Consider the following 53,706-nt stretch of genomic DNA (forward strand, 5'->3'; position numbering starts at 1 on the left):
CGGGTCACGATCGCCTCCGAGTGGCCGGAGGAGAAGCGCCGGATGTGCTCGACCGCGGCGTCCAGGCTCGGCACGTCGGCCACGGCGAGATCCAGCGACAGGTACTCGCGCGACCAGTCGTCGTCGGTGGCGGGCACCACCTCGACGCCGACCCGCTTTCCTTGTGCCGCAACCGATGCGTCGCCGTGTACGGTGACGCCAGCCGCGGCGAGGGCCGGCAGCAGCATCCGGTGGAACCGAGCCGAGACCGCCTCGTGCACCAGCACGGTCTCGGTCGAACAACACACCGACGGCCGGCCGGTCTTGCCGTTGAGAACGATGCCGAGCGCGTCGTCGAGGTCAGCGTCGGCGTCGACGAACACGTGACAGTTGCCGACCCCGGTCTCGATGACCGGGACCGTGGACTCCTCGACGACGGTACGGATGAGGGCCGCGCCACCGCGCGGGATCAGCACGTCGACCAGGCCGCGCGCCCGCATCAGCGCCCGGACCGCGTCGTGCGTGCCGCCGGGCACCAGCTGCACCGCGTCGGTGGGCAGGCCGGTGGCGTCGAGCGCGTCCCGCAGTACCGCCACGATCGTCTCGTTGGAGCACCGGGCCGACGCGGAGCCACGCAGCAGTACGGCATTGCCTGACTTGAGGGTGAGCCCGGCGGCATCGACGGTGACGTTCGGACGGCCCTCGTAGACGATGCCGACCACCCCGAAGGGGACCCGGAGCTGGCGCAGCTCCAGCCCGTTCGCCAGGGTGGAGCCGCGGACGACCTCGCCGACCGGGTCGGGCAGTCCGGCGACCGTGCACAGCCCGTCCGCCATCCCCTCGATCCGGCGGGCGTTCAGCGTCAACCGGTCCAGCATCGCCGCGGCGGTGCCGGCGGCGCGCGCGGCGGACACGTCGAGCTCGTTCGCGGCGAGGATCTCGGCGCTGCGCGACAGCAGCGCCGCGGCCATCGCCCGCAGCGTACGGTCCTTCGCCGCGCGCGGGAGCACGGCCAGCGCGGCGGCCGCGGTACGGGCGCGCACGGCGCATTCCCGCACCGCGCTCGCCGTGCCGGCGTCACCGGACGGCAGGTGCTGACGAGTGGTGGAGACCGGCGGGTTCGGCTCTGCTGGGCCGGATCGAGTGGCGTTGCCACCGTGCCCCGGGTCGTTGCCGGGCCGCGTGTGGTGGGTCGTGATCACGACTGCTCCGTTCGGGGTGACGCCGGGCGCAGGAACGTCCGGTCGAACCGCCGGATGCATTCGGTGCGTGTAGCCAGCTTCCACAGGAGCCGGGCGTCCTCGTCGCGGCGGATGCGCTCCCGGTAGCGCTCGTAGTCGGCCAGGCTCGGGAAGGAGAACAGCGCGTACCCGATGTCGTTGGCCCCCTCGTGCGGCAGGTAGCAGCCGTGGTGGACACCTCCGTTGCGGGTCACGATCGGGACCCATCCGGTGACGTACTCCTCGAAGGCGTCGACCCGGGCCGGGTCGATCTCGTACCGCAGGTGGCAGGTGATCATCCGCTGCCCTTTCTGTGCCGCGCCGACGTGCTGCTATCTTCATCGTAACAACTGTTATGTGAATCGGAGTCAGCATGTTCGAGCGCACGCTGCGAGACGGCGCCAGCCTCCGGCCGCTGGAGCCGTGGCATGCCGAGGAGTTCGCCGCCCACCTGGACCGGGCCCGGGAACACATCCGACCGTGGGTCGGCCCCGGGTTCGTCACCGACGACCTCGACGGCGCCCGCGGCACGCTGCGCGGCTACGCCGAGCGGCAGGCCGCCGACGGCGCCCGCCTGTTCGGCATCTGGCTCGACGCCACCCTCGTCGGTGGCGTGATGTTCACCGCGTTCGACGCCGCTCTGGGCTGCTGCGAGATCGGCTGCTGGCTGGAGCCGGGTGCCGAGGGGCGCGGCCTGGTCACCCCCGCCTGCGCCGTGCTGCTCGACTGGGCGCTGGGCACCCGGGGGCTGCACCGCGCCGAGTGGCGCTGCCGTGCCGACAACGAGCGCAGCGCCGCGGTCGCCCGTCGCCTCGGCATGACGCTGGAGGGGGTGCGCCGGGAGTTCTGGCCCTACGCGGGCACCCGGTACGACAAGCAGGTCTGGGCGATCCTCGCGCCGGACTGGACCGCGCGCGCGGTACAGCCGCCGCGGGGAGATGCCCGGCGGCCCAGCCGGTCGGTGGCTCCGACCGCGACCGAGCCGTTCGAGTACCAGAGGAGGGTGTGCTGATGGCCGAGGCAGGCGAGAACACGGCGAACGAACACGACGACGTGGCGGATCCCTACGGGCCGCGCCGGGACCGGGCCCTGGCCGCGGCGCTCGACGCCGGCTTCGCCGGCCTGATCGCGACGCCCGGGCCGGACCTCGCGTACCTGACCGGCTACACGCCGACGACGGCCAGCGAGCGGTTCACCGCACTGCTGCTGACCCCGGACATCGAACCGACCCTGGTGGTACCCACGCTGGAGCGCCCCGATGCCGAACGCGTCGGCGCCGCACCCCGCTACCGGGGCTGGCGTGACGAGACCGACCCGTACCAGATCGTCGCGGCGCTGCTCGGCCGGGCCGGCCGCTACGCCGTTTCCGACGCCGCCTGGGCGCTGCACCTGCTGGCGCTGCAGGCCACGATCCCGGGAGCCGGCTACACCGCGATGACCGACGCGCTGCCGATGCTGCGGGCGGTCAAGGACGCCGCGGAACGCTCGCGCCTGGCGGCCGCCGGGGCCGCCGCCGACGCCGTCTACGAACGGATCGTCGAGACCGCGTTCGCCGGCAGCCGGGAGCGCGACGTGGCCGCCGCCCTCGACGCGTTGCTGCGCGAGCACGGGCACGAACAGGTCGACTTCACCATCGTCGCGTCCGGCCCGCACTCGGCGAATCCGCACCACCACTCCGGCGACCGGATCATCGAGGCCGGCGACACCGTGGTGCTGGACTTCGGCGGCCTGCGCGACGGGTACGGCTCCGACACCACCCGCACGGTGCACGTCGGCGAACCCGCAGCGCAGGTCCGCGAGGTACACGAACTGGTCCGGACCGCCCAGCAGGCGGCCTTCGAGGCCGTCGCCCCGGGCGTCTCGTGCCAGGACGTCGACGCGGTCGCACGCGACATCATCACCGCGGCCGGCCACGGCGAACACTTCATCCACCGGACCGGCCACGGGATCGGTTTGACCACGCACGAACCGCCGTACATCGTCGCGGGGGAGAAGCAGGCGCTGACGCCCGGGATGTGCTTCTCGCTCGAACCCGGCGTCTACCTGCCGGGACGGTTCGGCGTCCGGATCGAGGACATCGTCGCCGTGACCGACACCGGCGCCGTGCGACTCAACAACACCGCGCACCGCCTCCAGCTCGTCGGGTGACGGCAGACCGCGCACCCGCCACGCGTTCAGTCGGACCGGGGCCAGAGATCGTACGGGTCGTCGCCCGGGCGGAAGCCGTGCGCCTCGGCCATCGCGGCCGCCTGCCGGAACCCGTGCGCGACGGCGGTGGGCAGATGCGCGTCGCTGCCGAAGCTCACCGCGTCGCCGCCCTCCTGGTACCACCAGGTCAGAATCGTCGGGTCCAGCGGCAGCCGGGTGTTGATCTCCAGCGCCCGGCCGGACCCGGCGGTGGCCCGCAGCGCGGTGCGGAACTCGTCCTCAAAGGCGCGCGGATCGAACCGGCCGGACGGCCAGGACCGGATCGGGTAGTCGACGTGCGCCAGCACCGCGAACTCGTCGCTGCCGGCCACCAGCCGGACGATCTCGGCCAGGTACGCCCGGACGACATCGGCCGCCGGCCGACGCGGGTAGATGCCCCACGGTTCGGCGTAGCCGGCGCCGTCCGGCAGGCAGTGCAGGGAACCGAGCACCCGGTCGAACCGGCCGGCGCGCAGGATCGCCGCACACTCCGCGGTGTACCAGTGCGGCTCGCCCAGCTCCAGGCCGCTGAGGATGCGCAGCCCCGGGAAGCGTTCGCGGCAGGTCTCGATCGCCGCGAGGTACCCCGCCGGATCGAACGGCGGCGGCGTCAGTAGCCCGTCCGGCCCCGCCAGCGCGGTGAGGTGGTCCTGGACGTATGGACCGTCGACGGCGACCGGCCACGTGGTGTGGTCCAGGTGTTCAGTGAACGCGATCGCGGGCAGCCCGTACTCCACCGCCTGCGCGCAGGAGCGCTCCATCGAACCCAGCGGCGCGTCCCAGGACCACTCGCTGTGCACATGGCCGTCGGCCGGAAGCGCCACGCCGCACACCTCACCTCTCGCGCATCTGCGGACTGCCAGCCACTCGGGTCGCGGTCAGCTGGTCCGAAGCCCGATGGTGCACCAGATCGTCGCACCGAAGTCGTCGGTGCTGATCCGCTCGGTGCGGGTGAAGCCGATCTTGTCCAGCACCCGGAACGACTGCTCGTTCCAGGACCGTACCGTCGCCCAGAGCTGGCGGCGTCCGGTGCCGGCCGCGGCGTCGACCGTGGCGCGGGCGGCTTCGGTCGCGTACCCGTTGCCGTGGTCGGCGCGCAGCAGTTCGTAGGCGATCTCCGGCTCGTCCGCGCTGGCGTGCCCCGCGACCAGCCCGCAGTAGCCGGCGAACCGGTGGGTCGTCAGCCGCATCGGCATCGACGCATAATCCACCCCTCGCAGGGTAGCGGCCGACTCCGGCCCGGCAGGGCGTCACCCCGGCCCGGTACGGCGTCACCCGGCCGGACCGACGTTCGGCGGCGCTGTCAGTCGTGGTGGTCGGGGGCCTCGGTGTTGAGCACCTCGCGGGCCTCGGTGCTGAGCACCTCGCGGGCCTCGGTGCTGAGCACCTCGCGGGCCTGGTTGGCCGCGCGCGTGATGCTCTCGCCGATGAAGTCCATGAACCGGGCGATGTTCTGCAGCCGGATCGCCGCCGGGCCGTCGAACACCTCGACGCCCTGCCGGGCGGCCTCGGCGAACCGGGCATGCCCGCGGGCGCTGGCGATCATCGACCGGTACCAGACGTCGTTGTCGACCACGTAGCGTTCCCGGCGGTGCTCGTCGCGTTCCCGGCCGACCAGCCCCTGGCCTTCCAGGAACGCCACCGCCTTGGACACCGACGCCGGGCTGATCTGCAGGTACCGGGCCAGCTCGGCGGCGGTCATGCTGCCCGTGTCGCTGGTGAACAGGCAGGTCAACACCCGCGCGGTCATCTTCGGCAGGCCCTGCTGCATCAGCAGCGTGGTGAAGTTCTCCCGGTACTCCTGGGTCGCGTCGGTGTCGGCTCCGTCGGCCGGCTGGGTACCGCGGGGGGCGGCCGGGCGGCGCCGGTGCGCGCGGCGTTCCGTCGCGCGGTGGGCGAGATCGGCCCGGTAGCCGGTGGGCCCGCCGTTGCGCAGGACCTCGCGGGTGATCGTCGAGGTGGGCCGGTCGAGCCGGCGGGCGATCTCGGCGTAGGCGAGGCCGTCACCGAGGCCCAGCGCGATCTGTTGGCGTTCCTGCTGGGTGAGCCTGCCTCCGGGCACCACGGCCTCCTCGTGTCCTGCGTCGCCGCGAGCTTAGCGTTCACTTTCCATTCATTGCAACACCGGAGGCGCCTGTTGTTGCATTGAATCACTGTCCTGTTGCAACGAAAACTCGGTGTTGAGCTGCGTATATGTCAGCACAATGCAACAACGCTATTGCTCGCACTGGAAAGGCAACGTAGCGTTTCTGATGTTGGAAACAAGGATCGCAGCTATCCGCGGGAGCACACGATGCAGACGTTCGCCACCACCGCCCCGATCACCACCGTGCTGGACGTCCCGGCCGGACGGATCCAGTTCATCGCCGCTGACCGTGCCGACGCCACCGTCGAGATCCGGCCCGCCGACGCCGGCCGCAAGCGCGACCGCGCGCTCGCCGAGGAGACCACGATCGACTACACCGAGGGCATCCTGCGCATCCAGGCGCCGACCAGGAACCAGTACCTCGGCCCCTCCGGCGCCATCGAGGTCACCGTGCAGCTGCCCACCGGTTCCCGGGTCGAGGCGAAGACCGCCAGCGCCGAGTTTCGCGGCGTGGGCCGGCTCGGCGACATCAGCTACGACAGCAAGCACGGCCCGATCAGGATCGACGAAGCGGCCAGCGCGCAGCTGACCACCCTCGCCGGCGACGTGACCGTCGGCCGCCTCACCGGTGCCGCCCGGATCAGTACCAGTAAGGGCGACATCCGCATCGACGAGGCGACGCGCGGCACGCTGACGCTGCGCACCGAAGCCGGCGACGTGTCCGTGGGTGCCGCGGCGGGCGTGTCCGCTGAGTTCCGGGGCGGCACCCGCTACGGCCGGATCCACGAGGCGCTGCGCAACGACGGCGACATCGCGCTGACCATCCACGCGACCACCTCGTACGGCAACATCACCGCCCGCAGCCGCTGACCCGCCGGGCCGTCGCCCCACACCGGGGCAACGGCACGGATCCCTTCTGTACCAAGGTGAGAGGACCTTTCGATGAGCACCGACGCGAACTACCAGGCCGCCGAGAAGCTGCTGCGCCGGCCGGTGAGCCCCGGCGAACTGGTCGTCGGCAACCAGATCCGTCCACAATGGATCGAGGGCACCGGACGTTTCTGGTACAAGGTGGCCACCGGTACCGGGACCCGGTTCGTTCTGGTCGATCCGGCGGCCGGCACCCGCGAGCCGCTGTTCGACCACGCCCGGCTCGCCGCCGCCCTGGCCGCGGCCGCCGGCCAGCCGGTCGACGCCGAAGCGCTGCCGTTCACCACGATCGTGCTGCGCGCCGACGCCGTCGAGCTCCTCGCCTTCGGCGGCTACTGGCGCTGCGGGCTCGACGACTACCGTTGCGAGCCCGCCGAGTTCACCCCGCCGGCCAACCCGCTGGACGTACCGTCCCCGGACGGCAGCGTCGCGGTGTCGCAGCGCGGGCCGAACCTGTGGGCGGTGGCCGGCGACCGCGAGTGGCCGCTGACCACCGACGGCGAACCGCAATACCAGTACGGCACCAGCCCGGAGAGCCTGGGCAACGGCACCCTGCTGCGCAAGTTCGGCATCCCGTACCTGCCGCCGGCCGTCGCCTGGTCGCCCGACTCGACGAAGGTCCTCACCCACCGCACCGACGAGCGTGACGTGCGGCAGACCGCGCTGATCGAGTCGCGGCCCGCCGACGGCGGCGCGCCGGCACTGCACACCCAGCGGTACGCCTATGCCGGCGACGACGCCGCTCCGCGCGCCGAACTGGTGGTCCTCGACGTCGCCGCCGGCACCGTGGTCCGCGCCCAGGCCGACCCGCTGTTCGCCCCGACGGTCTCGCCGGTGATGGGAAAGTCTGCCTGGTGGTCCGACGACGGATCCGCGGTCTGGTACCTGAGCCAGACCCGCGACCGGCACACCCTGTCGCTGCACCGGCTCGACCCGGCCACCGGCGAGGTCGGCACCGTGCTCACCGAAACCGGCGACACCCGGGTCGAGCCCAACCAGTGGATGTACGAGCCGCCCATCGTGCGGGTGCTCGCCGACGAGGTCCTCTGGTACTCCCAGCGCGACGGCTGGGGCCACCTGTACCGCTACGACGCGCACACCGGTGCGCTGCTCAACCAGGTCACCCGCGGGCAGTGGGCGGTCCGGCAGATCCTGCACGTCGACGAGGCCGCGCGGGTGGTGTACTTCACCGCGGCCGGCCTGGTCGAGGCCGACCCGTACCGGCGCAGCGTGTGCCGGGTCGGCCTGGACGGCTCCGGTTTCGCGCTGGTCACCGACGACGAGTACGACCACGTCGTCACGATGCCGGCCGACCACGCCTGGTTCGTCGACTCCGCATCCACAGTGGACACCGCCCCGGTGACGACCGTACGGGACTGGACCGGCCGGGTCCTGGTCGAGTTGGAACGCGCCGACACCGGCAAGCTCGCGGCGCTGGGCTGGACGCCGCCGGAGCGGTTCCGCGTCAAGGCCGCCGACGGGGTCACCGACATCTACGGCGTGCTGTACCGCCCGCACGGCTTCGATCCGGCCGCCCGGTACCCGGTGGTCGACACCATCTACCCGGGACCGCAGGTCAACCGGGTCGATCCGTGCTTCGACCAGGGTGGGATGGGCCTGGACGCCGAACCGCTCGCCGCGCTCGGCTTCGCCGTGCTCGCGGTCGACGGGCGCGGCACCCCGGGACGTGACAAGGCGTTCCACGACGCCTCGTACGGCCGGCTGGGCGACGCCGGGTCGATCGACGACCACGTCGCCGCGTTGCGCCAGCTCGCCGAGACCAGGCCGTGGCTGGACCTGGACCGGGTCGGCATGCTCGGCCACTCCGGCGGCGGGTACGCCACCGTCCGGGCGATGCTGGACCACCCGGAGGTCTACCGGGTCGGTGCGGCGCTGTCCGGACCGCACGAGCCCCGGTTCTTCAGCCTCGACTTCGTGGAGGCCTACGACGGCGCCGGCAACCCCGACGCCTGGGCCCGCTCGTCCAATGTGGACATTGTGGATCGGTTGGTGGGCAAGCTGCTGCTGGTGCACGGCGAGATGGACGACCGGGTCCATCCGGACCACACGATGCGGCTGGCCGACCGGCTGGTCGCCGCCGGCAAGGACTTCGAGATGCTCATCGTGCCGGGCGCCGAGCACATGTTCATCGACTGCCTCGCCTACGTGCGCACCCGCTGCTGGGACTTCCTGGTCCGCGAACTGATGGGCGCCCAGCCGCCGACCTACCGCCCCGCCCCGATCGTCCTGGACCCCGACCTGCTCAGCGACCTGTTCGCCTGACCCCGGCGAGCCCTCCGTCGTCACCCTCGGCCACGGCGGCACCGAGCCTGCCCGGCTCGGTGTGGCCGGGTCGGGTCAGGGGGTGGCGCCGCGGCGGATCTCGATGTCGGTCGGCGGTGTGGTCGCGGGTTGCTCGCCGGCACAGACACGCACGTCGACGGGCCGGCCGGTACTGGCGTCGACGAACCTGATCGGCGCGCCGGCATCCTGCAGGTGCCGGTCGCCCCACTGCACCAGCGACAGGAACACCGGCAGCAGCTCCTCCCCGGCCTCGGTCAACCGGTACTGGTCGCGGGTGCGTTTGCCCTGCTCGCGGTAGGGGGAGCGAACCACGATTCCGGCTGCTTCGAACTGCTTGAGCGCCCGGGACACCGCCGGGGCCGAACTCTCGGTGCGGTCGACGAAGTCGTCGAAGCGCACGGTGCCGAAGAACAGCTCGCGCAGCACCTGGAAGGCGGTCCGGGTGCTGAGCACCTCCAGCACCCGCGTCATCGAGCAGAGGCCACCGATGCGCCACCGGGTGCGGTCACGAAGCTCGCCCTCGAAATCCATCCGGCTCCCCTGACTGACGCTTGCGTTAGTCAGCCTAGCATGGTCTGATGATCTGACTAACGAACTCGTTAGTCAGACTTTCGGGCTGATCGCCAACCAACGGGGGACACCATGACCGTCGTCGACACACTCACCCAACGCAACGAGCAGTTCTCCCGTACCGGCTTCAGGCCCGGACTGTGGATGCTGCCCACCCTGCGCTCCGTGCTGCTGGGCTGCGTCGACCCGCGGGTCGACCCCGCGCACGTGCTCGGCGTCGACACCGGAGAGCTCGCCGTCATCCGCAACGTCGGCGGCCGCGCCACCCCCGACGCGATCGCCGAGATCGCGCTGCTCGCCCGGCTGACCCGTACCCTGCTCGCCGAGCATGCCCCGGTCGCCGACCTGATCGTCATGCAGCACACCGACTGCGGCATCACCCGCCTGCAGGATCCGCCCGAGCAGCTCGCCGACTACTTCCACGTCGACCCGGCGGCACTGCCGGACAAGCACGTCGCCGACCCGCGCGCCGCGGTCGACGCCGACGTCGCGGCGTTGCGAGCGGTACCGGAGATCGCCACCGCCTTCCGCGTCAGCGGCATCGTCTACGACGTCGAAACCGGGCGTGTCGACCTCGTCACCGCCCAGCCGGCGCCGACGCCCTGACCGTGCCGGCGCCCGGTGCCGCGAACCACCGGTACCGGCGCAGGGGATGCCGCGGCGGCCGGCACGCCTCGGCCACCCACGCGGATCCGGCGGTACGCCTCGGCGCGGGCGCGGCCACCACCGCGGCTCTGTCGCAGGCAGGCGGTAGCGTCGGCGGCTATGGATGGGAGCGGACGGGTACTGGCGGCGTGGCGCGGCGGGTTCGGGCGGGCCGAGCTGACCGCGCGGCGGGTGGCCGGGCTGCTGGAGGTGCCCGGCTGCGCCCGGCGCGAGGTGCTGGATGCCGCCGAACTGCCGCTGCCGGAGGTCGCCGGGCTGCTCGGCTGCCCGCCGCCCCGGCTGAGCCCGTTCGTGCACGCGCGCCGGCGCCGGTTCGACGCCGTGTGCACCGACGACGGCCTGGCGGCGCTGCTGCCACTGGTCCGTGACGGGCTCGGCCTGCCGATCGACACCGGCCGCAGCCATCAGGTGCCCGGCGCCGACGCGGCCGAGCGGGCCGCGGCCACCGACCGGCTGCTCGCCGAGCTACCCGAGCGTTCCCTGACCCTGCTGCGCGACCCGGTCCTGCCGCTGCGGCTCGGTGACCGCGAACAGTGGCTTACCCTGGAGGCGCTGCTGGTCACCGGCACGCTACCGCGGCACGTGGTCGCCATCCGTACCTTCCCGCGCCAGGACGGCGTCGCCGACCCCACCCAGGTGGCCGCCGCCGCCCGCGAGATCGCCGCGGCCGTGCTGGCGTTGCGCGCCCGCACCGAGGTGTCCCGCCGCGCCCTGCTGGTACTGCCGGAGAACGCGTCGCTGCAGCCGGTCGCCGCGCCGCTCGACGTCGCGCCGCAGCTGGCCCGGCTCACCGCCCTGGTGCGTACCGCCGGCGACGGCACCCGGCTCGCCGCGCTGCTCGCCGGCACACCCGCGCTGCCCGACCCGGCCACCGGCGACGCCCCGCAGCGCACCGCCGCCGCGGTCGCCGCGCTGCCGCACCGGTTCGGCGACGGCTGCCTGCGCTGCGATCTGTTCACCTTCTGCCGCGGCGAGCAGGAAGACGCCGAGGCCATCGGCCGACTCGGTACTGCGGTGACCAACGCCTGCGCCTCGGTGCCCACCGTCGACGCCGCACTCGCGCTCGCCGACGGCAGCCGCGTCCCGACCGGCGCCGCCGAGACCGCCCTGGCCGACGGGCTGTCCCGCGCCGCTCGCGCGCTCGAACTGGCCACCGCCCGATGAGTGACCTCGCCACCTACCGGCGGCTGCTCGCCCGGCGACAGCGGCGTGCGGTGCCGGCCGCCGCCCGCTGCCACCCTTACCTGGCCGGCGAGCCGCTGGTGATCGTCGGGTACCACCTGGCGGGAGAGCCGGCCGCACCGCTCGCCCTGCGGTACGGGACCGCGCCCGGCCGGTGGCGCACCGTGGTGGTGCCCGAGCCGCGCGACCGTACCCTGCGCTTCGCGGCGCTGGCCACCTTCGGTGCCGATCTGCGGGACCACCTGACCGGGTTCAGCGACCGCGACGACGTGCCGGTGCTCGATCGCCGCGGCGTACAGACCGACACCGAGCAGGTCTGCCGGCGCGCCCCGCAACTGCTGGTGCCGAACGCGGCCACCGCCGCCTGGCTGTGCGACACCCTCGGCCGCTCGCTGCGCTACCTGCGCGCCGACGGCGAACACCCCGTCGACCCGGTACTGCCGGCCATCGGCGCCGACCTGAGCTTCTTCGCCACCCGCCGGGTGCTGCCCGGCTCCGCGCTGGTGCTCGCCGCCGGCGACCTGCTGACCACGCACTGGGTCACCGGCCAGCTCCCGGCCGAGGACGCCAACCTGCACACCGCGCTCGCCTGGGTCGACCCGCGGCACGGCACTGTATCCGGCGCGCCGGTGGACGCCCGCCCCGATATCGAGGACACCGCACCGGGCTCGGTCGATGCCCGCGGCTCCGCTGTGGCCGGTTCGGGCGGGCCGGCTCGGTCACCTGGCGTCGACGCGGTGGTGGCGGCACTGGCGGCCGAGGCGCTGCCGCCGGCCGGGCCGGTGCCCGACCCGCACTTCGACGCGACCCGGCTGGCCCCGGCGATCGAGCGGTACCACGCCGACGGCGACCCGGAGCCGCTGACCGCCCTGCTCGACGCGGCACTCGACCCGGCCTGGCGGGCCACCTGGCGGGTTCGGGAGCTGGTCGCGGCGCTGCCACCGGCCGCGCACGCCGAACCGCGCCGGGAGTCCGACCGCCGCGCCTGGACCCGCCACCTGGACCGGGTCGCCGCCGGTACGGCGCACTTCAGCGCCCGGCTCGACCAGCTCCGCGCCTTCCGGTTCCTCGGCGAGCTGGAGTCGCGTACCGCGGCGCTGGAGCGGCAGATGGCGCTCGACGATCCGCTGGTGCTGGCCGGCTACGTTGCGTCCGGTGAGGCGCTGTCCGGCCAGGTCGTCGCCCGCGACCACGAACGCCGTGAACTCAATGCTCGCGGCAGCAAGGTGTTGCGCCCGCTGCTGCGCATCCGGCCGCATCTCGCCTTCGACCGCCCCGCCGGTACCGAGCTGTGGCTGGTCGACCGGCCCGGCGTCCAGGTCCGTACCGGTGTGGTCGGCGCCGACGGCGCGCTCGACTGCATCGTGGTCAAGGGGATGGGCCGCACCCCGCAGCAGGCCGACGCGGCGTTGCCGGCGGTCGGCGCCGACGTGGTGCTGGCCCCGTTCGGCCCGCAACCGGTCTTCGGCGACACCCTCCCGGAAGACCTGCCCTGGACCCACCGCACCACCGAACCCGACGACGGCCCCGATCCGGGCACCGACCCCGAGGTCGGCACCGGTGGCGAGCCGGGCACCAGACCCGAGGCCGACAGCGGTGGCGAGCCGGGCACCAGACCCGAGGCCGACAGCGGTGGCGAGGAGGGACGACGGTGACCGGGCTGTTGACCGGATCGCCGGCCGCCGCGCACGCCGCGGCGGTCGAACGCACCTGGTCGTACCTGACGGGCGGCGCGCGCACCGTGGTGGTCGACTCGCCGCCCGGTGCCGGCAAGTCGACGCTGGTGCGGCAGCTGACCGCGCGGCTGGTCGACACCGGCGTGCAGGTGCCGGTCATCACCCAGACCAACGACCAGGCCGACGATCTCGCCGCGGCGATCGCCGGCGCCGTCGCGCCGGCCCGGGTCGGCCGGCTGCACGCCGGCGGCTACACACCGCCGATCGCGGACGCCAGCGAGACCCCGGTCGGGTACTCGACGAAGGTCGCGGATCTGGGCGGCTGCGCGGTGCTGGTGGCCACGGCGGCGAAGTGGGCGTTCGTCGACGCGGCCGACCACCACTTCGAGCTGGGCATCGTCGACGAGGCGTACCAGATGTCCTCGGCGGCGCTGGTGCGGGTCGCCGAGCTGTTCGACCGGCTGCTGCTGGTCGGCGACCCGGGACAGCTGTCGCCGTTCACGATCGCCGACGAGCACGTGCTCCGCTCGTACGCGACGTGGCCGCTGGACACCGCCGCCGGCACGATCCTGCGCAACCATCCGGACACCCCGGTGGTGCCGCTGCCGGTGTCGTGGCGACTGCCGCCGAGCGCCGCCGAGTTGGTGTCGGATTCCTTCTACACCAGGCCGTTTCGCGCCGGTACCGAGCCGGGGCAGCGTTCGCTGCGGATCGCCGCACCGGGCACCGACGCCTATGGTGACGTGCTGTCGACGGCGGCCGCCACCGGCTGGGGCCTGCTGGAACTGCCCGAGGCGTACCTGCCGCGCACCGATCCGGCCGCGGTCGCCGCCATCGCGACCCTGGTGACCCGGCTGCTCGGGACCGAGGTGTCCACAGTGGACGAGTCTGGTACCGGCACGCTCGGCCCGGCGCAGCTCGCGGTCGGGGTCACCCACCGCGACCAGCGGGCGTTCGTGACCGCGGCGCTGGCCGAGCGCGGCATCGCCCCCGGCACCGTCACCGTCGACACCGCGAACCGGTTGCAGGGCCGCCAGTACGAGCTGGTCGTCGCCTGGCATCCGCTGTCCGGCCGGCGCGACGCCTCGGCGTTCCACCTGGAAGCCGGCCGCCTGTGCGTACTGGCCTCCCGGCACCGGCACGCCTGCGTGGTGGTCTCCCGCGCCGGCGTCGCCGACCAGCTCGCCGCCTACCCCGCCGACGAACCGGTCTGGCTGGGGGCCGACCCGCCGCAGGTCGACGGCTGGACCGCCAACCTCACCTTCCAGTCGCACCTCGACACCGTTCGCGTCGCCCTGCCCGCACGCTGACCGCCGGCGTCGCCTGCGACGCCGGGCCGGCGCCGAATCCCCCGGCCGTAGGCGGAGGGGCACGTGCCGGCGGTACGGGCTGACGGTGCGGTCGCCGCAATCCAGAAGCGCGGCCGGAGCCTCGGGCGAGGTTTGAGGGTTTCCGGCTCGATCCAGCGGCCGGCCGAAGGCAAAGCCTTCCTCGATCGTTCAACGATACGATTCAGGGGCATGGCGTCCGACCCGCACTCCGTGCCCGGAGACTTCCCGCTGTCCATGGACGAGCTGCGCGTCGTGGCCCGCTACGCCGTCGCGGCTGCCCACGACGTCCTGCCCGCCTTCGAACGGGCGGTACCCGACGATCCCCGTCCCCGTGCCGCGATCGACGCGGCCTGGTGCTTCGTGCACGGCGCCCGCCGGACGAGGCGGCAGCGCGTCGCATCCGTCGCCGCCCATCGGGCCGCCCGGGCGGCGCCCGGCGACATCGCGCGGCTGGCGGCACGAGCGGCCGGTGACGCCGCATCGGCCGCGTACCTGCATCCCCTCGCCCGGGCCAGCCAGGTCGCTCACATCCTGCGGGCCGCCGCCACCGCCGCGCACATCGCCGAGCTGCAGGCCGGCGGCGACCCTGCGATCGCCGACGCGTTCCTGGAACGGTCGCGGCGCCGGGCGACGCCGGTACTGATCGATGTGCTGCGACGCTACCCGTCCCCGGCCGGCGGCTCCGGCCGCGTTGCACACCTGATGGCCACGCTGGACCGGTTGCTGCGTCGGGCGCCCGTGCCGGCGTCGGTGGTGGTGCTGCCGCAACACGACGGGACGGAGGCGATGGCATGATCCTGCCGAAGGTTCGTGACCCGCGGCTGGTGACCGTTCGCCGGGGCGGCACCCTCACCGATGCCGACCACCGGCTGCTGGCGCTCTGGGCAGCCTCGTGCGCCGAGCACGTGTTGCCACTGTTCGAGGTGGTCCGGCCGGACGACAGCCGGCCGCGAGACGCGATCGAGGCTGCGCGCGCCTGGACCCGCGGCGAGCTGGCGATGATGCGGGCTCGGGCGGTCGGCGGGCATGCCATGGGCGCGGCCCGTGACCTGCGCGGCGCCGCACGCCACGCCGCGTACGCCGCCGGGCAGGCGGCCTGCGTCGCGCACGTCGCCGCGCACGACCTCGGCGCGGCCGCCTACGCGATCAAGGCCGCCCGGGCCGGCCGATCGGGCGATGAGAGCAGGGCCGCCGGCGTCGAGGAGTGCCGATGGCAGCGCGCGCAGCTCCCGGCGGCGATCCGCGAGCTGGTACTCGACGACCAACGCGCCCGCAACGACATCTGCTGGTCGGTGTTCGAGTGTTGACCACCGGACGCCGGCCGGCCGTGCCACCGTGATCGCGGCGCCGGCCGTGTGCACACGGCCGGCCGGAGCGCAGGTCAGCCGAGCGGGTCGGGCACGGGGTCCGTGGCGGCTGCCCGCCGCAACGCCTCGGTTGCCGCGCCGACCAGCGGGCGCCCGTGGCCGAAGCAGACCACGTCGGCGGCGAGCCCACCGAGCCGGCGAAACGATCGCGCGGCCTGTTGCCGGTCACGGTTGAACGGGCCCAGCAGCACCACCCCGTCGTGCTCGGCGGCGACGTCACCGGTGAACAGCACGCGGGCCTCCGGCAGGTGCAGCGCGATGCTGCCGGGTGTGTGCCCGGGTGTCGCGACCACCTGCGCGCCCAGCTCGGTCAACACCTCCGCGTCGTCGAGTTCGTGGTCCACCCGCGACGGCGGCGGGTCCGGCAGGCCCTGCGACACCTGCGCGTGCAGCGCCCGCTCCGCCGCGGTGAGCACCGGCTCGTCCCCGACGCGCTCGCCCCGGATGACCGGGGCGTCGGCGCGGTGCGCGAACACCCGGACGTTCGGCCAGCCGGCCACCTCGGCGGCGGCGCCGGCATGGTCGGCGTGCCAGTGCGTCAGCACCAGCTGGGTGACCGCGTCGCGGTCGAGGCCCCAGCCGCGTAGCGCCGCCGCGATGGCCTCGCCGGTGCCGACCCGGCCGGCGTCGACCAGCAACACCCCGCCGGAATGACGCAGCAGATAGGCCTGCCCGGGCGGGTCGACCACCATCCGCAGGTCGGCGCGCAGCTCGACGATCTCCATGCCGCCCACCGTATCCCGCCACCGTCGCCGCGACAGCAACCTTCGCTGACGGCAGAACACCGGCGCACCCACCAGCCCCGCTGCACCGGCCAAACGGGCCGCGAGGACTCGTGGACTGCGCGCCGGGCTGATTAGGCTGCACCGTCATGACCAGCGATCTGGGCTACACCTGCTCCTGTTGCGGCGCCCACCATGCGCAGCTGCCGATGGCCTACAGCGTCGAAGCGCCCGATCTCTGGGACGCCCGCTTCGACGGTCGGTCCGACAGCCTGCTCTCGTCCGACCAGTGCGTCATCCAGGATCAGGTCTACTTCGTCAAGGGCCTGATCGAGATACCCGTCATCGACAGCGACCAGGTGTTCTCGTGGGGCGTGTGGGTGTCGCTCAGCCGGCAGAACTACCAGCGCGCCGTCGAGGTGTGGGAGGCGCCCGGACGCGACCAGGAGTCGCCGTACTTCGGCTGGTTGAGCACCGAGCTTCCGGTCTACTCGCCCGCCACCACCAACCTGAAGACCAACCTGCACACCCGGCCGGTCGGCGAGCGCCCGTTCGTCGAGCTCGAACCCACCGACCACCCGCTCGCCGTCGAGCAGCGTACCGGCATCAGCCTCGACCGGGTTCGCGCGATCGCCGAAGCGGTCCGGCACAGCAACGAAAACCGCTGAAAGTCTGTCCTTAGTGGACGATGATGGAGCGGAAGGCGGAACGTATGTCGCTCTTGGACGGATCGACCGACTGCTTGGTGGACGGGTCGGAGTTGTAGTAGGGCGCGGTGGTGGTGTAGCTGAGCACCGACGGGCAGCTGGAGCCGCCGATCTGGATCGTGCGGTCGGCGAGCTTGCGGCCGGTGCGCAGCTCGTACACCTGCACCGGTAGCGCGATCTTGTAGAACGTCACGTCGAGGGGCGTGCCGGGATGTTCGTTGCTCTGGTAGGGGCAGGTGCGGGTGGCGCTGCCGCGCTTCTCGGTGCCGACGCACACGATCAGCGCCGCCTTGGTGGTGTCGTCGGTCTGCCAGGACGACGGCAGCTTGCTGGTGTAGTCGTCGCCGCCGAAGAACATGCCGCGGTTGGTGCCCTTGCGGTAGTGGGTCGCGTCGACGTACTTTTCCGGCGCCTGGCAGTACTCCGGCCAGCCGTCCGCGCCGCTGGCGTTGAGCAGCGTGTTGGCGTGGTCGAGCCGGATCGCCTTGTCCGCCTTGGCAACCCCGGCGTTCGCCTTCGCGGTGCGGGAGTCCTTCGGGTACTGCGTGAGCAGCTGCCGGTAGCGCTTCTTCGCCTGCTTCCAGTGCCCGTCGGACATCAGCGCATCGCCGCACCCCAGCAGCGCCGCCGGTGCGGCCTTGGGTACCACCGTGCCGGCGCGGTCGAGCAGCGTGTGGTCGTGCTTGCGCGCGCGCAGCCAGTCGGTGACGGTGGCGGTGTTGCAGGCGTCGCGGGTCGGCAACGCGTGCAGGAAACCGGTCAGCGCCCGGTCGACCATTCGGTCGTGGCCGGGCAGCGTGGTCAGCACGCTAGCCAGGCCGGTGAACCCGCTCGCCAGGCCATGGGTGTCGCCGGTTCGCAGCGCCCGCCGCAGGCTCGCGCTGGCGGCGTCGACCTTCCGACACGCCTCGCGGGTCCGATCGCCGCGGACGGTCAGCGGGGCGTCGGTGACCCGGTCACCGAAGCCGATCCGGGCCAGCGCGGCGCGCGCGGCGGTGCAGTCACCGCTGGCCCGCGCGTCGCTCAAGGCGCCGTCGACGGTCTGTGCATCGAACCGCAGCAACCCCAGCACGAGCAGCACCGGTACGGCGAAGCACAGCGCGATCAGCCGCTGCCGGGCCACGCCGGTACGGGGTGCGGTACCGCCGCCGAGCAGCCAGCCGTGGGCGATCAGCGCGAGCCACCAGACGCCGACGACGACCTCGAACCAGAGCGAACGGAACGCGGTGACGAGCAGCAGGAGCAGGACGAAGGTGATCATGTCGGCGAGGACGGCCAGACCGCGGCGGCGCACCAGCACGTACCCGACGCCGAGCAGCGACGCGTTGCCCACCGCAGCCGCCAACCGGTCGTGGTACCGCGGCGGCGCCGGCGGCTGCACCGGTGCCGCACCTGCCGTCGGCCACGCCCCGGCCGTCGGCGTATCGGGACCGGTCCACGGGGCCCCGCCTGCCGACGGCGGCAGGCCACCCAGGCTGGGCGGTGCCCCCGCACCCACCGGGCCGGGCGAGCCGGCCGTCGGCCAGGGCCCCACCTCCGGCGAGCCCGCGACCGGCCCGGGCCCCGGGATCGGCTGATCGGGCGAGCCGGCCGCCGGCCAGGGCGCCGCGGCCGGCTGCTCCGTCGAGCCGTACGGCAGCGCGGGTGCTGGGCCCGTCTGATCCGGTGCGGTCATCGGCATTCCGGGGACCGCGGGCGGCTGTGCCGGCGGGCTCGCGGGCAGGCCGGCGCTCGGCGACCGGGGCGGTTGGCCGGTGGCTGCTTCGTTGCCGGGGGCCGGCGGACGACTCCAGGGGTTCGGCTCGGTCGGAGTCCCGTCCTGCATCGCGTGTTCCTCCATCACCGGCGGATCCGTCGCCCCGGGTTCCGCGGAGCTGGCCACGGCTCGGCGCGCCGGCCGTGGAGACGGCGGGCGGGGCATGGACCGGTTGACGGAGAGGGGGATCGGGCCAACGGTGGTGATTCTAGGAGGGACACGAGACGGACACCACGTCCGTTGCGGCCCCGTGCAAACACCGCGCTGGAGGCGGTTTCGAACCACCCGGCGCCGACCGGGACGGGGCCGCCGACGCGCCCGCGGGGAGTCCGTCGCGGTCAGCTCGCCCGGCGGCGGATGATGGCGCGTTCGATCAGGGTGACGGCGGCGTGCGGGTCGGGCACCTGGATGATCAGCCGCGCGTACCGGTCGTCGCGCAGCTCGATGACGATGGCCTTGGCGGGATCGCGGACGTCCCAGAAGACCCGGTCGCCGCCGACGCGGAAGCTGCCCGCGGTGATGACGCCCGGCATGTGGGTGCCGGCGGTACGCACGCCCTTCGGCTCCTTGTTCACGCCCGGGTCGATGGTGGCGCCGCGGACGTTGGCCAGCGGGATCTCCAGCCGGCTGCGCAGTGCCCAGAGGCGGTCGAGTCCCTCGATCTCCACGACGAGCGTGTTGCCGTCGATCTCGACGGTTGCCATTGGTCTCCTTCAGGGTCGTGCGTCGATACGGTCGAACAGGGCTGGTCCGGCGCCGTCCGCGTGCTCGCCGATGCGGGCGCGCAGGCGCAGGCCGAGGATCGCGGCGCTGGCGGCGCGGGTCAGTGGCGCGGTGGCGTCGCCGCCGACCCCGGCCGCGGTGGCGTCGTCGAACTCGCGCAGTACCGAGGTGACCTCGTCGGCGACCTCGGCGTCCACCGGTGCGCGTTCGATCATCGCGATCAGCAGCAGGTCGAGGTCGGGTGTGGCGTCGTCGGCGAGGAACCGGTCGTACAGGGCCCGCGTCGGGTCGGGGTTCGCGGCGACCTGGTGCAGCAGCGGCCGTACCTGGTGCTCCAGGTACCAGCGCAGGGCTGCGAGGTAGAGCCCGCGCTTGCTGCCGAACGTCTTGTACAGGCTGTTGCGGTGCACGCCGAGATGGGTCACCAGATCGTCCACCGAGATCCCGTCGTAGGCCCGGCTCGCGAACAGCGCCACGGCGGCCGCGACCACCTGTGCCTCGTCGAATGCCCTCGGTCGACCCATGGCAGGATCGTAGCCAGTTGAGGAACGATCAGTCAAGAACGATCGTTCCTCAACTCGCTGCCGTGCCGGTCGCCCTCTGCTCGATGCAGACCGACTTCGCCACGGAACTGGCAAGCCACGAGGATCGTCTGGAAGGAGCGGCCATGCCGACATCGGTACCGCATGCGACCACCACTGCGGTCGTCGCGCACGGGGCGAACGACCTGCGCGTCGAACGGATCGAGCGGGGCGAACCCGCACCCGGCGAGGCGGTGGTCGCGGTCGCCTACGGCGGCGTGTGCGGCTCGGACCTGCACTACTGGCGCGACGGCGCGGTCGGCGAGTCGATCCTGCGGGCGCCGATGGTGCTCGGCCACGAGATCGTCGGCGTGGTGGCCCGGCCGGCCGCCGACGGCTCGGGACCCGCCGCGGGTACGCCGGTCGCCGTGCATCCCGCGACCCGGCACCCCACCGAGGTGCGGTTCCCGGCCGACCGGCCGAACCTGTCGCCGGGGGTCGGCTACCTCGGGTCGGCCGCCCGGGGCCCGCACACCCCGGGCGCGTTCGCCGGCGAGGTCAACCTGCGCGCCTCCATGCTCCGCGCGCTACCGGCCGACCTCGACCTGCGTACCGCGGCGCTGGCCGAACCGGCGAGCGTGGCCTGGCACGCGGTCGACCGGGCCGGCAGCGTGGCCGGAAAGCGGGTACTGGTCGTCGGCGCCGGCCCGATCGGTGCGCTGGCGGTCGCGGTCGCCCACCGTGGTGGTGCGGCCGAGATCGTCGCCGTCGACGTGTACGAGCATCCGCTGTCGATCGCGACGGCCGTCGGCGCGACCCGCACCCTGCACGCCGGGGAGGCTGCGGAGATCGCCGCAGTGGACGCCGACGTGGTCGTCGAGTCCTCGGGAACCCAGCAGGGGCTGGCCTCGGCCATCCGGGGCGCCACCCGCGGCGGCACCGTGGTGCTGGTCGGGATGCTGCCGACCGGCGACCAGCCGGTACCGATCTCGCTGGCGATCACGCGGGAACTGACGCTGACCGGTTCGCTGCGGTTCAACGACGAGATCGATGCCGTCCTCGCGTCGCTGACCGACGGCAGCCTCGTCGTGGACCCGATCGTCACCCACACCTTCCCGGTGGCCGATGCGCTCCGGGCGTTCACCGTGGCCGCCGACCCGTCGGTGTCGGGCAAGGTACTGCTGGATTTCCGTGAGCGATGAGTTCCGCTGTCCCGGCTCGTCTGCCCGGGTGAGGAAGCGTCGTCGAGGAGGACCGTCATGAGCAATCCGGTGATCGGGGTGCCGGTGGTCGGCGTGCCGGTGGCAGACCAGGACAAAGCGATCGAGTTCTACACCGAGGTCTTCGGGTTCACCACCCGGATGGACGCGCCGCTGCCGCAACTGGGCAGCCGGTGGATCGTGCTCGCGCCGGCCGGCGCCGGCGCCGAGGCGACCGGGATCGCGCTGATCCAGGCCCGCGACGGGCTGCCGACCGGCGTCGAAACCGGCATCCGGCTCGCCGTGGCCGACGCCGCCGCCAAGCACGCCGAGCTGATCGAGCGCGGTGTCCCGGTCGGCGAGCTGCTGCGCTGGCCGGGCACGCCGCCGATGTTCACCGCCACCGACCAGGACGGCAACGGCCTGGAGATCATCGAGCAATAGCGGCCGGCGCCGGCGCCGGCCGCCCGGCGGGGGAGGCCACCGCGGCGCGGCGGTCGAGTACCACCGAGGCGACGGCGAGCAGCAGCGCGCCGGCCGCCATCGCCGCGCCGACCACGGTGGCGGCCGAGTAGCCGAAGCCGGCCGAGATCACCAGGCCGCCGAGCGCCGCGGCGATCGCGTTGCCGAGATTGAACGCGCCGATGTTGACCGCCGAGGCCAGCGTCGGTGCGGCCGGCGCGGTGTCGATGATGCGCTTCTGCAGCGGCGGTACGGTCGTGAACCCGAGCGCGCCGATCAACGCGACGGTGACCGCAGCGCCGACGCGGGTGTGTCCGGTGACGGTGAACGCAGCCAGCACCGCCACGAGGGCGGCCAGTGCCACCAACAGCGTGGGCATCAGCCGGCGGTCGGCCAGCCGCCCGCCGAGCAGGTTGCCGGCGACCATCCCGGCGCCGAACAGCACCTGCAGCCACATCACGGCGCTCGCCGGGTACCCGGCGACGCTGGTCATCAGCGGGGCAAGGTAGGTGACGGCAGTGAACACGCCGCCGAAGCCCAGCACGGTCATCCCCATCGCCAGCAGTACCTGCGGGTTGCGCAGCGCGCGGGTCTCGTCCCGCAGCCGTACCCCGGCCGGGCGCGGCAGCCGCGGCACCAGGGTGGCGATGCCGGCGAGCCCGGCGACCCCGAGCGCGGCGATCAACAGGAACGTGATGCGCCAGCCCAGCTGCTGGCCGACGAACGTACCCAGCGGGACGCCGACGACGTTGGCCAGGGTCAGGCCGCTGAACATCAGCGAGATGGCGGCGGCGCGGCGCGCGGGCGCGACCAGTTCGGCGGCGACGACCGCACCGATGCCGAAGAACGCGCCGTGCGTGAGCGAGGTGACCATGCGCCCGGCGAGCACCAGCCCGTAGACCGGGGCGAGCGCGGTGACTACGTTGCCGACCACGAACAGTCCCATCAGCAGCATCAGCATCGGCCGGCGCGCGACGCGGGTGCCCAGTGCGGTCATCACGGGGGCACCGATCAGCACGCCCAGCGCGTACCCGCTGACCAGTTGGCCGGCGGTGGGGATCGAGGTGTGCAGGCTGCCGGCGATGTCCGACAGCAGCCCCATCGGGGCGAATTCGGTGGTACCGATGCCGAATGCACCGATCGCCAGGGCGATCAACGCGAGGGGCATGCCGTCCTCCAGTTGCAGAAGCGTTCATCAACTCCACGAAGTTAATTGCATACGCCTGATAATTGCAAGCGCGGGCTATATTTGCCAGCGGGTAATGTGGCGACGATCGCCACGGCCACGGAGGTGGGAGATGGCCACACGCACCCGGCGAGCGGGGCTGGCGCAGGGCTGGTGCGCCCTGTCGGTGCTGCACGACCGCATTGACGCCCGCCTCGAGCGGGCGCTGCAGGCCGAGCACGAGCTCAGCGTCCGCGAGTTCTCGCTGCTCGACGTGCTCAGCCGGCAACACGACGGGCCCGGCGGCCACCTGCGGATGAGCCAGGTTGCCGAGGCGGTGGTGCTCAGCCAGAGCGCCACCACCCGACTCGTCGGCCGGCTGGAGGACCGCGGCCTGCTGGCGCGCTACCTGTGCCCGGACGATCGCCGCGGCATCTACACCGACGTCACCCCCGCCGGTACCGCGCTGCTGGAGGCCGCCCGACCCACCAACGACGCCGCGCTGCGCGATGCTCTCGACGCCGCCCTCGACGACCCCGACCTCGCCCCGCTGGCCCACGCCGTGGAGACTCTGCACCCCTGATCCCCCGGCCGCGGTGAACGCCGGGCTCGGATCAGCGCGCCGCGCGCACGAACGCCAGCAGGTCGTTGTTGAGCCGGTCCCGGTGCGACAGCTGCAGCATGTGCGCCGCGTTGCGGTACACCAGCAGCGTGCCGTTTCTGGCCAACCGTGCCGACCGGCGACCGCAGGTCTCCACCGGGGCGAACGCGTCATGATCGCCGTGCACGATCAGCATCGGCGCCTCGATCGCGCTCAGCTCGGCGCTGAAGTCCGCGGCCAGGTTCGCCGCCGTGCACGCCACGGCCGCGTACTGCGACACGCCCAGCCAGTCGCGGACCGTGCGCTCCCGGTCGAGTTCGGCGATCGCTGCGCCGGGCAGTCCGTCGCCGAAGGACAGGCCGGCGTTGTCGGCGACCCAGCGGCCGTAGTCGCTGCGTAGCCGCGTGAGCAACGCCGCCCGGGAGTCGGCGTCGACGTGCAGCCTCGGTACGGTCGAGGCGACCAGCGCCACCCGAGCGACGCGCCGAGCGCCGTGCCTGCTCAGGTACCGCACGACCTCGCCGCCGCCCATCGAGTGGCCGACCAGCGTGACCTCGGTCAGGCCCAGCGTGTCGAGCAAGGTGGCCAGATCGTCGGCGAGAGTGTCGAAGTCGTAGCCGGTGCCCGGGTCGTCGGAGCGACCGTGGCCGCGACGGTCGTACGCGATGGCGCGGTAACCGTGGTCGGCCATCCACAGCAGCTGCTGCTGCCACATGTCGCTGCTCATCAGCATGCTGTGTACGAACACGACGGGCCGGCCGCGGCCCCAGTCGCGGTAGAACAACGCGGATCCGTCTCGGGTCGACAGGCTCGGCACGACAACTCCTCGGCACGCACTCGGTTGGCTGACCGCAGGCGCCGGACGCCGCGGTCTCGGGGCCTGCCACGCCCAGCTTCGGCGCTACCGCGGCCGGACGGTCAACCCGTACGGGCGGCGAAACCCTCCCCTGGGGGGAGACCACAATGGTGGCCATGGACGGGTACCTGTCGATCGGTGACTTCTCCCGTGCGACGCACCTGACGATCAAGATGCTGCGCCACTACCACCAGCTCGGCCTGCTCGTCCCCGCCGAGGTCGATCGGCGTACCGGTTACCGCCGCTACGCCGCCGACCAGCTACCCAGTGCCCAGGTGATAGCCCGGTTCCGTGAGCTGGGTATGCCGCTGGACCAGATCGGGCGACTGCTCGCCACCGCGGACCCGCGGGATCGCAACGAGCGGATCACCGCACATCTGCGGCAGGTGGAAGACGAACTGGAGCGGACCCGGCATACGGTGGCCGGGTTGCGCTCGATGCTCGCCGGGCCGACCGACCAGACCGGGAACGTCCGGCTGCGCCGCATCCCGGCGGTGCGGGCCGCCGCGATCACCGAGGTGGTCAACGCCGGGGACGCGGTCGCCTGGCTGCAGGGGGCGGTCGGTGAGCTCACCGCGATTCTCGCCGCCCAACGCGTGTCGCCGACCGGCCCGGCCGGCGGCATCTACGCCGACGAGGTGTTCACCCGGCACCGTGGTCGGGCAACCATCTTCGTGCCCTGCGCGGCGGGGATCCAGCCCATCGGCAGAGTGACCGCGCACCTCGTCCCGCCCGCCGAGGTGGCGGTGATGACGCACTGCGGACCGCCCACCGAGGTGGCCGGTACCTACGCCGCGCTTGCTGGTTACGTCGCTCGCCACGCGGTTCCGGTCGCCGGCCCCATCCGGGAGTACTACCTCGTCGGTCAGCGAGACACCGCCGATCCACGCAGTGGCGTACCGAAATCTGCTGGCCGGTGTTCCTGACCGGAACCGGCGACTCGGACGCGCCGGCGTAGCCGGCGAACCCCGGCCCGAACGGCTCGGTACCGGCGCTCGCCGGCGCGCCGGACGTGCTTGCCGAGCCCGCCCGGCACCGGCCCCGGTCAGGCCAGGCGGGCCACCGCCGGCTCGACCGCCTTCCCGTCCGGGACGGCCGGGCCGGCGGCGCGGTCGGCGAGCAGGTCGGCGACGTCGGTCAGCGCCATCTCGATGCGGCCGTGTACCCGCGGATTGAGCAGGGTGGTGCCGTCGAAGTCGCCGGACGAGGCGAAGATCGCCACCGGGATCGTCAACGCCTGGAAGAACCCGAACAGCGGCCGCATCGCGTGCTCCAGCATCAGCGCGTGGTGCTCACCGCCGCCGGTCGCGGCCAGCAGCACCGGCTTGTTCGCCAGCGCGTACTGGTCGATCAGGTCGAAGAAGTGCTTGAACAGTCCCGGGTACGAGCCGCGGAACACCGGGGCGGCGGCGATGAGCAGGTCGGCACCCTCCGCCCGGCGCAACACGGCGTCCACCTCCGGCGCGATGTCCTCGCGGTCGGTGGCGCCGGTGAAGACCGGCCCGAGCCGGTAGACGTCGATCCGGTCGGTGACGATGGGCTGCATCGTGCCGAGGGTGCTCAGTACGGCGTCGACCAGGCCCATCGTCTTGGACTTCTCGTTCGGGCTGCCGTTGACGATCACGACCCGCAGCGCCCGCCGGCCCAGCGCCGGGGGAGTGCCCGCCATGCCGCGGTCGGTGTCGGTGCTCAGGCCGGTTCCGGCCGGGGCGGTGTCGGTGCTCATGCGGCGCTCCGTTCCCGGCGGGCGATCTCACGGCGTACGGCCGGGGCCACCTCGGTACCGAGCAGCTCGATCGCCTTCAGGTGATCTCGTTGCGGCATGCCGCCGAACCCCATCTGGATGATGGCCCGCCGCACCCCGTACAGCTCGTGGTAGGTCAGCAGCTTGTCCACGACCTCCTGCGGGCTGCCGACCAGCAGCCCGGCCCGCGGTCCGGCCTGCCCGTCGAACGCGATGCGCGGAATGCGTACCCCGTGCCCGCGCTGGTGGTTGTTGTCCGCCATGCCCTGGGCGAAGTACGGGTACATGGTGTCGCGGGCGGCCCGGTCGGTGCGGGCCACGTACCCGTGGGTGTTGATGCTGATCGGTAGATCCTCGGCGGCGTGCCCCGCCTGCTCGGCCGCGGCTCGGTACAGCTCGACCGTCTGCTGGTGTTGGGTGATCGGCCCGGTCAGCAGCGCCAGCGCCATCGGTAGCCCGAGCCGGCCGGTGCTGATCGCCGAGGCGGGGGAGCCGCCGACGCCGATCCAGATCGGGATGCCGTCACCGTCGGCGCGCGGCGCGATGTCCGCGTCGGTCAGCGCCGGCCGGAAGGTACCCGACCAGGTCAGCGGGTTCTGGGCGCGGATCTTCAACAGCAGGTCGAGCTTCTCCCGGAACAGGTCGGCATAGTCGGCCAGGTCGTAGCCGAACAGCGGGAACGACTCGGTGTACGAGCCGCGTCCCGCGATGATCTCCGCCCGCCCGGCGGACAGCAGGTCCAGCGTGGCGAACTGCTCCCAGACCCGGACCGGATCCTCCGAGCTGAGCACGGTGACCGAACTGGTCAGCCGGATCCGTTCGGTCGCCTCGGCCGCGGCGGCGAGCAGGATCGTCGGCGCCGAGCCGACGAAGTCGGAGCGGTGGTGCTCGCCGACCCCGAACACGTCCAGCCCGACCTGGTCGGCCAGCCGGGCCTGCTCGATCGTGTCGCGCACCCGTTGCCGCGGCGAGGGCAGCCGCCCGCTCACCGGATCGGCGGTCACCTCGCCGAACGTCATGATTCCGACCTGGAATGTCATCGTGTACCCCTCTCCGCGCGTGCGGCCCCGACCGGTGCCGGCACCGCCGCTCGCGACCAATTATCTGTCTGCGCAGACAAATTATCGCAGGCGGATATTCCCACCGGCGCGACGGGATACAGTGCCCGGCATGGCGACCGATCGGCTCAGCGACCTCGAGGACGCCGCCTGGCGCGGCTTCCTCACCACCCACGACCGGCTCTGGCGGGCGCTGGAGGCAAGCCTCGCCACCGTCCCCGTCACCATGGCCGAGTACAGCGTGCTCGCCCTGCTCGGCGCCGCCGGGCCCGCCGGCATGCGGATGTCCGATCTCGCCGAGCGCCGCGTGATGTCCACCGGCGGCTTCACCCGCCTGGCCGACCGGCTGGAGCGCCGCGGCCTGATCGAACGACGCCGCTCCGGGCTCGACGGCCGCAGCATCGAGGCGGTACTCACCCGCGAGGGCCGTGCCCTGTTGCGCAAGGCGTGGCGCCGCCACCACGCCGATCTCCGGGACCTGTTCTTCGACCGGCTCGACGAGGATGATCTGCGTCACCTCGCCGACATCTGGACCCGCCTCGACCCCGCCGCCACGGCAACCCCGGACGGTACCCACACCGACAGCAGCTGACCGTCACCGGTCCACCCGCGCCGAGGACGGACGACCGCGGGCCTGCGCGCCCGTACGCGGTTCCGGCGCCGCCAACCGAGGACCGTCGGCCGCTCAGCGCGTACCGGCGTGGACGGCGAACGAGCGCGCGCGGTACCGGCCTGGGCGGCGGACGGCCGTCACCCGACCGGACGTGGCGCGCGCCGCACCGGGTCGTACTACACCGGTACGGCGCGCACCCGCGGCCGCGATCAGACCTCGCCGCGGGAGAAGTCGGCGATCAGGCCCGGCACCGCGGCGTCGAAACCGGACACGTCCAGCATCCCGGCGTCCGCCGGATCGGCGATCGTGAACTTCGTCGGCGTCAGCGCCGCGACCACCAGCCGCGCCGGGATCCCGGTCGCCGCACGGTACTCGGCCAGCGCCTGGTGCGGGTGCACCCGGCCGGCCCACGTCTCGTTGTCGGTCAGCACCACGAACGTGTCCACCTCGACGCCCTGTTCCCGCGCCCACACCATCGGCAGCGCGCAGTCGGTACCACCGAACGGCAGGTTCGACACGGCGTCGACCGCGTCGTCGAGCCGCTGCCGCGGGCTGATCGCCAGGGGCGTCAACCCCGCATCCCGGTACGAGCCGGCACTGGTGAAGCCGACGATCGCGTGCGCCGGCTCGGTCGCCGCGGTCACCAGCGCCAGCGCCGCCGACGCCTCCCGGCACGATACCGGCAGGCCGCCGGCCGGCGACATCATCGAACCCGACACGTCCAGTGCCAGCAGCGTCCGCTTCCCGGCCGGGCGCACCGCACCGTACGCCGCGTAGAACGCCGCGTCCAGCGCATCCACGATCGGTGCCGACGGAACCCAGGTACGGTCCGAACGACCCGACGCGCCCGCCGCGTAGGTGCGCGCGGCCACCAGCACGTTGACCGGATGCACCCGCGCCGCCGCCAACCGCTGCGGGTCGGTCAGCTGAGCCGCCACCGCCGCCGCCCGCGACGACATCGGAGCGAGCAGCCCCAGCCGGGTCAGCCGCGGCAGCTGCCGCAGCAGCGCCGTCTGCGGCAGACCACGGTCCAGCAGCGCGGCCCACACGTCCGGCTCGGTCAACGCCGCATCCGGCAGCATCTCCCAGGACAGACCAGCAGTGCCGATCAGCCGTACCCAGCTCGCGACGTCGCTCGTCGCGTTCGCGGCGAGGAAAGCGCGGTACAGCGGCAACTCCGCCAGCTCCGCATCCCGGCCACAGACCAGGTCGAACAGCGCCCGCCGCGCCGGCTCGCCGGTGACCGGGTGCGCCAGCCGCAACAGGTCGCGATGCGTCCAGCCCTCCCGCTGCCGGTACTTCACCAGCTGGTACTCCAAGCGCTCCAGGCTGGAATCCAGGTACCAACCGGCGACCGCGCGACGAGCCCCCGGCCCCAGCCGGCGAACTGCTCGCGGTAGCGGGCGAACAGGAACAGGTGCGTACCGGTACGGCACACCTGCGGCAGCGCCGCGAACGCCGCGCGCCGACCGTCCACGTCACCCAGCGCCGAGGCGGCGGCCAACGCGAACACGGCCGGGTTCTGCCGCGGCGCGCGCCCCGACGTCGACACCTCGACCACCGTACGCACCAGCTCGGTCGCGTCCGCACCGGCAGCGTCGAGCACGACCTGCGCGTTGTCCGCGGCCAGCTCGGACGCCGAGGTGTAGTACGTGCCCGAGTCCACGCCCAGCGTCAGGAACCGGTGCAGCCGGGCGGCCGGCGTCACGGTGAAGCCGTAGCCGCCGGCGTTGTTGGCGACCTGCCGAGCATCGGCTCGCCGACCCTGCGGCGTGCGGCGCAGGTTGATACCCGCAAGAGCGTCGACCATTGCGGTACTCCTTCGAAACGGCGCCCGACCCCGCGAAGCAGCGGAGCCGGGCGGATGGCGGCGGGCGTGTGCCGAGCGCCGGGATCGGATCCAGGTGAGGGATAACCGACGCTCCCCGGCCCGCCGTGCAGCCGTGGGCGTGACGGACATGACGTGCCGACCGGCTTGACGCCGACCGCAGGGCGGCCGAGCATCCGGCGCCGAGGCGCCGCGGGACTCGAACCCGCAACCCGGAGGTTGTTGCCAGATAACCGATCGACTCCGGCCCGTCACGATGAAGTTGTGGGGGATGGGCGTGTTGTGCGCTCCGGGACAAGTGCTCTACCGTTGAGCTACGCCGGCTCGTACCGGCGGCGGGACTCGAACCCGCAACTCTCCATTAGATGTGGTAACCGAATCGCTCCGGCCCATCCCCGCGCCGTACCGGCTGGTACGGCGACGTCTGTCCACAGTGGATGGCATGGTTCGAGGTCCCGCTCGGAGTCGAACCGAGACGTGTCCACTCGCTTTGCAGGCGAGCCGCTCCACCGGGAACGCCCACGGGACCTGGAACGCACGTGCGCCCGGCTGGGATCGAACCAGCGACCTTCCGGGTCGGAGCCGGATGCTCTGTCCGCTGAGCTACGAGCGCATGCGTGCGCGTCCCTGGTGCCGACCCAGGTCTGCCCGAAGGCGGCAGCTTTACAGGCTGCTGGACGTGCCGCCGTCCACGACGCGCATGGGGTGACCACCCGGAGTCGAACCGAGGACCTTCAGATCCACAATCTGACGTGCACCACCGGTACACCATGGTCACCGTGCCCGGGGAGGGACTCGAACCCCCGCTCCTCTGCTTGTAGGGCAGCTGCTCTCGCCGCTGAGCTACCCGGGCCCGCCGGCTCCCGTGGTTCTCGGGAACCGGCACCGAACTGGCTCTGGAGGCAGGGTTCGAACCTGCAGTCTTCCGGTTAACAGCCGGCTGCTCTGCCCGTTGAGCTACTCCAGAACGCGTCGCGCGTGCGGGACTCGAACCCGCTCTGCTGCGGTGAAAGCGCAGCGGCCTAACCCATAGCCGAACGCGCGTTCGGTGTGGTTGCGGATGTCCGACTCGAACGGCGTCTCGGGATCATGACTCCCGCGTGGTTCCACTCCACCACATCCGCAGTGCACCGCCAGGCACTCGGCCCGGCGTCGTGCGCCGTGCAGGGCTCGAACCTGCGTCCTCGGATTAAGAGTCCGGTGCTAAACCAGCTCAGCTAACGGCGCATGGCGGTGAGGGTGGGAGTTGAACCCACAAAGCCAGAGGCTCTAACGGTTTTCGGGACCGCGCCCGTCGCCGGTCGGGTGGCCTCACCATGGTCGGGTTGGCCGGATTCGAACCGGCGGCCTTCCGCTCCCGAAGCGGACGCGCTGACCAAGCTGCGCCACAACCCGATGCGTACCCCCGGCGCGATTCGAACGCGCGACCTCCTGGTTCGTAGCCAAGCACTCTGATCCGCTGAGCTACGGGGGCTCAGGGTGTGTTCGAGCATCCCGCGTGCCGGCTGCGGCGGCCCCGTTTGCCCGCTCGCGGCGTTGTCGGACAGCCCGTGTGCAAGCCCGGCACACGAACTGCCCTCCGCCTTGCGAGCAGACAAACGCGACTCGCCTCGCTCGGCCGGGGGTCCTCGAACACACCCTTGTCCTGCCGGCTGGATTCGAACCAGCGGCCTTCGCTGTATCAGAGCGACGCTCGAACCGGGGCGAGCTGCGGCAGGATTGCGGAGAGAGCAGGGATCGAACCTGCGCGGGGCGAACCCCGTCGACGGCTTAGCACGCCGCAGCCTTACCACTCGGCCACCTCTCCCGGCATGGCGGTGACGACCGGACTCGAACCGGCGACCCTCGGCGTGACAAGCCGATGCTCTGGCCTGACTGAGCTACGCCACCCGATGATGCTGCGTACCCGGGGTGCGATTCGAACGCACACTGTCCTGGTCCTGAACCAAGCGCCTCCTGCCAGTTGGGCTACCCGGGCATGGTGGACAACCTCGGTATCGAACCGAGCAGGCGCTGTGTGCAAGACAGCGCTGCGCACCTGCGCGTCGCCCTGACGGCGGCGCGGAGCGCGCGTCGCCGGTACCGCCGAGCCAACGCCAGGAGTCGAACCTGGACCGGCCGCTTACGAGGCGGCTGCACGGCCATCGTGCTGCGTCGGCGTGCCCTCGAGGCGATTCGAACGCCTACTGTCGGTCCCCTCAAGACCGTGCCTCCTGCCAGTTGGGCTACGAGGGCGGCGATCCCCCGCGTGGATTCGAACCACGCTTTCGGCGTTCAGAGCGCCGCGTCCTGCCGGATAGACGACGGGGGAGAGGGGCCGGTGACCCCGTACCTGCCAAGGCGATCGAGATGCCGTTGGTGGGTCACCGGCCGGGATCAGCGCTTGGTCACCTGCGCCCAGGCCGGGGTGCGCGGTACGACGCGCAGTCGCATGCCGGCCTCGTCGGGGGTGCGGTCACCCTTGCGCTGGTTGCAGCCGCTGCAGGCGGCCACGGTGTTGCGCCAGGTGTTCTTGCCGCCGCGGGAGCGCGGCAGGATGTGGTCGACGGTGCTCGCCGGATCGCCGCAGTAGCCGCACCGGTGGCCGTCGCGGGCCATCAGCCCGCGCCGGGACCAGGCCGGTCCGGCGGAGAACCGCCAGCGCGTGACGACGTAGCGAACCAGCCGCACCACCTTGGGCAGCGGGTAGATGCCGAGCAGCTGGTCGGGCACCGCCTCGTGTACGACGGCGACCTTGCGGCACAGCATCCGGATCGCGTGTTGGATCGGCACCCGGTGCAGCGGCCCCAGGTCCGCGTTGAGTACCAGTACCGCGTCCACCGGGCACCTCCTTCCTGTTGGCCCGTGGTCGATGTGATGTGCGAGCGGCAGGCGGGGTTCGAACCCGCGACCTCGACGATGGCAACGTCGCGCTCTACCTCTGAGCTACAACCGCGTGGAGCCGCCGGCCAGACTCGAACTGGCTACCTCCGTCGTACCGGGACGGTGCTCGACCCGATGAGCTACGGCGGCATCGTGCCCTGCGAGGGAGTCGAACCCTCACCACACCGGGTTTGAGCCGGCGCCCTCGTGCCAGTTGGGGTAGCAGGGCAGAAGAGCGGCCGGCGGGCATCGGACCCGCTTCTCCGGTTTGGAAGACCGGCGTGTCCGCCGAGTTCACCACGGCCGCACAGCAGCGAGTAGGGGAGTCGAACCCCTGTTTCCGGATTGAGAATCCGGCGGCCTGACCGCTAGCCGAACCCGCCTGGAAAGGCCCGGCCGCGACGGGCTGTGCCGTCGCGGTCGAGACCTCGCGGTGCCTCGCGCCCGGTTCGAACGGGCAACCTCCGGGTCTTCACGCCGGCGCTCCACCTGTTGAGCTTGCGAGGCACGAGTGGACCGTCAGGGGGTCGAACCCTGCACACGCTGCCTGCCAGGCGGCGCCGCACAGCCGGTGCGTACAGCCCATGGTCTGGTGCCCGCGAGTCGAACGCGGTGTCTCTTGCTTCCAGGGCAAGCGGGTTCCCGTCTCCCTCGCACCAGATGGGCCGGCCCCCAAGAGCTCGCTCGTCGCGAGGCTCCGGTCGGGGCCGACCGTTCCATGCCATCCACTGTGGAGTTGACAATGAGCAGGCCCACCAGCCGTGGCTGGGGGCACGCACGGGCGGCAGGACTCGAACCTGCAACCGGCGGTGTTGGAGACCGCTGCTCATCCAGTTGAGCTACGCCCGTATTCTGTTGTGCGGCAACGAAAAAGCCGCCCTACCCGGATCGGGTGGGCGGCTGCAAGGCGCGCGGTTCGCGTCTGTTACACCCACCTACCCGTCTGCTCGACGGCGCTGGCGTGTTCGATGAGCCCCAGGTAGGGCATGATCGAGCCACCGCACAGCGCGCGGCGCTGCGGGTTGGTGGGCTTCGACCACTCGAACATCTGGCTGCTCCGTCTCGGACCGGTTGGCTTGCTTCTGGCTGTCGTTGCTTTCAACGAAGACGATACGACTGCTATTCCAGTGCACGCAATGATTTAACGACGACGATCCCGACAGCCGCCACCGATCCCGGCACCAATTGTCGTCAGTTCCGTTGGGGCGTAACGCAACTACGGTTTCGCGACGAGCTCGTCGGAGTGCTTGACCGGTGCCGCGGCGGGTGTGGCCGGGGTGGCGCGCTGGGCGATGACCGCGCCGGCGAGCACCAGCAGGCCGCCGGCGACCTGGATCGCGGTCATCGACTGGCCCAGCAGCAGCCAGGCGAGCAGCGCGGCCAGGACCGCTTCCAGGCACGCCACCGTGCTGCCGACCGGCGCGGACAGCCGCCGTACCGCGGCGATGCCGGTCAGGTAGGCGATCACGGTGGTGACCACCGCGAGCCACGCCACCAGCAGCCAGGCCGGTACCGCGACGCCGCGTACCGGTGCGGCGGTGGCGAGCAGGTGCCAGGGCAGCGTCCACGGGCGGGCCACCAGGGTCAGCGCCGCGGCGCCGACCAGCAGGCCGACGGCGAGCATCGCGGTGGGTGACACCGGCCGCGCGCCGCCGCCCTCGGACAGGACGAAGTAGACGACCTGGCAGCAGGCGGCGCCGAGCGCGAGGGCGAGGCCGAGCGGGTCGAACCGGGCGCCGGACCACACCTCGACCACGTTGGCCAGCCCGACCACGGCGAACACCACGCCGACCAGCGCGGCGCGAGACACCCGGCGGCGCAGCACCACCCGCACGAACGCGAGGACCAGTACCGGGGCGAAGTACTCGACCAGCAGCGCCACCCCGACCGGGATGCGGGAGATCGCGGCGAAGTAGCACGCCTGGACGCCGGCGACCGCGAACAGCCCGTACGAGACGATGCGGGTCGGGTGGCGCAGTGCCGGCAGGTGGCGCACGGCGAGCGGGGACAGCACCAGCGCGGCGCCGGCGACCCGCAGGAACGCCACCTGCAGCGGGTCGATCCCGGCGTCGATCAGCGGTTTGGCGATCGGCCCGGAGCCGCCGAACGCGACCGCCGAGACCAGCGCGAGCAGCAGGCCGACCCGCCGCGTACCGGAAGCTCCAGAACCCACCGGTGCACCGTACGTGCCGCACGCGTCGCTCCGCCGCGAGCTGGATCACCGCGGCGGGCACCCCCCGCGGCACCGGCCAGGCGGTCAGTCGGCCGTGGCGAGGCGGTTGAGGTAGCGCTGCTCGGGGATGTTGCGGGTCAGCTCGGCGGCCCGCCGGAACTCGGCCCGTGCGTGCTCGGTGCGGCCCAGCCGGGCCAGCAGGTGTCCGCGGGCGGCGTGCGTGCGGTGGCTGGTGTCGGGTAGCTGGCCGAGCAGGTCGAGGCCGGCGGCGGCGCCGTGCACCTCGGCGGTGGCCACGGCGAGCCCGAGCGCGGTGGCGGGGGAGGGCTCGACCCGGTCGAGCATCTGGTAGAGGGCGAGGATCTGCGGCCAGTCGGTGCCGGCGGCGTCCGGCGCCTCGTCGTGCACCGCGGCGATGGCGGCGCGCAGCTGGAAGGCACCGACGTACCCGTGCGGCAGAGTGCGTTCCAGCAGCGCGACGCCCTCGTCGATCAGTGCGCGCTGCCACTGGCCGCGATCCTGCGCGTCCAGCGGTACCAGGTCGCCGTGCTGGTCCAGCCGGGCCGGGCTGCGGGCGTGGGTGAGCAGCAGCAGCGCGAGCAGGCCGGCGTTCTCCGGGTCGGCGGGGGCGCGGCGGACCAGCGTGCGGGCCAGCCGCACCGCGGTCTCGGCAAGCAGCGGGTCGGTGGCCTGCGGCCCGTCGGCCGCCAGGTGCGCCCGGGTGTACAGCAGCGAGATGGCGTGCCGGACCGCGAGCATCCGGACCGGCAGCTCGGTGGTCGCGGCGGGCACGAACCGGGCGCCGGCCCGTTTCAGCGTCGCCTTCGCCCGGCTGATGCGCTGCGCCACCGTCGACTCCGGTACGAACAGCCCGGCGGCGATCTCGGCGGTGGTGAGGCCGGCGACGGCGCGCAGCATCAGGGCCAGCTGCGAGGTGGGCGTCAGCGCCGGATGCGCGCACAGCACGAACAGGTCGAGCATGTCGTCGCCGGCGGCCGGTGCCTCGGCGGCGGCGCCGTCGAGGCGGGCCGCCTTCTCCTCGCGCGCGCGGCGGGCGGCGTCGGAGCGCAGCTGGTCGACCAGCCGCCGGGACGCCACCCGCAGCAGCCAGCCGGCCGGATTGTCCGGTACCCCGTCGCGCGGCCACTGCTCGGCGGCGGCGACGAGCGCCAGCTGTACCGCGTCCTCGCAGTCGGCGAAGTTGCCGTACCGCCGGGACAGCGCGGCGAGCACGTGCGGCGCCTCCCGCCGCCACACGTCCTCGTACCGCGCCTCGCCCACCGCGCTCAGTCCTCGGACCCGCCGCTCATGACCGGCCGCAGCTCGACCGTCTCGCCCGGGCCGGCGAACAGCTCGGCGATCTGCTCGGCGCGCTGCTGGCTTTCCACGTCGACCAGGAAGAACCCGGCGAAGTGTTCCTTGCCCTCCGCGTACGGCCCGTCGGAGACGACCCGGTCGCCGTCGCGCCAGCGAAACAGCCGGGACGTGGACGGCGCGCCGAGCGCCTCGGCGTGTACGAGCTCGCCCCGCTCCATCACCTGGGCGAATCCGTCCTCGAAGTCGGAGTTGAGCCGCCGGCGCACGCTCTCGGGCAGCGCCTGATGCTCGGGCAGGTAGTCCGAGGTGGGGTGGCCCCAGGGCTGCGGGTTGGAATGGATCAGGATGACGTACTTCACGGGTGCTCCTCGATGTCGTTGGATCGGGCCGGAGGCGCATCGCCTCCACCCTCGTGTCGGGGCCGGGCACCGGATCCTCGACACGGTCCGGTCCAACGATCGCCGATCTCGAAAATACCTGAGCCGCGATGTCGAGGGCGGCGACCGCAGCTTCGACCTACGGGTATGACACAGCATCCAAGCCAGCCCGACCCGGTCACCACCGAACTGCTCGGCTGGATCCAGCAGGCCACCGACCGCATCTGCCGTTCCACCGACGGGCTGACCGAGGCGCAGGTACGCACCCCGGCCGCGCGGTCCGGCTGGAGCATCGCCGGCCTGGTCGGGCACGTACACGACTCGACCTGGTTCTGGCTGCACCACGTCATCGCCGGCAACCCGATGCAGTTCGGCGAGGACGACGGGTGGGACAACGATCCGGCCCTGCCGTTCCCGGAGCTGGTGGCCCGGCTGCGCGACGACACGGCGCGCGGCTGCGCCGCGGTGGCCGCGCTGGCCAGTACCGACGCGCCCGGCTGGTGGCCGGAGGGGGCCTGGGGCGGCTACCGCCAGGACACCGTGCTCGGGGTGCTGGTGCACCTGCTCAACGACAACGCCGCCCACACTGGGCATCTCGATCTTGCCCGCGAGGCCATCGACGGCGGTGTGTGGGACTACGGCATCGACGGCGTCCGCCTGCCGGACTGACCCCTCCGGCGACCGGCGCCGGGAAACGGAGGTGCCGGGGCGGGCACGGTCGGCTATCGTGCCCGCCATGTCGAGTCCCGAGTCGGACCGGGTGGGGGTTGTCGGTCCCGCCGTCAGCCCCCTGACCCGCTGAACTCACGGTCCGGCCGTCCGGCCGAGCGCCGGTGGGTGTTGACCGCGGTGAACGAGATGGCGTTCTCGTCCCTGCGCACCCCGGAGCCACTCGATGCCCGTCCCGCTGTACCTGCTTGCCCTGGCGGTCTTCGCCATGGGCACCTCGGAGTTCATGCTCGCCGGCCTGCTGCCGGACATCGCCGCGGACCTCGGCGTCACCGCCGCGACCGCCGGCGTCCTCACGTCGGCGTTCGCGGTCGGCATGGTCGTCGGCGCGCCGCTGGTGGCGGCGCTGGCCCGGCGCTGGCCGTCGCGGTCGACCCTGCTTTGCTTCGTCCTCGTGTTCTCGGCGGCGCACGCCGTGGGCGCCGCCACGTCGAGCTTCCCGGTCCTGTGCGCGACCCGGGTGGTTGCGGCGCTCGCCAACGCCGGGTTCCTCGCCGTCGCGCTGCGGACCGCCACCACGCTGGTACCTGCCGGCCGGACGGGACGTGCCCTCGCCGTGCTGCTGTCGGGTACCACGGTGGCCACGATCGCCGGAGTCCCCGGGGGATCGGTGCTCGGCGCCGTGCTCGGCTGGCGGGCCACGTTCTGGGCGGTCGCCGCGATCTGCCTGCCCGCGGGGGTCGGCATCCTCACCGGAATCCCGGCACACCGCGGGCGGCAGAGCCTCGCCGGCGGACCGCCACTGCGCGCCGAACTCGGCCAGCTGACCGGTCCGCGGCTGCTGCTGGCCATGTTGCTGGGCGCGCTGGTGAACGCGGCCACCTTCGCCAGCTTCACCTACCTCGCCCCGGTCGTGACCGGTACGGCCGGGCTCGGCGAGCTGTGGATCTCCGTCGCGCTGGTGCTGTTCGGTGCCGGTTCGTTCGTGGGTGTCACCGTCGCCGGGCGGCTGTCCGACCGGCATCCCGGGCTGATCGTGGCGGCCGGTGGCCCGCTGCTGCTCGTCGGCTGGCCGGGCCTGGCCGTCCTGGCCGATCGGCCGGTCGCGCTGCTCACCCTCGTGTTCGTGCAGGGTGCGCTGTCGTTCGCGCTGGGCAGCACGCTGATCACCCGCGTGCTCTACCAGGCGGCCGGCGCCCCCACCATGGCCGGCTCGTACGCGACCGCGGCGCTCAACGTGGGTGCCGCCGCCGGACCGCTCGTCGCCGGGGCGACGTTCGGCGCAGCCGGGGAACGGGGGCCGCTGTGGGCAAGCGGGCTGCTCGTCGCCGCCGCGCTGCTGCTCGCGCTCCCCGCGCGCGAGGTGCTCGCGACCGATCGCGGCAGCGTGGCGCCGGGCCGCGGCGAGGGCCGGTGACACGGCGTCGGGCACGGCAGTCGCCGGCGAGTCGACCGGCGGGTGCCGCCGTCGTGGTCTCGCCGGCGTCGGCCGGGCGCGGCAGCGGGTGTCAGCGGCGCATGGCGAGCATCGGGCACTCGAACGGGTCCCGCGCCGCGAGGCCGACCTGGTTGAGGTAGCCGATCACGATCGCGTACGAGCGCGGCAGCGAGGTCTCGGTGTAGGGGATGTCCCGGCTTTCGCAGTACTCGCGCACGATGGCGCGGGCGCGCGCCAGGTAGGGGCGCGGCATGCTGGGGAACAGGTGGTGCTCGATCTGGTAGTTCAGCCCGCCCATCAGCGCGCTCGCCCAGAAGCGTCCGCGGATGTTGCGCGAGGTTCGTACCTGTTTGGTGAAGAAGTCGAGTTTCTCGTTCGCGCCGACCACCGGCATGCCCTTGTGGTTGGGTGCGAACGACGCGCCCATGTAGACGCCGAAGACCGCCAGCTGCACACCGCAGAATGCGGCGGCCACCCCCGGGACAGGAACACGAAGGCCGGGACGATGATCAGCGCCAGGTGCGCGGCGATCAGTCCGATCTCGGTCCACCGGCCGGTGATCTTGCCGCGGCCGAACAGGAACCGGATGGAACTGACGTGCAGGTTGACGCCTTCCAGGGTCAGCAGCGGAAAGAACGCGTACCCCTGGCGCCGGTTCATCATGGCCAGGAACCCGCGCTGGGCGGCGGCGTCCTCGGCCCGGAACGACACGACCCCCGGAGCGATGTCGGGGTCCTTGCCGACCCGGTTGGGATTCCCGTGGTGCCGGGTGTGCTTGCCCATCCACCACGAGTAGCTGATACCGACCAGAAGCGTGCCCAACAGCCGCCCGACGCGGTCGTTGGCCGGCCCGGAGGCGAAGATCTGGCGATGGGACGCCTCGTGCGCCAGGAACGCGAACTGGGTGCAGGCGACACCGAACACGCCGGCGATCAGCAGCTGCCACCACGAGTCGCCCAGCAGGGCGAAGCCGACACAGGCGCCGGCGACCGCCAGGCACAGCACCGCGAACACCAGCGCGTAGAACCATCGGGCGCGTCGAAGCAGTCCCAGCTCCCGCACCACCCGCGCGACCGCCTGATAGGAGCCGGTGAACTCGGCTGCTCGTCCCGCACGGTCCTGCGCCGTACCTGTACCTGACGTGGAAATAGCCGCTCCCTGGTTGTGTCGGGGCCGGCACCGGACCGTGGGCCGGCGGCGCCCGTGGGCAGATAGCATGAAAGGGACGTCCGCCGAACGGACGCCCCTTTCGCCATGAATCAGACGACCGATACTCGCACGGCCTGCGGGCCGCGGTTGCCGGGCTCGACCTCGAACTCGACCCGGGCCGCCTCGTCCAGGCTGCGGTAACCGGAGCCCTGGATGGCGGAGAAATGAACGAACAGGTCCTCGCCGCCGTCGTCCGGGCTGATGAACCCGAAACCCTTGTCGGCATTGAACCACTTGACGGTGCCCTGAGGCATGTGTCTCCCTCGATATTGCCGTACGGCGCAGCACTGGTACATACGCCGACCAACGCACACGGCTCACGAAGAATTCGAGAAAAGAAACCGCGCCCGCTGTCAATTCTTGCGAGCGCCCTCAAGAAAACGACCACAAAAACCGTGGAACTCCGTCGAGTACAGCACGCGCGGGCGGGACCGTCAACCCGACGTGCCGATGACACCAGACACGCGCCCGGCGGGCGCAGCGCCGCCCGCGTCCGGCGTCACCCCAGGTCGGGGCGGCGCTGGCCGAGCCCGCAGTCCGGGGAGTCTGGGCCGGCCTGGCAGTCCGGACCCGCGGTCCAGGCCGGCCGCGACGGCGCGGCGGGTCAGCGCGGCGGGCGGTACTCGACGGCGAGCCGGTCGAGCAGGAACGCGTAGTAGTCGGCGACCAGGTCCACCTTCTGCTCGACCGACTGCCCCACCCCGTGCCCACCCGACTCCATCCGCAGCAGTACCGGCTCGCCGGAGCCGGTGGCCGCCTGCAACCGGGCAGCCATCTTCTTCGGATGCCAAGCGTCCACCCGCGGGTCGAACTCGCCCCCGGTCAGCAGCACCGCTGGGTAGCGCGCCCCGTCCCGCACGTTGTGGTACGGCGAGTAGCCGCGCAGCACGGCGAACAGCTCCGGGTCGGCCACACTGCCGAACTCGGTCACGTTGTACCGGCCGTTCGCCGTCGTCTCGACCCGCAGCATGTCCATCACCGGTACCGCCGCCACCACGGCCCGGGCCAGGTCGGGGCGTTGGGTCAGCACCGCGCCCATCAGCAGCCCGCCGTTGGAGCCGCCCATGATCGCCAGTCGCTGCCGGCCGGTGATGCCGGTCGCGACCAGGTGGTCGGCGCAGGCGATGAAGTCGTCGAAGCAGTTCTGCTTGTGCGCGAGCCGCCCCTGCCGGTGCCACCGCTCGCCGTACTCGCCGCCGCCGCGCAGGTTCGCGACCACGTACGACCCACCCTGCTCCAGCCAGGCCAGCACCTCCGGCCGGAACGTCGGGGTCAGCGAGATGGCGTACCCGCCGTAGCCGGTCAGCAGCGCCGGCCGGGAGCCGTCCCGCGGCGCGTCGGGTGCGGCGAGCACCGTCATCGGCACCCGGGTGCCGTCGGCGGAGGTGGCGAACTCGCGGGTCACCTGGTATCCGGTCAGCTCGACGGCGCCGGTGGTGCCCAGCGCCGTACGGGCCGGCGTGTCGCCGTCGCGGCAGGCCCACCACTGCGCCGGCCGGGTGAACGACTCCACCGCCCACACCGCCGTTCCGCCGGAGGCGGCCAGCTCCGAGACGGTGCTGATCGGCGGGATCTCGACCGGCGGCAGCTCGGCGCCGTCCAGACCGAAGCGGCGCAGACCACACGGCCCGCCGTCGATGTCGGCGACCCACAGGGTGCGATCGGTGGCCGCCAGTTCGGTCAGCGCCCGCGATCCGGCCGGTACCACGGTGGTGGCGTCGGCGACCGTGGCGCCGGCGGTCATCCGCAGCCGCAACACCGAGCCGTATTCGGAGTCGGCGTGCGAGAGCAGGTACAGCGAGTCCCCGGCGAAGGTGGCCTCGACGCAGCGGTCCTCGATCCCGGCCACCCGCCACCAGGCCGCGTCGGCGTCGGACTGCGAGCGGGCGAACAGCTCCCACTCGCCGCCGTCGCCCCGCTGCGCCCGGTCCAGCACGAAGCGCCCGTCGCCGGAGGCGGACAGCAGGTTCTCGACGATGGCCGGATCGGCGAACCCGTCCAACCGTTCCCGGACATCCGCGCTCGACCCGAGCCGGTGAAACCACACCTGCTGGTGGAAGCCCGCGGCGTCGGCCCGCCCGTACCAGAAGCCCGCCCCGTCGTGCCGCCACGCCACCGACGGGACCGCTGCGGCCGGGTTCGCGTGCGCGATCGGCTCGTCGACCACCGCACCGGCCGCCACCTCGTACACGAACAGGGTGCCGTCCTCGCTGCCGTGCTCGGACAGCGACACGACCACCCGGGAACCGTCCGGCGACGGGACGAAGAAGTCGATCGTGGTCTGTCCGGAGCCGTCCAGCGCCTGCGGATCGACCACGACCCGTTCGACCGCGTCGTCATCCAGCCCGGACCGGGTGACGAGCATCGGTTGCTGCCGGTTCGGCTCCTGCTTCAGCGCGAACCAGGTGTCGCCCGCGCCATGCAACTCGCGGTACGAGGTGGTGTGCGCCGACAGCAGCTGCGCGAGCCGGGCGCGCAGCGCGGCCCGGTCGGGCAACGCATCCAGGTACTCGCGCGTGCGACGCTGTTGCGCCGCGGTCCAGTCCACCGTCGCCGCCGCGGCGGCGTCTTCCAGCCAGCGGTAGTCCTCGGTGACCTCGACGCCGTGCCAGCTGCTGGTCTCCGGGATCCGTGGAGTGTCGATCGGTGCGGCCATCCGCCGAGCCAACCACACCCGACCCGCCGCGTACCACCCACACCACCGGTACTCGATCGCCGGACGGCGACCCTCCGACCCTCCGCATCGGCCCCCGCGGGCGGCACGGCATCCGGCCCGCGTGCACCCGGTCGTCGTGCCCAGCATCCGCGCCCCGGCGAGGACCGCCGCACCCTGCCATAATGCCGACCGGGCCCTCGCGCCGATGCGCCGGAACGCGCGGGCCACCGCGGTCCCGCGACCGGTACGGGTGCGGCGGTGGCGACGACCCGCGGCGGTGGACGGAGGCGGCGATGTTCGGCGGCAGACTGCGCATGACCCGGGGACGCGTGGTGATCGTCGTCGCGGTCGTGGTGGCGTTGCTCGGCAGCGGACTGGGTGCCTGGTGGCTCGCCACCGACCACTACGGCGAGCAGGTGTCCGGACCGTACGGCAGCTATCCCGGCACCGCCGGCACCGGCGCGGAACTGGGCCGGTTCACCGGGCCGGTCGGGCTGCTGGACGGGTTGGCCATCGTCGGCGCCGGCAACCGGGTCCGGTCCGGCAGCGGCACCCGTACCGTCGCGAACGCGATCGCCGCGGTCGATCTGCACACCGGATCGCTGTACTGGAGCTACCGGCGCTCCGGGCATGGCGTCGCGGCCCACACGGTGACCAGGTCGGGCACCTACGTGCTGTGGAAGGACGGATTGCTGGTGCGGCTCGACAGCAGGACCGCGCAGCCGAGCTGGCACCGGCAGCTCGACCCGCAGCGCTCGCCGCGGCTGGCGCAGACGGCCACCGGGATGCTGCTGGTCGAGTCCGCGCGAGCGCTGGTGGCCGTCTCGCCGTCGGACGGCACGGTGCGCTGGCAGGTACATCCCGCCACCGGTTGCGTGTTCGCGACCAGGTGGGCGGCGCCGACGGCCCGGATCGTCGCCATCGGCACGGGTTCCGACGGCCCCGGTCACTGCCACGACCAGGTCGCCGGGTACCGGTTGAGCTCCGGCCGGGTCGCCTGGCGGCACGACGTCGACGGCCTGGCCGACTGGCTGCTCCCGGTCGACGACGACACCGTGGTCGACCTGGACGCCGCGGTGTGGGCGGCCGACTCCGGCCGGCGGCTGCGCACGCTGCGCCACTGGCGCGACGGCAGCGCCGGCGGCGGGTTGCTGTTCGCCAGCGACCGGCACGGGGTCTACGCCACCGACCCACGCACCGACCGGCGGCTGTGGGGGCGTCCGGTACCGGCGGGCGAGGACGTCACCGGGCTGCCGACCTACCTGGACCGCGACCACGTCTGCGTGGTGCTGCGGTCCACCCCGGCACACGGTGCAGCCCGGCTGCGGCTGAGCTGCTACGCACCGCGGAACGGGGAGCCGGCGGGCGGCGCCGACGTGCCGGTGGTGGCCCCGGCGTACCTGCCGGCCGGCGACCGCGCGACCTTCCGCCGGTCGCCGACCGCGAGCATCACCGCGGCGAGCGGCGGCACCATCGCGGTCACCGAGACCGACGCGTACCTGACCGGCCTGGGTACCGCGCCGCCCACCGTCGTCCTGCGCCAACCCTGACAGGGCGTGCGGGGCGCGGCGACGCCGGAACGCGGTGGTGCGACGGCCGTCCACCAGGTCCGAGCCGACCTGCCGCGTCGCGGCGCGCGGCGTCCGGTCAGGCGGCGGGAGGCTGCTTGTGGATGTGGCCGGACTGCATGACGAAGTCGACGCGGCCGGTCACCTCGATGTCGGTGAACGGGTCGCCCGGCATCGCGACCAGATCGGCGAGCTTGCCGGCGGCGAGCACCCCGACCTCGTCGAGTCGCAGCAGGTCGGCGGCGACGCTGGTGGCCGCGCGCAGCGCCCGCAGCGGGCTGATCCCGGTCGAGACCATCGCGCCGAACTCCCGCCAGTTGTCCCGGTGCGGGAACATCCCGGCGTCAGTACCGAAGGCGATCTTGACGTTGCTGGCCGCCAGGCGTTCGGCGGCGGCCTCCAGCTGGGCGCCGTACCGCACGAACTTGGCGCGCTTGTAGCGCGGCTTGCCCCGCCAGTACGCGTCGTCGCCGGCACGGCGGGCGTCGGTCAGGATGGTGTACTGCGTCGGGACCAGGAAGACCCCGGCGTCGGAGATCATCGCCAGCCCGTCGGCGGAGACCAGGTTGCCGTGGTCGATGCTGCGCACCCCGGCCCGTACCGCGCGCCGGGCCGCCTCGTCGCCGTAGCAGTGCGGGGTGGCCGGGACACCGAGGTCGGCCGCGGTGGCGACCAGCGTGTCCATCTCCTGCTGGCTGTAGGTGGTGTGGTTCGGGTCGTCGGACGGGGAGCTGAACCCGCCGGTCGCGGCGAACTTCACCCAGTCCGCGCCGGCCCGGATCTCCTGCCGCACCAGGGTACGGATCTCGTCCGGCCCGTCGGCGGTCGCGAACTCCAGCCCGCGCCCGGCGCTCTGGTACTGGTCGGCGAGGCCGGCGCTGAAGTCGCCGTGCCCGCCCCGGGCCGACAGAATGTGCGGCGCCACCAGCATCCGCGGCCCGCGGACCAGCCCGGCGGCGATCGCGTTGCGCAGATCGATGGTCGGGTGGTCCACGTCGCCGCAGCCGAGATCGCGGATCGTGGTGAACCCGTTGTCCAGCAACGCTTCCAGCACCGGGAGCGCGCGCAGCGTCTTCGCCGGGCTGGACATCGGCCCGAGTTCGAGCAGGTTGGGGGTCAGCCCGACATGAGTGTGGCAGTCGATGAACCCGGGCGTGACGGTGTGCCCCGGCAGGTGCACCGTCTCGGTACCGGCCGGCGCGTCGATGTTCTCGGCGATCCGCTCGATCCGGTCGTCGACGACCAGGACCTGCCGCGGCACCGCCGTGTCGGCGATCCCGTCCCACACGCTCGCCCCGGTGATCAGCGTCGCCGCCATCAGCCACCCCCGTGTCCTCGGCCGCCCCTGACGCTAGCGGCCGCCGCGGCCTGCCGACGGCGATACGCAAAGACCCGCACCGGGGCCGGTCAGAGGCTGCTGCCGGTGTTGTAGGCGTCGTTGAAGTGGGCGTAGAAGGCGTCGTACATGGCCTGGCTGTCCTCGACCTTGACCAGGATCTCGTCGTTGTAGCGCAGCGCGGAGGCGGTCAGGTTGTGCGATCCGGTGAACACCAGGGTGCGGTCGGCGGTGGATCCGGCGTACCGGCCGTAGATGATGATCGCCTTGTCGTGCACCGGGGAGGTGTGCACCGGGATGCCGGCGGCCTTGAGCGCCGACAGCGGCTGGGCGTCGATCGAGCCGACGTCGACCCAGGTGTGGCAGCCCTGCCGGTGCAGCGACACGAGCTTGTTCACCACCGCCATCCGGCCGCTGGTGATCGAGGCCTCCAGCACCCGGACCCGGCAGCTGTCGTCGGCGTCGAGGTAGTTGAGCCGGTTGACGACCAGGTCGGTGGTCTGCTCGGGCGAGGCATACACCTGTACGTGCGAGGCCGACGAACCGAAGTAGCCGCGCGGCGCGGAGGCGACGTAGAAGTCGTTGTCCGGGTACGTGTTCTCCGCCCACATCGGGTCCCACAGCTGCGTGCCGAACCCGTCGTACAGCGCCTTATCGCCGTAGACGGTGAAGGAGTTGTTGAACTCGTTCGCGCCCGACGCGTACGTCATGTTCGGCGAGCCGAACCAGGTCACCCACTGGTGCTGGGTGCCCGCGGCGTCCGCCGTCTGCGAGAACAGCATGTACTTGGCGTGCATCAGCCCGGTGGAGCTGGTCGACAGGCAGCCCCCGCCGTACGCCAGGGATGCGCTGCCGTGGTCGCACCAGTGGTGGTCGGCGCCGAGCAGCGCCGCCAGCGCGGCGGGCGAGTCGTCGGTGGACTTCTGGTCCTCGCCGTTGTGCACCGCGTACACGTGGACCCCGCGCGACACCGCCGCGGCGATCGCGTCGTACACGATGTTCGCGCTGATCGAGTAGAGCGCGATGCGGATGCTGGAACCGGCCGGTGCGCCGTTGATCAGCGCGATCATCTTCTGCAGCTGGGCGGTGTCCTGCCCGTCGTGGTCGACCGGGTCGTTGAACACGATGTCGACCGGTGAGCTGCCGATCGTGGTGGTGACCGGCGCCTGGCCGGCGGCGGCCGGGCGGGCGCCGAGCAGCGTGCCGGCCAGCAGCACCAGCGCGATCGCGCCGGCACGGATCGGATAGCGCATGGTGGCCTCCCGACGTCCGAACTGCCCCCTTCGTACACCGTTCGAAGGTTTATGTCGAGATGTAGGCGCTGAGTGAAGGTGCCTGCCGGCGAGGAAACTCCGTTTCCATTCATGAGATAGGTTGGAAACATGGGTTCCTCGTTCCCGTTCGACCTGGCCGGGCTGCGCGCCGGGTTGCTCTCCCGGCTGCCGGGGCTGCGACCGAGCGATGCCGCGGTCGTCCGGCTCGCGGTCGACGAGCCTGCGTTCCTGGTGTCGGCCACCACCGCCGAGGCCGCAGAACGGGCCGGCGTCTCGCCGGCCACCGTCGTGCGGGCCGCCCGTGCGGTCGGCTACGACGGCTTCAGCGAGTTGAAGCTCGCACTCGCCCGCGCCTCCGGCGGCGTCAGCATCTTCATGCCGCCGCAGCAGATGTCCGAGGCCGCCACCACCGGCGAGTTGCAGGAGGCGATCCTGTCCAGCCACGCCGCGAGCATCGCGGCGATCCGCGGCACCCTCGACCCCGCCGAGCTGGACCGCGCGGTGGCGCTGCTCGACGACGCCGGCCGGATCCTCGTCGCCGGCTCCGGTACCTCCGCGTCGGTCGCACTCGACGCCGCGTTCCGGTTCACCTCGATCGGGCTGCTCGCGCAGGCGTCCGCCGACCACCTGTCCGCGATGGTGGTGGCCCGGCTGCTGACCGACGCCGACGTGCTCGTCGCGGTCAGCTACTCGGGCGTGACGCCGCAGACGATGGACATCGTCGAGGCGGCCAGGGCCGCCGGCGCCCGCGTCGTCGCAGTCACCAGCTTCACCGCCTCGCCGCTGGCCCGCACCGCCGACGTCACGCTGATCGCCGGCGGCGAGAACCTCGGGCTGCAGCTCGCCGCCTCCAGCAGCCGGCTGGCCCACCTGGCCGTCGTCGACCTGCTGCACGCCGCCGTCGCCCGCGCCGACATGGACCGCACCCGCCGGGCCGAACGCCTCGGCATCGAACTGCCTGACGGTACGGCGTGATGCCGCCCGCGGCGCACGCGCACCGCGCCCGCGAAACGCTGACTCCGCCCGCGGTGCGCTCGCACCACGGCCGCGAAGCGCTGGCGCCGCCCGCGGTGCGCTCGCACCACGGCCGCGGAGCGCGCTGATGCCGCCGACGATCGGGTTCGTCCTTGCCGCCGCGGTGCTGCACGCGGTGTGGAACCTGGCCGCCAAGCGGTACCACGGCGACGGGTCGGTGTTCGTGTGGAGCTACATGACGCTCGGCGCGGTGCTGTGCCTGCCGCTGGCGCTGCTCGTGCTGGCCCGCGACCCCGGCGCCTGGTCGTGGCGGCTGCTGATCGGCCCGCTGGTCTCCGCGCTGATCCACATCGTCTACTCGCTCGTGCTGCAGGCCGGGTACAAGCGGGCCGAGCTGACCGTGGTGTACCCGGTCGCCCGCGGGGTCGGCCCGCTGCTGACCGTGGTCGTGGCCGTCGCCGTACTGGGGGAGCGGCCCGGCCTGCCCGCCCTCGCCGGCGTCGCGCTCGTGCTGGCGGGCATCACCGTGGTAACCACCCTCAAACGCCAGCACGGCGGGCGCCCCCTCGCCAGCGGCCTCGGCTACGGCGCCGCCACCGGGGCGATGATCGCCGCGTACACGCTGTGGGACGACCACGCGGTCACCCGCTGGGACATCGCCCCGATCGCGTACTTCGGCATCGCGGTGACCATGCAGGCCGCGCTGCTGACCCCGGCCGCGGTGCGCCGCCGGGACGCGATCCGGCCGGCGCTCACCCGGTACTGGCGCGAGATCGCGACCGTCGCCGTGCTGTCGCCGGCCGCGTACCTGCTGGTGCTGGTCGCCATGCAGCGGCTGCCGGTCACGATCGTCGCGCCGGCCCGGGAGTCGTCCATCGTGGTCGGTTCGCTGCTCGCCTGGTGGCTGTTCAAGGAGGCGCAACCGCTGCGCCGGGTGGCCGGCGCCGCCGTCGTGCTCACCGGCATCACCCTGATCGCCCTCGCCTGACGGCGCCTGGTTCTCGCCGGTCAGGGCACGAGCGGTGGGCCGCCGGGCCGATCCGGTGACCGGGCGCCGGCGCGAGCCCCGTCCAGGAGCACCGTGACCACTCCGGCGGCGGCCTCCTCGGCGCCGAGCCGGCCGGCGGCGACCATCCCGAGTGCGGCCTTGACGAGGCCGCTGAGCAGTTCGCTCAGCAGCTCGGGGGAGAGGTCCGGGCGCAGCGCCCCCTCGGCGATGCCCCGGCGGAACAGTTCCCGTACCGGTTCGGTCAGCAGGGTCTCGACGTCGGGATGCTCGTCGGTTCGCACCCACCCGCCGGCGGACAGCGCGACGTACTTGCTGCCGACCGTGATGAACCCGCGCACCAGCCGGGCGACGGCCTCGTCGACCGGAAGGCCCGGCACGTCCGCATCGGCGACCCGCGCCGCGAGCTGCTCGACACCGGTGGTGGCCATCGCGTGCAGCAGCGCCTCGCGGTTCGGGAAGTACCGGTAGAGCGTGGCGCGGCTGACCCCGGCGGCGCGCGCGACCTCGTTCATGCTCACGAGCTGGCCGCGCTCGGCCAGGCTCACCGCGGCGCTGTCGACGATCGCGGCCGCGGTGCGATCCCGCAGGGCATCACCCTTGCTCATGGCCGCATCGTACCGGCAGCTTGACAGCACGGTCTCGTTGTAAGACAGTGGTGTCTCATTAAGAGACGACGATGACTAGCACCGAGGAGGCGCCATGACGGCGGACGGCAGGTTCAGCGTGTACGGGAAGATGACCGCGAAGGCCGGCCAGCGCGACGAACTCGTCGCCCGGCTGGCAGATCTGCTGCGGCTCGACACCCCCGGCCTGGAGTGGTGCAGCGTCAACGCCACGCTCGAGGACCCCGACACGGTCTGGATCACCGAGATCTGGAGCGACAAGGCGACCCACGACACCGAGACCCGGTCCGAGGCCGTCGTCGCGGCCACCGCCCGGTTGATGGAGCTGGTGGCCGCGCCGCCCGAGGGTTGCTACGGCCGCGTCGCGCACCTGCACGACGTGCACGCCGGGTAGCGGCCGGTCAGGCACGCAGGGCGCCCGAGCAACGGCCGTACGGAAGCAGAGCCGCCGAGCAACGGCCGTACGGAAGCAGCGCCGCCGAGCAGCGGCCGGCACGAGGCAGGATGTGCCCGCCGGCCGACGGCCGTCAGGGGTGCAGGACGATCTTGCCGTGGGTGTGGCCCCGCTCCAGGTCGCGGAACGCCTCGCGGACCGACTCCAGCGGATAGCTGCGCGCGATCGGCACCTCCAGCTCGCCGCCGGCGGCCAGCCGGGCCAGCTCGCCGAGCACCACCGCGGAGGCCGCCGAACCCTCGCCGTAGGTACGGGCGCCGACCTTCGCCGCCGCCCGCCAGTCGCGGATCGTGTCGATGCGCTCCGGCCGCACCCCCAACGACGCTGCCAGCTCGACGTACCCGTTGCCGATCGTGTCGATGAACGCGTCCACCCGGCCGCCGGCGGCGGCCCGGATCCGGTCGGCGACCCCGTCGCCGTAGGCGACCGGCACCACACCGTGCTCGCGCAGCCAGCCATGGTTGCCGGTACTGGCCAGTCCGATCACCGTCGCCCCGCGCCGGCGCGCCAGCTGTACCGCGAGCGAACCGACCCCGCCGGCAGCGCCGGACACCACGACGGTGTCCGACGGCGTCGGATCGGTGGCGAACACCGTGGCGTACGCGGTGGTACCGGCGACGTACAGAGCGCCGGCGACGTCCCAGGACACGCCGCGCGGCCGGTGCACCACGTGCACGTCGTCGACCGCGACGTACTGCGCGTGGCTGGCCCGCCGGTGGGTGAACCCGAGCACCTCGTCGCCCACCGCGAACCCGCGTACCTCCGGGCCGAGCGCGACGACCACCCCGGCCAGGTCGCTGCCCTGACCGGACGGGAACGTGGCCGGCCAGCGGGCATGCAGCGCGCCGGACCGGATGTGCGCCTCGCCCGGCTGGATGCCGGCCGCCCGGACCTCGACCAGCAGTTGGTCGGGTCCCGGTTCCGGGCGCGGCACGTCCTCGACGCGCAGCACGTCGATCCCGCCGTACTCGTGGAACCGGACCGCCTTCATCGCGCCGCCACCGCCCTTCTCGCCCGCGTCCCGGCCCCGCCGGTACGGACGCCAACCGCGCCGACCGGGCCGACCTTCCCTGGAACGGAGGTTCGAGATCCACCTCACGAGCCGGCCGTGCTCGGCCCCGGGAGTCCAGGACCGTGCCGGCACGGCAGCCTTTAGCTTCGCCGCACCGTGCGTTGCGCGTCCACCAAGTCCTTGTGGCGTTTGACGCTGGAGAGCAGCTGGTAGTACCCGTAGTCGTTGTCTGAGCGCTCGGCTTGTTTGAGTTGTTCCGCGGTGGGTTCGCGGATGTGCAGGCTGTCCAGCGTGCTTGCGGCGCTGGGGCCACCGATGAGAGCCAGCGACCTGACCACGGCGGCGAACTGCGCGTCGGTCGGTTTCGACAGCATGTTGTCGTACGACGATCCGAGCAGCTCGCGCAGCGGACCCACCGCACTGGAATCGCCGAGCGCGCCGAGTGCCTGAGCGAACGACGCGTAGGTCGTGGATGGCTCGCCCGGCGCGGCCAGCGCGGCCAGCAGGTGGGTGCGAAGCGGTTCGACGGCCTGCTGGTCGCCGAGCCGGCCGAGCGCCTCCGTCACGACCGGGGCCGGGACGGTGCCATCGTGCAGGTACTGCAGGAGCAGGGTGAGCGCGCGCGGATCGCCCGTGCCGCCCAGGGCGGCCGCGGCCGCTTCCCGCAGTGGCGGATCGGCCACCATTCTCAACAGGACGTCGGCCGCGGCGGTGCCACCGACGTGGCCGATTCCGGCAACGGCCGCGATGCGCAGCCCGGCATCGTCGCTGCGCTCGACGAGCTCCTGCAGGGTGGGCAGCGCTCGTGGATCGGCTGCGGTGCCCAGCGCCCGCGCCGCGGCGGCGGTCACGCCGCTACGGGCCTGCGCCGTGTCCCCGGGCGGTTCGGCCAACAGTCCGAGCAGGATGTCCGCGGCGGCGGGGCCGCCGATGGCGCCGATTGCGGTGATCACCTCGTCCCGAACCTGATCCTGGGGCAGCCTGGGGACCAGGACCTGGAGGCGGGGGAGGGCTCGCTGATCGGCCAGCATGCCCAGCGCCGTCGCCGCCTGGGTCTGCCACTGGATGCGGGTCGCCGTGGCAGGTGGATCGGCGATCAGGTCCAGGAGCGCGTCGACCGCGCCGGCGCCGCCGATGCGCAGGAGGCTGCGGATCGTGGCTCCGCTGTACTCGTTCGCCTGCTCGGTGCGCGACCACACCGCGATGGGTCCGACGGCACGCGGCTCGCCGAGCTGCCCGAGATCATCCACCGCGTGCGCCAGCACCATCTCCTGCATGGTGGTGTTGGGCGGCGTGGTCAACAGGCGCAGCAGTGCGTCGCCGGCGGCCGGCCCACCGATTTCGCGCACGGCTCCGGTGACGGTGCGGGCATAGTTGGCCGACTGGCTCCGGTAGGCCACCGCGGTCAGCGGCTCGATCGCGCGCGGGTCGCCGACCACCGCCAGCGCGCGGGCGATGGAGGCCTGCCAGATGCCGATGGAAACCGCGTCGGTGAGCGTGCCCGGCGGCTGGACCAGCAGCCCGATCAGCAGGTCCGCGGCGGCCGGGCCACCGATCCTGCCCATGCTCGTGATGGCCTTGCCGTGGAGGAACAGGTCATCGCAGTGGCGGACGGCCCAGTCGCGCAGGGGCACGAGCGCTCGCTGATCTCCGAGGTCGCCCAGCGCCTCGGCCGCGTCCCGTTCGATCCTCTCCCGCCGCGGCGCGTTCTTCTCCCGCCCGAAGCGCCTCCGGCGCAGCGCCCGGATCAGTGCCGACGCGTCGCGCTTGACCTGCGGATCGGGTGGTTGGGGAGTTTCGGTCATGACGGTCACAGTAGCCACCGCGGTCACTCGTTGGTGCGGGCGTTTGCGCGCAGCGCCACCGGCGGGCCAGATCCGCTGCGACGACGCCGGATCAAGGTCGATCGGCGGACCGGGGCGGGTAGCCCATCAGGCGCAGTTCGAGCATGGCGGCGAAGCGGGCGTCCGGGTCGGTCAGGTCGATACCGCCGACCTCGGTGAGCCGGCGCAGCCGGTACCGGAACGTGTTCGGGTGGGTGTGCAGCGTCACCGAGGCGGCGGCGACGTCGCCGAACGCGGTCAGCCACGCGTGCAGCGTCTCCACCAGGCAGGTACGCCGCTTGGCGTCGTAGGCCAGCAGTCGCGCCACCGGTCCGCTCGGCGCATCGCCGCGGGCGGTCGCGAGGTCGGCCAGCTCGATCAGCAGCGCCTCGACGTGCACCTCGGAGATCCGGGCGACGCCGGTCGCAGCACGGCCGCGGCGCAGTACCCGCAGCGCCCGGTCGGCGCCGGCCCGGGACCGGGCCAGTCCGGCATGGTCGTGCGCGACCGAACCGATCCCCACCAGTACCCGGCGGCTGCTGCCGATCCGGCCCAGGAACTCCCGGGTCACCAGCACGGCGCGCTGCTCGGCGTCGCCGCGGTCGGCCCGGCAGCCGACGATGCCGTACCCGACGTCGCCGATCAGCGCCACCGCCGAACGCGGGTACACCGCGCTGAGATGCATCGAGAACGCGTCGGCGAGCCGCTGCCGCTCGGCGACCAGCTGGGCGTGCGTGGCGGTCAACCCCTCGTCCTCGGCGCGACCGACCGGGGTCAGGGCGAGCACCAGGCAGCTCTGGTCGGCCAGACCGAGCCGGGTCAGCGCGTCCGCGGCGCCCGGGCCGGCCTCCAGCGCGGTGGCGACGAGGTCGGCGCGCAGCCGGCGTTCCACGTCGGCGCCGGCGCGCAGCCGCAGCAGGTGCAGGGCGACGAGCTTCGCCGCGTCCCGCAACGCCTGGGTGCGCTCGGTCGACAGCGGCGACCGTACCGCTGCCCAGATGGAGCCGAGGATCTCGTCACCGGCCCGGATCGCCAGCGCGACCCGGGGCAGCGCGATCTCCGGTGGTTCGACCGGCATCGGCGCGACCTCGATCGGGTCGTCGCTGCGGTACAGCTCGTGGAACACCCCGCGTTCCTCCAGGACGCGGGTGAAGCGTTGCGGCACCTGGCGGCCCAGGATCGTCGCGATCCGGGACGGGTCCGCCTCGTCCTGCCGGCCGGAGAAGGCGAGCACCCGGGAGTTGCGGTCCTCGATGGTCACCGGCGCGTCCAGCAGCGTGGCGATCGCGTTGGCCAGTGCGAACAGGTCGCCGGAGGGCATCCCGCCGAGCGTCTCCGGGCCGGTGTCACCGACGTCGCCCTCGGCGATCAGCGACCGCAGCATCGCCGCGAGCTGGGTCCAGGAGGCGCCGCGGGTCAGACCCAGCAACGCCACTCCGGACCGGTCGACCGCGGTGGCGAGCTGCTCGTCCAGCGTC

Annotated in this window: 51 protein-coding genes, 25 tRNA genes and 1 pseudogene (2 of these 77 running past the window's edge); 22 read left to right on the forward strand and 55 right to left on the reverse strand. The window is 72.8% G+C overall.

All coding sequences use genetic code 11. The features are described from left to right. A protein-coding gene (locus Asera_RS14390; protein ID WP_280529728.1) for a glutamate-5-semialdehyde dehydrogenase crosses the window boundary here: on the reverse strand, positions 1 to 1,181 show its 5' portion. The gene continues 211 nt to the left of window position 1, outside the view; the window shows 1,181 of its 1,392 coding nt (coding positions 1-1,181); the start codon lies at positions 1,179 to 1,181; its stop codon lies off the left edge, out of view. Next, positions 1,178 to 1,498: an NIPSNAP family protein gene (locus Asera_RS14395; RefSeq protein WP_030448526.1), complete on the reverse strand. Its 321-nt coding sequence runs from the start codon at positions 1,496 to 1,498 to the stop codon at positions 1,178 to 1,180. The genes Asera_RS14390 and Asera_RS14395 overlap by 4 nt, the downstream gene beginning before the upstream one ends. 74 nt (positions 1,499 to 1,572) lie before the next feature. On the opposite strand from Asera_RS14395, the gene Asera_RS14400 reads away from it, so the two are divergent. Together Asera_RS14400 and Asera_RS14405 are read left to right on the forward strand one after the other, a co-directional pair. Next, entirely contained in the window at positions 1,573 to 2,211 is a 639-nt protein-coding gene (locus tag Asera_RS14400) for a GNAT family N-acetyltransferase (protein ID WP_084132430.1), read from the forward strand. After that, positions 2,211 to 3,347: an aminopeptidase P family protein gene (locus Asera_RS14405; protein ID WP_051802765.1), complete on the forward strand. Its 1,137-nt coding sequence runs from the start codon at positions 2,211 to 2,213 to the stop codon at positions 3,345 to 3,347. Before Asera_RS14400 ends, Asera_RS14405 begins: the two co-directional genes overlap by 1 nt. 26 nt (positions 3,348 to 3,373) lie before the next feature. Here Asera_RS14405 and Asera_RS14410 read toward each other — a convergent pair whose 3' ends face one another. The 3 genes from Asera_RS14410 to Asera_RS14420 form a co-directional block, all read right to left on the reverse strand. After that, a complete protein-coding gene (locus Asera_RS14410) occupies positions 3,374 to 4,210 on the reverse strand; it encodes a PHP domain-containing protein (RefSeq protein ID WP_030448523.1) in 837 nt (278 codons plus the stop codon). 54 nt (positions 4,211 to 4,264) lie between these two features. Beyond that, positions 4,265 to 4,597: a GNAT family N-acetyltransferase gene (locus Asera_RS14415; RefSeq protein ID WP_211255729.1), complete on the reverse strand. Its 333-nt coding sequence runs from the start codon at positions 4,595 to 4,597 to the stop codon at positions 4,265 to 4,267. Positions 4,598 to 4,689: 92 nt separating this feature from the next. After that, positions 4,690 to 5,448 (reverse strand): helix-turn-helix domain-containing protein, encoded by a 759-nt coding sequence (locus Asera_RS14420; protein WP_051802764.1) that lies wholly within the window; start codon positions 5,446 to 5,448, stop codon positions 4,690 to 4,692. Positions 5,449 to 5,679: 231 nt separating this feature from the next. On the opposite strand from Asera_RS14420, the gene Asera_RS14425 reads away from it, so the two are divergent. Both Asera_RS14425 and Asera_RS14430 read left to right on the forward strand, forming a co-directional pair. Then, positions 5,680 to 6,342 carry a DUF4097 family beta strand repeat-containing protein gene (locus tag Asera_RS14425; RefSeq protein ID WP_030448520.1) on the forward strand — a complete coding sequence of 221 codons (663 nt, stop codon included), beginning with the start codon at positions 5,680 to 5,682 and terminating at the stop codon, positions 6,340 to 6,342. A gap of 72 nt (positions 6,343 to 6,414) precedes the next feature. Then, on the forward strand, positions 6,415 to 8,685 hold the full coding sequence (locus tag Asera_RS14430; RefSeq protein WP_030448519.1) for a S9 family peptidase: 2,271 nt from the start codon (positions 6,415 to 6,417) through the stop codon (positions 8,683 to 8,685). A 75-nt stretch (positions 8,686 to 8,760) separates the two neighbouring features. Here the strand turns inward: Asera_RS14430 and Asera_RS14435 are convergent, their stop codons facing one another. Beyond that, positions 8,761 to 9,237: a winged helix-turn-helix transcriptional regulator gene (locus Asera_RS14435; RefSeq protein ID WP_030448518.1), complete on the reverse strand. Its 477-nt coding sequence runs from the start codon at positions 9,235 to 9,237 to the stop codon at positions 8,761 to 8,763. 111 nt (positions 9,238 to 9,348) lie between these two features. Between Asera_RS14435 and Asera_RS14440 the strand changes: the two genes are divergently transcribed. The 6 genes from Asera_RS14440 to Asera_RS14465 all read left to right on the forward strand — a co-directional run bounded on the left by Asera_RS14440 (position 9,349) and on the right by Asera_RS14465 (position 15,438). Continuing rightward, complete coding sequence (locus Asera_RS14440; protein WP_030448517.1) at positions 9,349 to 9,882, forward strand: carbonic anhydrase; 534 nt, start codon at positions 9,349 to 9,351, stop codon at positions 9,880 to 9,882. Positions 9,883 to 10,041: 159 nt separating this feature from the next. Further along, positions 10,042 to 11,106, forward strand: coding sequence for a hypothetical protein (locus tag Asera_RS14445; RefSeq protein WP_051802754.1), 1,065 nt, complete (start codon positions 10,042 to 10,044; stop codon positions 11,104 to 11,106). Further along, positions 11,103 to 12,779 carry a serine/threonine-protein kinase gene (locus Asera_RS14450; RefSeq protein ID WP_035297994.1) on the forward strand — a complete coding sequence of 559 codons (1,677 nt, stop codon included), beginning with the start codon at positions 11,103 to 11,105 and terminating at the stop codon, positions 12,777 to 12,779. Before Asera_RS14445 ends, Asera_RS14450 begins: the two co-directional genes overlap by 4 nt. Beyond that, positions 12,776 to 14,110 (forward strand): AAA family ATPase, encoded by a 1,335-nt coding sequence (locus tag Asera_RS14455; RefSeq protein ID WP_030448514.1) that lies wholly within the window; start codon positions 12,776 to 12,778, stop codon positions 14,108 to 14,110. The genes Asera_RS14450 and Asera_RS14455 overlap by 4 nt, the downstream gene beginning before the upstream one ends. 210 nt (positions 14,111 to 14,320) lie before the next feature. Then, positions 14,321 to 14,926: a putative immunity protein gene (locus Asera_RS14460; protein ID WP_211255728.1), complete on the forward strand. Its 606-nt coding sequence runs from the start codon at positions 14,321 to 14,323 to the stop codon at positions 14,924 to 14,926. Further along, positions 14,923 to 15,438, forward strand: coding sequence for a putative immunity protein (locus tag Asera_RS14465; protein ID WP_030448512.1), 516 nt, complete (start codon positions 14,923 to 14,925; stop codon positions 15,436 to 15,438). The genes Asera_RS14460 and Asera_RS14465 overlap by 4 nt, the downstream gene beginning before the upstream one ends. A gap of 74 nt (positions 15,439 to 15,512) precedes the next feature. Here Asera_RS14465 and Asera_RS14470 read toward each other — a convergent pair whose 3' ends face one another. Then, entirely contained in the window at positions 15,513 to 16,223 is a 711-nt protein-coding gene (locus Asera_RS14470; RefSeq protein WP_030448511.1) for an MBL fold metallo-hydrolase, read from the reverse strand. Positions 16,224 to 16,369: 146 nt separating this feature from the next. Here Asera_RS14470 and Asera_RS14475 point away from each other — a divergent pair, with 146 nt between their 5' ends. Then, positions 16,370 to 16,888: a DUF2199 domain-containing protein gene (locus tag Asera_RS14475; RefSeq protein ID WP_084132426.1), complete on the forward strand. Its 519-nt coding sequence runs from the start codon at positions 16,370 to 16,372 to the stop codon at positions 16,886 to 16,888. A gap of 10 nt (positions 16,889 to 16,898) precedes the next feature. Here the strand turns inward: Asera_RS14475 and Asera_RS14480 are convergent, their stop codons facing one another. The 3 genes from Asera_RS14480 to Asera_RS14490 all read right to left on the reverse strand — a co-directional run bounded on the left by Asera_RS14480 (position 16,899) and on the right by Asera_RS14490 (position 19,930). Next, positions 16,899 to 18,272 carry a tol-pal system YbgF family protein gene (locus Asera_RS14480; protein WP_157035070.1) on the reverse strand — a complete coding sequence of 458 codons (1,374 nt, stop codon included), beginning with the start codon at positions 18,270 to 18,272 and terminating at the stop codon, positions 16,899 to 16,901. A gap of 749 nt (positions 18,273 to 19,021) precedes the next feature. Further along, a complete protein-coding gene (locus tag Asera_RS14485; protein WP_030448508.1) occupies positions 19,022 to 19,387 on the reverse strand; it encodes a hypothetical protein in 366 nt (121 codons plus the stop codon). 9 nt (positions 19,388 to 19,396) lie between these two features. After that, positions 19,397 to 19,930, reverse strand: coding sequence for a TetR/AcrR family transcriptional regulator (locus tag Asera_RS14490; protein ID WP_030448507.1), 534 nt, complete (start codon positions 19,928 to 19,930; stop codon positions 19,397 to 19,399). A 143-nt stretch (positions 19,931 to 20,073) separates the two neighbouring features. Here Asera_RS14490 and Asera_RS14495 point away from each other — a divergent pair, with 143 nt between their 5' ends. Together Asera_RS14495 and Asera_RS14500 are read left to right on the forward strand one after the other, a co-directional pair. Further along, positions 20,074 to 21,129, forward strand: a complete 1,056-nt coding sequence (locus Asera_RS14495) for an L-idonate 5-dehydrogenase (RefSeq protein WP_030448506.1) — start codon at positions 20,074 to 20,076, stop codon at positions 21,127 to 21,129. Between the two features lie 57 nt (positions 21,130 to 21,186). Further along, on the forward strand, positions 21,187 to 21,570 hold the full coding sequence (locus tag Asera_RS14500; protein ID WP_030448505.1) for a VOC family protein: 384 nt from the start codon (positions 21,187 to 21,189) through the stop codon (positions 21,568 to 21,570). Here Asera_RS14500 and Asera_RS14505 read toward each other — a convergent pair. After that, the gene (locus Asera_RS14505; protein WP_030448504.1) at positions 21,557 to 22,756 is read right to left on the reverse strand and encodes an MFS transporter; all 1,200 of its coding nucleotides are present in this window, start codon (positions 22,754 to 22,756) and stop codon (positions 21,557 to 21,559) included. The two genes, Asera_RS14500 and Asera_RS14505, sit on opposite strands and share 14 nt — an antisense overlap. A gap of 130 nt (positions 22,757 to 22,886) precedes the next feature. Between Asera_RS14505 and Asera_RS14510 the strand changes: the two genes are divergently transcribed. Next, positions 22,887 to 23,336 carry a MarR family winged helix-turn-helix transcriptional regulator gene (locus Asera_RS14510; RefSeq protein ID WP_030448503.1) on the forward strand — a complete coding sequence of 150 codons (450 nt, stop codon included), beginning with the start codon at positions 22,887 to 22,889 and terminating at the stop codon, positions 23,334 to 23,336. A gap of 31 nt (positions 23,337 to 23,367) precedes the next feature. Here Asera_RS14510 and Asera_RS14515 read toward each other — a convergent pair whose 3' ends face one another. Then, entirely contained in the window at positions 23,368 to 24,171 is an 804-nt protein-coding gene (locus Asera_RS14515) for an alpha/beta fold hydrolase (RefSeq protein ID WP_030448502.1), read from the reverse strand. A 155-nt stretch (positions 24,172 to 24,326) separates the two neighbouring features. Here Asera_RS14515 and Asera_RS14520 point away from each other — a divergent pair, with 155 nt between their 5' ends. Continuing rightward, a complete protein-coding gene (locus Asera_RS14520; protein WP_211255727.1) occupies positions 24,327 to 25,136 on the forward strand; it encodes a MerR family transcriptional regulator in 810 nt (269 codons plus the stop codon). 119 nt (positions 25,137 to 25,255) lie between these two features. Here the strand turns inward: Asera_RS14520 and Asera_RS14525 are convergent, their stop codons facing one another. Beyond that, positions 25,256 to 25,936: an NAD(P)H-dependent oxidoreductase gene (locus tag Asera_RS14525; RefSeq protein WP_211255726.1), complete on the reverse strand. Its 681-nt coding sequence runs from the start codon at positions 25,934 to 25,936 to the stop codon at positions 25,256 to 25,258. Beyond that, on the reverse strand, positions 25,933 to 26,994 hold the full coding sequence (locus Asera_RS14530) for an LLM class flavin-dependent oxidoreductase (RefSeq protein WP_030448500.1): 1,062 nt from the start codon (positions 26,992 to 26,994) through the stop codon (positions 25,933 to 25,935). Before Asera_RS14530 ends, Asera_RS14525 begins: the two co-directional genes overlap by 4 nt. 130 nt (positions 26,995 to 27,124) lie before the next feature. Here Asera_RS14530 and Asera_RS14535 point away from each other — a divergent pair, with 130 nt between their 5' ends. After that, complete coding sequence (locus Asera_RS14535) at positions 27,125 to 27,604, forward strand: MarR family winged helix-turn-helix transcriptional regulator (protein WP_211255725.1); 480 nt, start codon at positions 27,125 to 27,127, stop codon at positions 27,602 to 27,604. A gap of 230 nt (positions 27,605 to 27,834) precedes the next feature. Here the strand turns inward: Asera_RS14535 and Asera_RS14540 are convergent, their stop codons facing one another. From Asera_RS14540 to Asera_RS14685, 32 genes are all read right to left on the reverse strand, one after another. Next, positions 27,835 to 28,944, reverse strand: a complete 1,110-nt coding sequence (locus Asera_RS14540) for a TROVE domain-containing protein (RefSeq protein ID WP_280529729.1) — start codon at positions 28,942 to 28,944, stop codon at positions 27,835 to 27,837. Continuing rightward, the gene (locus Asera_RS33085; RefSeq protein ID WP_280529730.1) at positions 28,926 to 29,435 is read right to left on the reverse strand and encodes a TROVE domain-containing protein; all 510 of its coding nucleotides are present in this window, start codon (positions 29,433 to 29,435) and stop codon (positions 28,926 to 28,928) included. The genes Asera_RS14540 and Asera_RS33085 overlap by 19 nt, the downstream gene beginning before the upstream one ends. A 203-nt stretch (positions 29,436 to 29,638) precedes the next feature. Further along, a tRNA-OTHER gene (locus tag Asera_RS14545) sits at positions 29,639 to 29,774 on the reverse strand. 129 nt (positions 29,775 to 29,903) lie between these two features. After that, a tRNA-Cys gene (locus Asera_RS14550) sits at positions 29,904 to 29,982 on the reverse strand. An 11-nt stretch (positions 29,983 to 29,993) separates the two neighbouring features. Then, positions 29,994 to 30,066, reverse strand: a tRNA-Arg gene (locus Asera_RS14555). 88 nt (positions 30,067 to 30,154) lie between these two features. Then, positions 30,155 to 30,231: transfer RNA gene (locus Asera_RS14560), tRNA-His, on the reverse strand. Positions 30,232 to 30,233: 2 nt separating this feature from the next. Continuing rightward, positions 30,234 to 30,306, reverse strand: a tRNA-Val gene (locus Asera_RS14565). A gap of 38 nt (positions 30,307 to 30,344) precedes the next feature. After that, positions 30,345 to 30,420: transfer RNA gene (locus Asera_RS14570), tRNA-Asn, on the reverse strand. A 5-nt stretch (positions 30,421 to 30,425) separates the two neighbouring features. Beyond that, positions 30,426 to 30,497 (reverse strand) — tRNA-Glu (locus Asera_RS14575). 111 nt (positions 30,498 to 30,608) lie between these two features. Further along, a tRNA-Lys gene (locus Asera_RS14580) sits at positions 30,609 to 30,680 on the reverse strand. Between the two features lies 1 nt (position 30,681). Next, positions 30,682 to 30,769: transfer RNA gene (locus Asera_RS14585), tRNA-Ser, on the reverse strand. A 1-nt stretch (position 30,770) separates the two neighbouring features. Continuing rightward, positions 30,771 to 30,848 (reverse strand) — tRNA-Pro (locus Asera_RS14590). A 5-nt stretch (positions 30,849 to 30,853) separates the two neighbouring features. Continuing rightward, positions 30,854 to 30,927 (reverse strand) — tRNA-Arg (locus tag Asera_RS14595). Positions 30,928 to 31,096: 169 nt separating this feature from the next. After that, positions 31,097 to 31,171: transfer RNA gene (locus Asera_RS14600), tRNA-Ile, on the reverse strand. A gap of 4 nt (positions 31,172 to 31,175) precedes the next feature. Next, a tRNA-Ser gene (locus Asera_RS14605) sits at positions 31,176 to 31,260 on the reverse strand. Positions 31,261 to 31,265: 5 nt separating this feature from the next. Continuing rightward, positions 31,266 to 31,343, reverse strand: a tRNA-Asp gene (locus Asera_RS14610). Between the two features lie 13 nt (positions 31,344 to 31,356). Continuing rightward, positions 31,357 to 31,431 (reverse strand) — tRNA-Leu (locus tag Asera_RS14615). 110 nt (positions 31,432 to 31,541) lie between these two features. After that, positions 31,542 to 31,612, reverse strand: a tRNA-Thr gene (locus Asera_RS14620). 1 nt (position 31,613) lies between these two features. Then, a tRNA-Leu gene (locus tag Asera_RS14625) sits at positions 31,614 to 31,688 on the reverse strand. A gap of 4 nt (positions 31,689 to 31,692) precedes the next feature. Continuing rightward, positions 31,693 to 31,764: transfer RNA gene (locus Asera_RS14630), tRNA-Gln, on the reverse strand. Positions 31,765 to 31,829: 65 nt separating this feature from the next. Next, complete coding sequence (locus Asera_RS14635) at positions 31,830 to 32,273, reverse strand: HNH endonuclease (protein WP_030448497.1); 444 nt, start codon at positions 32,271 to 32,273, stop codon at positions 31,830 to 31,832. 43 nt (positions 32,274 to 32,316) lie between these two features. Beyond that, positions 32,317 to 32,388, reverse strand: a tRNA-Gly gene (locus Asera_RS14640). Position 32,389: 1 nt separating this feature from the next. After that, positions 32,390 to 32,465: transfer RNA gene (locus tag Asera_RS14645), tRNA-Thr, on the reverse strand. Positions 32,466 to 32,469: 4 nt separating this feature from the next. After that, positions 32,470 to 32,544 (reverse strand) — tRNA-Leu (locus Asera_RS14650). A gap of 5 nt (positions 32,545 to 32,549) precedes the next feature. Then, positions 32,550 to 32,622, reverse strand: a tRNA-Gly gene (locus tag Asera_RS14655). A 4-nt stretch (positions 32,623 to 32,626) separates the two neighbouring features. Next, positions 32,627 to 32,698: transfer RNA gene (locus Asera_RS14660), tRNA-Glu, on the reverse strand. 51 nt (positions 32,699 to 32,749) lie between these two features. Then, positions 32,750 to 32,822 (reverse strand) — tRNA-Phe (locus Asera_RS14665). Between the two features lie 269 nt (positions 32,823 to 33,091). Beyond that, positions 33,092 to 33,164, reverse strand: a tRNA-Trp gene (locus Asera_RS14670). Between the two features lie 76 nt (positions 33,165 to 33,240). After that, entirely contained in the window at positions 33,241 to 33,363 is a 123-nt protein-coding gene (locus tag Asera_RS33600; RefSeq protein ID WP_280529731.1) for a hypothetical protein, read from the reverse strand. 168 nt (positions 33,364 to 33,531) lie between these two features. Further along, the gene (locus tag Asera_RS14675; protein ID WP_030448496.1) at positions 33,532 to 34,488 is read right to left on the reverse strand and encodes an EamA family transporter; all 957 of its coding nucleotides are present in this window, start codon (positions 34,486 to 34,488) and stop codon (positions 33,532 to 33,534) included. 84 nt (positions 34,489 to 34,572) lie between these two features. After that, positions 34,573 to 35,769 carry an RNA polymerase sigma factor gene (locus Asera_RS14680; protein ID WP_030448495.1) on the reverse strand — a complete coding sequence of 399 codons (1,197 nt, stop codon included), beginning with the start codon at positions 35,767 to 35,769 and terminating at the stop codon, positions 34,573 to 34,575. Between the two features lie 5 nt (positions 35,770 to 35,774). Beyond that, complete coding sequence (locus Asera_RS14685) at positions 35,775 to 36,164, reverse strand: YciI family protein (RefSeq protein ID WP_030448494.1); 390 nt, start codon at positions 36,162 to 36,164, stop codon at positions 35,775 to 35,777. Positions 36,165 to 36,329: 165 nt separating this feature from the next. Here Asera_RS14685 and Asera_RS14690 point away from each other — a divergent pair, with 165 nt between their 5' ends. Both Asera_RS14690 and Asera_RS14695 read left to right on the forward strand, forming a co-directional pair. Further along, positions 36,330 to 36,851 (forward strand): DinB family protein, encoded by a 522-nt coding sequence (locus Asera_RS14690; RefSeq protein ID WP_030448493.1) that lies wholly within the window; start codon positions 36,330 to 36,332, stop codon positions 36,849 to 36,851. A 226-nt stretch (positions 36,852 to 37,077) separates the two neighbouring features. Further along, positions 37,078 to 38,268: a Cmx/CmrA family chloramphenicol efflux MFS transporter gene (locus Asera_RS14695; RefSeq protein WP_030448492.1), complete on the forward strand. Its 1,191-nt coding sequence runs from the start codon at positions 37,078 to 37,080 to the stop codon at positions 38,266 to 38,268. Positions 38,269 to 38,359: 91 nt separating this feature from the next. On the opposite strand, the pseudogene Asera_RS33950 reads toward Asera_RS14695, so the two are convergent. The 3 genes and pseudogenes from Asera_RS33950 to Asera_RS14715 all read right to left on the reverse strand — a co-directional run bounded on the left by Asera_RS33950 (position 38,360) and on the right by Asera_RS14715 (position 42,154). Next, positions 38,360 to 39,507: pseudogene (locus tag Asera_RS33950) on the reverse strand (fatty acid desaturase family protein). A 41-nt stretch (positions 39,508 to 39,548) separates the two neighbouring features. Continuing rightward, on the reverse strand, positions 39,549 to 39,752 hold the full coding sequence (locus Asera_RS14710; protein WP_030448490.1) for a cold-shock protein: 204 nt from the start codon (positions 39,750 to 39,752) through the stop codon (positions 39,549 to 39,551). Between the two features lie 350 nt (positions 39,753 to 40,102). Continuing rightward, positions 40,103 to 42,154, reverse strand: coding sequence for a prolyl oligopeptidase family serine peptidase (locus tag Asera_RS14715; protein ID WP_051802752.1), 2,052 nt, complete (start codon positions 42,152 to 42,154; stop codon positions 40,103 to 40,105). 314 nt (positions 42,155 to 42,468) lie between these two features. On the opposite strand from Asera_RS14715, the gene Asera_RS14720 reads away from it, so the two are divergent. Then, positions 42,469 to 43,704, forward strand: a complete 1,236-nt coding sequence (locus Asera_RS14720) for an outer membrane protein assembly factor BamB family protein (RefSeq protein ID WP_169745895.1) — start codon at positions 42,469 to 42,471, stop codon at positions 43,702 to 43,704. 97 nt (positions 43,705 to 43,801) lie between these two features. On the opposite strand, the gene Asera_RS14725 is transcribed toward Asera_RS14720, so the two are convergent. Then, positions 43,802 to 45,040: a metal-dependent hydrolase family protein gene (locus Asera_RS14725; protein ID WP_030448487.1), complete on the reverse strand. Its 1,239-nt coding sequence runs from the start codon at positions 45,038 to 45,040 to the stop codon at positions 43,802 to 43,804. An 89-nt stretch (positions 45,041 to 45,129) separates the two neighbouring features. Next, complete coding sequence (locus Asera_RS14730) at positions 45,130 to 46,311, reverse strand: phospholipase D-like domain-containing protein (RefSeq protein WP_051802751.1); 1,182 nt, start codon at positions 46,309 to 46,311, stop codon at positions 45,130 to 45,132. A gap of 129 nt (positions 46,312 to 46,440) precedes the next feature. On the opposite strand from Asera_RS14730, the gene Asera_RS14735 reads away from it, so the two are divergent. Next, positions 46,441 to 47,307 carry a MurR/RpiR family transcriptional regulator gene (locus Asera_RS14735; protein ID WP_035297988.1) on the forward strand — a complete coding sequence of 289 codons (867 nt, stop codon included), beginning with the start codon at positions 46,441 to 46,443 and terminating at the stop codon, positions 47,305 to 47,307. 127 nt (positions 47,308 to 47,434) lie between these two features. Then, positions 47,435 to 48,295 carry a DMT family transporter gene (locus tag Asera_RS14740; protein ID WP_030448484.1) on the forward strand — a complete coding sequence of 287 codons (861 nt, stop codon included), beginning with the start codon at positions 47,435 to 47,437 and terminating at the stop codon, positions 48,293 to 48,295. Between the two features lie 20 nt (positions 48,296 to 48,315). Here Asera_RS14740 and Asera_RS14745 read toward each other — a convergent pair whose 3' ends face one another. After that, complete coding sequence (locus Asera_RS14745) at positions 48,316 to 48,921, reverse strand: TetR/AcrR family transcriptional regulator (RefSeq protein ID WP_030448483.1); 606 nt, start codon at positions 48,919 to 48,921, stop codon at positions 48,316 to 48,318. A 94-nt stretch (positions 48,922 to 49,015) separates the two neighbouring features. Here Asera_RS14745 and Asera_RS14750 point away from each other — a divergent pair, with 94 nt between their 5' ends. After that, positions 49,016 to 49,333, forward strand: coding sequence for a putative quinol monooxygenase (locus Asera_RS14750; protein WP_051802750.1), 318 nt, complete (start codon positions 49,016 to 49,018; stop codon positions 49,331 to 49,333). A 133-nt stretch (positions 49,334 to 49,466) separates the two neighbouring features. Here Asera_RS14750 and Asera_RS14755 read toward each other — a convergent pair whose 3' ends face one another. The 3 genes from Asera_RS14755 to Asera_RS14765 all read right to left on the reverse strand — a co-directional run. Next, on the reverse strand, positions 49,467 to 50,384 hold the full coding sequence (locus Asera_RS14755; protein WP_030448481.1) for an NADP-dependent oxidoreductase: 918 nt from the start codon (positions 50,382 to 50,384) through the stop codon (positions 49,467 to 49,469). Positions 50,385 to 50,545: 161 nt separating this feature from the next. Continuing rightward, entirely contained in the window at positions 50,546 to 52,210 is a 1,665-nt protein-coding gene (locus Asera_RS33605; protein ID WP_030448480.1) for a HEAT repeat domain-containing protein, read from the reverse strand. Between the two features lie 91 nt (positions 52,211 to 52,301). Further along, positions 52,302 to 53,706, reverse strand: the 3' portion of a protein-coding gene (locus tag Asera_RS14765; protein ID WP_030448479.1) for a helix-turn-helix domain-containing protein. 272 nt of this gene lie beyond the right edge of the window; 1,405 of the gene's 1,677 nt are visible here — the last part of the coding sequence; the start codon falls outside the window, past its right edge; the stop codon is at positions 52,302 to 52,304.

Origin of the sequence: Actinocatenispora sera (assembly GCF_018324685.1) — a bacterium.
Classification (GTDB): Bacteria; Actinomycetota; Actinomycetes; order Mycobacteriales; family Micromonosporaceae; genus Actinocatenispora; species Actinocatenispora sera.

What these genes read in the sequence shown, in the direction of transcription:
- Asera_RS14395 (WP_030448526.1), bottom strand. Translation starts at nt 1,498, where the DNA reads ATGATCACCTGCCACCTGCGGTACGAGATCGACCCGGCCCGGGTCGAC.
- Asera_RS14400 (WP_084132430.1), top strand. Translation starts at nt 1,573, where the DNA reads ATGTTCGAGCGCACGCTGCGAGACGGCGCCAGCCTCCGGCCGCTGGAG.
- Asera_RS14405 (WP_051802765.1), top strand. Translation starts at nt 2,211, where the DNA reads ATGGCCGAGGCAGGCGAGAACACGGCGAACGAACACGACGACGTGGCG.
- Asera_RS14425 (WP_030448520.1), top strand. Translation starts at nt 5,680, where the DNA reads ATGCAGACGTTCGCCACCACCGCCCCGATCACCACCGTGCTGGACGTC.
- Asera_RS14430 (WP_030448519.1), top strand. Translation starts at nt 6,415, where the DNA reads ATGAGCACCGACGCGAACTACCAGGCCGCCGAGAAGCTGCTGCGCCGG.
- Asera_RS14435 (WP_030448518.1), bottom strand. Translation starts at nt 9,237, where the DNA reads ATGGATTTCGAGGGCGAGCTTCGTGACCGCACCCGGTGGCGCATCGGT.
- Asera_RS14440 (WP_030448517.1), top strand. Translation starts at nt 9,349, where the DNA reads ATGACCGTCGTCGACACACTCACCCAACGCAACGAGCAGTTCTCCCGT.
- Asera_RS14445 (WP_051802754.1), top strand. Translation starts at nt 10,042, where the DNA reads ATGGATGGGAGCGGACGGGTACTGGCGGCGTGGCGCGGCGGGTTCGGG.
- Asera_RS14450 (WP_035297994.1), top strand. Translation starts at nt 11,103, where the DNA reads ATGAGTGACCTCGCCACCTACCGGCGGCTGCTCGCCCGGCGACAGCGG.
- Asera_RS14460 (WP_211255728.1), top strand. Translation starts at nt 14,321, where the DNA reads ATGGCGTCCGACCCGCACTCCGTGCCCGGAGACTTCCCGCTGTCCATG.
- Asera_RS14465 (WP_030448512.1), top strand. Translation starts at nt 14,923, where the DNA reads ATGATCCTGCCGAAGGTTCGTGACCCGCGGCTGGTGACCGTTCGCCGG.
- Asera_RS14470 (WP_030448511.1), bottom strand. Translation starts at nt 16,223, where the DNA reads ATGGAGATCGTCGAGCTGCGCGCCGACCTGCGGATGGTGGTCGACCCG.
- Asera_RS14475 (WP_084132426.1), top strand. Translation starts at nt 16,370, where the DNA reads ATGACCAGCGATCTGGGCTACACCTGCTCCTGTTGCGGCGCCCACCAT.
- Asera_RS14485 (WP_030448508.1), bottom strand. Translation starts at nt 19,387, where the DNA reads ATGGCAACCGTCGAGATCGACGGCAACACGCTCGTCGTGGAGATCGAG.
- Asera_RS14490 (WP_030448507.1), bottom strand. Translation starts at nt 19,930, where the DNA reads ATGGGTCGACCGAGGGCATTCGACGAGGCACAGGTGGTCGCGGCCGCC.
- Asera_RS14495 (WP_030448506.1), top strand. Translation starts at nt 20,074, where the DNA reads ATGCCGACATCGGTACCGCATGCGACCACCACTGCGGTCGTCGCGCAC.
- Asera_RS14500 (WP_030448505.1), top strand. Translation starts at nt 21,187, where the DNA reads ATGAGCAATCCGGTGATCGGGGTGCCGGTGGTCGGCGTGCCGGTGGCA.
- Asera_RS14505 (WP_030448504.1), bottom strand. Translation starts at nt 22,756, where the DNA reads ATGCCCCTCGCGTTGATCGCCCTGGCGATCGGTGCATTCGGCATCGGT.
- Asera_RS14510 (WP_030448503.1), top strand. Translation starts at nt 22,887, where the DNA reads ATGGCCACACGCACCCGGCGAGCGGGGCTGGCGCAGGGCTGGTGCGCC.
- Asera_RS14520 (WP_211255727.1), top strand. Translation starts at nt 24,327, where the DNA reads ATGGACGGGTACCTGTCGATCGGTGACTTCTCCCGTGCGACGCACCTG.
- Asera_RS14525 (WP_211255726.1), bottom strand. Translation starts at nt 25,936, where the DNA reads ATGAGCACCGACACCGCCCCGGCCGGAACCGGCCTGAGCACCGACACC.
- Asera_RS14530 (WP_030448500.1), bottom strand. Translation starts at nt 26,994, where the DNA reads ATGACATTCCAGGTCGGAATCATGACGTTCGGCGAGGTGACCGCCGAT.
- Asera_RS14535 (WP_211255725.1), top strand. Translation starts at nt 27,125, where the DNA reads ATGGCGACCGATCGGCTCAGCGACCTCGAGGACGCCGCCTGGCGCGGC.
- Asera_RS33085 (WP_280529730.1), bottom strand. Translation starts at nt 29,435, where the DNA reads ATGGTCGACGCTCTTGCGGGTATCAACCTGCGCCGCACGCCGCAGGGT.
- Asera_RS33600 (WP_280529731.1), bottom strand. Translation starts at nt 33,363, where the DNA reads ATGTTCGAGTGGTCGAAGCCCACCAACCCGCAGCGCCGCGCGCTGTGC.
- Asera_RS14690 (WP_030448493.1), top strand. Translation starts at nt 36,330, where the DNA reads ATGACACAGCATCCAAGCCAGCCCGACCCGGTCACCACCGAACTGCTC.
- Asera_RS14695 (WP_030448492.1), top strand. Translation starts at nt 37,078, where the DNA reads ATGCCCGTCCCGCTGTACCTGCTTGCCCTGGCGGTCTTCGCCATGGGC.
- Asera_RS14710 (WP_030448490.1), bottom strand. Translation starts at nt 39,752, where the DNA reads ATGCCTCAGGGCACCGTCAAGTGGTTCAATGCCGACAAGGGTTTCGGG.
- Asera_RS14715 (WP_051802752.1), bottom strand. Translation starts at nt 42,154, where the DNA reads ATGGCCGCACCGATCGACACTCCACGGATCCCGGAGACCAGCAGCTGG.
- Asera_RS14720 (WP_169745895.1), top strand. Translation starts at nt 42,469, where the DNA reads ATGACCCGGGGACGCGTGGTGATCGTCGTCGCGGTCGTGGTGGCGTTG.
- Asera_RS14725 (WP_030448487.1), bottom strand. Translation starts at nt 45,040, where the DNA reads ATGGCGGCGACGCTGATCACCGGGGCGAGCGTGTGGGACGGGATCGCC.
- Asera_RS14730 (WP_051802751.1), bottom strand. Translation starts at nt 46,311, where the DNA reads ATGCGCTATCCGATCCGTGCCGGCGCGATCGCGCTGGTGCTGCTGGCC.
- Asera_RS14735 (WP_035297988.1), top strand. Translation starts at nt 46,441, where the DNA reads ATGGGTTCCTCGTTCCCGTTCGACCTGGCCGGGCTGCGCGCCGGGTTG.
- Asera_RS14740 (WP_030448484.1), top strand. Translation starts at nt 47,435, where the DNA reads ATGCCGCCGACGATCGGGTTCGTCCTTGCCGCCGCGGTGCTGCACGCG.
- Asera_RS14745 (WP_030448483.1), bottom strand. Translation starts at nt 48,921, where the DNA reads ATGAGCAAGGGTGATGCCCTGCGGGATCGCACCGCGGCCGCGATCGTC.
- Asera_RS14750 (WP_051802750.1), top strand. Translation starts at nt 49,016, where the DNA reads ATGACGGCGGACGGCAGGTTCAGCGTGTACGGGAAGATGACCGCGAAG.
- Asera_RS14755 (WP_030448481.1), bottom strand. Translation starts at nt 50,384, where the DNA reads ATGAAGGCGGTCCGGTTCCACGAGTACGGCGGGATCGACGTGCTGCGC.
- Asera_RS33605 (WP_030448480.1), bottom strand. Translation starts at nt 52,210, where the DNA reads ATGACCGAAACTCCCCAACCACCCGATCCGCAGGTCAAGCGCGACGCG.